This window comes from Micrococcus sp. KRD012, from assembly GCF_017168555.1.
Taxonomy (GTDB): domain Bacteria; phylum Actinomycetota; class Actinomycetes; order Actinomycetales; family Micrococcaceae; genus Micrococcus; species Micrococcus luteus.
Window position 1 is genome coordinate 192,680 of record NZ_JABFBB010000007.1, and the last position, 55,971, is coordinate 248,650.

General features: G+C 74.1%; 50 protein-coding genes (1 of these 50 running past the window's edge). 34 read left to right on the forward strand and 16 right to left on the reverse strand.

Features of this window, described 5'->3' with window-relative positions:
• Positions 1-65: 65 nt before the first annotated feature.
• Positions 66-818, reverse strand: coding sequence for a LysM peptidoglycan-binding domain-containing protein (locus tag J1M37_RS04245; protein WP_122054419.1), 753 nt, complete (start codon positions 816-818; stop codon positions 66-68).
• A 156-nt stretch (positions 819-974) separates the two neighbouring features.
• Here J1M37_RS04245 and J1M37_RS04250 point away from each other — a divergent pair, with 156 nt between their 5' ends.
• The gene (locus J1M37_RS04250; protein WP_122054416.1) at positions 975-1,532 is read left to right on the forward strand and encodes a hypothetical protein; all 558 of its coding nucleotides are present in this window, start codon (positions 975-977) and stop codon (positions 1,530-1,532) included.
• A 15-nt stretch (positions 1,533-1,547) separates the two neighbouring features.
• Here the strand turns inward: J1M37_RS04250 and J1M37_RS04255 are convergent, their stop codons facing one another.
• Positions 1,548-1,772, reverse strand: coding sequence for a helix-turn-helix domain-containing protein (locus J1M37_RS04255; RefSeq protein ID WP_036383499.1), 225 nt, complete (start codon positions 1,770-1,772; stop codon positions 1,548-1,550).
• Positions 1,773-1,997: 225 nt separating this feature from the next.
• On the opposite strand from J1M37_RS04255, the gene J1M37_RS04260 reads away from it, so the two are divergent.
• Genes J1M37_RS04260 through J1M37_RS04270 form a run of 3 tightly spaced genes read left to right on the forward strand, consistent with a single transcriptional unit; the run spans position 1,998 to position 5,709 of the window.
• The gene (locus tag J1M37_RS04260; protein WP_044659783.1) at positions 1,998-2,645 is read left to right on the forward strand and encodes an SAF domain-containing protein; all 648 of its coding nucleotides are present in this window, start codon (positions 1,998-2,000) and stop codon (positions 2,643-2,645) included.
• Between the two features lie 2 nt (positions 2,646-2,647).
• Positions 2,648-4,231, forward strand: coding sequence for an ATPase (locus tag J1M37_RS04265; protein WP_206452175.1), 1,584 nt, complete (start codon positions 2,648-2,650; stop codon positions 4,229-4,231).
• The gene (locus tag J1M37_RS04270; protein ID WP_206452176.1) at positions 4,201-5,709 is read left to right on the forward strand and encodes a sensor histidine kinase; all 1,509 of its coding nucleotides are present in this window, start codon (positions 4,201-4,203) and stop codon (positions 5,707-5,709) included. Before J1M37_RS04265 ends, J1M37_RS04270 begins: the two co-directional genes overlap by 31 nt.
• 62 nt (positions 5,710-5,771) lie before the next feature.
• Here the strand turns inward: J1M37_RS04270 and J1M37_RS04275 are convergent, their stop codons facing one another.
• Complete coding sequence (locus J1M37_RS04275) at positions 5,772-6,020, reverse strand: WhiB family transcriptional regulator (RefSeq protein WP_002854852.1); 249 nt, start codon at positions 6,018-6,020, stop codon at positions 5,772-5,774.
• Between the two features lie 365 nt (positions 6,021-6,385).
• Between J1M37_RS04275 and J1M37_RS04280 the strand changes: the two genes are divergently transcribed.
• Positions 6,386-6,862, forward strand: a complete 477-nt coding sequence (locus J1M37_RS04280; protein ID WP_206452177.1) for a hypothetical protein — start codon at positions 6,386-6,388, stop codon at positions 6,860-6,862.
• A 67-nt stretch (positions 6,863-6,929) separates the two neighbouring features.
• Here J1M37_RS04280 and J1M37_RS04285 read toward each other — a convergent pair whose 3' ends face one another.
• Positions 6,930-7,301 carry a DUF1844 domain-containing protein gene (locus tag J1M37_RS04285; RefSeq protein WP_036313345.1) on the reverse strand — a complete coding sequence of 124 codons (372 nt, stop codon included), beginning with the start codon at positions 7,299-7,301 and terminating at the stop codon, positions 6,930-6,932.
• Positions 7,302-7,677: 376 nt separating this feature from the next.
• Here J1M37_RS04285 and infC point away from each other — a divergent pair, with 376 nt between their 5' ends.
• The 4 genes from infC (at position 7,678) to J1M37_RS04305 (ending at position 10,403) form a co-directional block, all read left to right on the forward strand.
• A complete protein-coding gene (gene infC, locus J1M37_RS11665; protein WP_446724884.1) occupies positions 7,678-8,685 on the forward strand; it encodes a translation initiation factor IF-3 in 1,008 nt (335 codons plus the stop codon).
• Positions 8,686-8,700: 15 nt separating this feature from the next.
• Positions 8,701-8,895 (forward strand): 50S ribosomal protein L35, encoded by a 195-nt coding sequence (rpmI, locus tag J1M37_RS04295; protein WP_002853699.1) that lies wholly within the window; start codon positions 8,701-8,703, stop codon positions 8,893-8,895.
• 88 nt (positions 8,896-8,983) lie between these two features.
• On the forward strand, positions 8,984-9,370 hold the full coding sequence (rplT, locus tag J1M37_RS04300) for a 50S ribosomal protein L20 (protein WP_002853696.1): 387 nt from the start codon (positions 8,984-8,986) through the stop codon (positions 9,368-9,370).
• Positions 9,371-9,506: 136 nt separating this feature from the next.
• The gene (locus tag J1M37_RS04305; protein WP_158183848.1) at positions 9,507-10,403 is read left to right on the forward strand and encodes a TrmH family RNA methyltransferase; all 897 of its coding nucleotides are present in this window, start codon (positions 9,507-9,509) and stop codon (positions 10,401-10,403) included.
• Between the two features lie 112 nt (positions 10,404-10,515).
• Here the strand turns inward: J1M37_RS04305 and J1M37_RS04310 are convergent, their stop codons facing one another.
• Both J1M37_RS04310 and J1M37_RS04315 read right to left on the reverse strand, forming a co-directional pair.
• A complete protein-coding gene (locus tag J1M37_RS04310; RefSeq protein ID WP_101966042.1) occupies positions 10,516-10,788 on the reverse strand; it encodes a GlsB/YeaQ/YmgE family stress response membrane protein in 273 nt (90 codons plus the stop codon).
• Between the two features lie 142 nt (positions 10,789-10,930).
• Positions 10,931-12,253 (reverse strand): MFS transporter, encoded by a 1,323-nt coding sequence (locus J1M37_RS04315; protein WP_158183847.1) that lies wholly within the window; start codon positions 12,251-12,253, stop codon positions 10,931-10,933.
• A 56-nt stretch (positions 12,254-12,309) separates the two neighbouring features.
• On the opposite strand from J1M37_RS04315, the gene J1M37_RS04320 reads away from it, so the two are divergent.
• Positions 12,310-12,822 (forward strand): (deoxy)nucleoside triphosphate pyrophosphohydrolase, encoded by a 513-nt coding sequence (locus J1M37_RS04320; RefSeq protein ID WP_206452179.1) that lies wholly within the window; start codon positions 12,310-12,312, stop codon positions 12,820-12,822.
• A 34-nt stretch (positions 12,823-12,856) separates the two neighbouring features.
• Here J1M37_RS04320 and J1M37_RS04325 read toward each other — a convergent pair whose 3' ends face one another.
• Positions 12,857-13,930 (reverse strand): Rv2578c family radical SAM protein, encoded by a 1,074-nt coding sequence (locus J1M37_RS04325; RefSeq protein WP_098092380.1) that lies wholly within the window; start codon positions 13,928-13,930, stop codon positions 12,857-12,859.
• Positions 13,931-14,022: 92 nt separating this feature from the next.
• Between J1M37_RS04325 and J1M37_RS04330 the strand changes: the two genes are divergently transcribed.
• Positions 14,023-14,685, forward strand: coding sequence for a pyroglutamyl-peptidase I family protein (locus tag J1M37_RS04330; protein WP_060974027.1), 663 nt, complete (start codon positions 14,023-14,025; stop codon positions 14,683-14,685).
• 45 nt (positions 14,686-14,730) lie between these two features.
• On the opposite strand, the gene J1M37_RS04335 is transcribed toward J1M37_RS04330, so the two are convergent.
• Together J1M37_RS04335 and J1M37_RS04340 are read right to left on the reverse strand one after the other, a co-directional pair.
• Complete coding sequence (locus J1M37_RS04335; RefSeq protein WP_049147952.1) at positions 14,731-15,180, reverse strand: hypothetical protein; 450 nt, start codon at positions 15,178-15,180, stop codon at positions 14,731-14,733.
• Positions 15,177-15,584, reverse strand: a complete 408-nt coding sequence (locus J1M37_RS04340; protein ID WP_049147953.1) for a CHY zinc finger protein — start codon at positions 15,582-15,584, stop codon at positions 15,177-15,179. Before J1M37_RS04340 ends, J1M37_RS04335 begins: the two co-directional genes overlap by 4 nt.
• 86 nt (positions 15,585-15,670) lie before the next feature.
• Here J1M37_RS04340 and pheS point away from each other — a divergent pair, with 86 nt between their 5' ends.
• Genes pheS through J1M37_RS04355 form a run of 3 tightly spaced genes read left to right on the forward strand, consistent with a single transcriptional unit; the run spans position 15,671 to position 19,959 of the window.
• Positions 15,671-16,753, forward strand: a complete 1,083-nt coding sequence (gene pheS, locus J1M37_RS04345) for a phenylalanine--tRNA ligase subunit alpha (protein WP_144818740.1) — start codon at positions 15,671-15,673, stop codon at positions 16,751-16,753.
• Positions 16,754-16,756: 3 nt separating this feature from the next.
• Positions 16,757-19,336 (forward strand): phenylalanine--tRNA ligase subunit beta, encoded by a 2,580-nt coding sequence (gene pheT, locus J1M37_RS04350; RefSeq protein ID WP_078025580.1) that lies wholly within the window; start codon positions 16,757-16,759, stop codon positions 19,334-19,336.
• A 2-nt stretch (positions 19,337-19,338) separates the two neighbouring features.
• Positions 19,339-19,959 (forward strand): 4'-phosphopantetheinyl transferase family protein, encoded by a 621-nt coding sequence (locus J1M37_RS04355; protein WP_036337488.1) that lies wholly within the window; start codon positions 19,339-19,341, stop codon positions 19,957-19,959.
• Positions 19,960-19,977: 18 nt separating this feature from the next.
• Here the strand turns inward: J1M37_RS04355 and J1M37_RS04360 are convergent, their stop codons facing one another.
• From J1M37_RS04360 to J1M37_RS04370, 3 genes are all read right to left on the reverse strand, one after another.
• Entirely contained in the window at positions 19,978-21,318 is a 1,341-nt protein-coding gene (locus tag J1M37_RS04360; RefSeq protein ID WP_036337490.1) for a M1 family metallopeptidase, read from the reverse strand.
• Positions 21,315-25,208: a Pls/PosA family non-ribosomal peptide synthetase gene (locus J1M37_RS04365; RefSeq protein ID WP_123244353.1), complete on the reverse strand. Its 3,894-nt coding sequence runs from the start codon at positions 25,206-25,208 to the stop codon at positions 21,315-21,317. The genes J1M37_RS04360 and J1M37_RS04365 overlap by 4 nt, the downstream gene beginning before the upstream one ends.
• Before the next feature lie 236 nt (positions 25,209-25,444).
• The gene (locus J1M37_RS04370) at positions 25,445-26,446 is read right to left on the reverse strand and encodes a quinone oxidoreductase family protein (RefSeq protein ID WP_036315656.1); all 1,002 of its coding nucleotides are present in this window, start codon (positions 26,444-26,446) and stop codon (positions 25,445-25,447) included.
• 102 nt (positions 26,447-26,548) lie between these two features.
• On the opposite strand from J1M37_RS04370, the gene argC reads away from it, so the two are divergent.
• Genes argC through argR form a run of 6 tightly spaced genes read left to right on the forward strand, consistent with a single transcriptional unit; the run spans position 26,549 to position 32,471 of the window.
• Positions 26,549-27,589: an N-acetyl-gamma-glutamyl-phosphate reductase gene (gene argC / locus J1M37_RS04375; protein WP_036315659.1), complete on the forward strand. Its 1,041-nt coding sequence runs from the start codon at positions 26,549-26,551 to the stop codon at positions 27,587-27,589.
• Entirely contained in the window at positions 27,586-28,746 is a 1,161-nt protein-coding gene (argJ, locus tag J1M37_RS04380; protein WP_158183844.1) for a bifunctional glutamate N-acetyltransferase/amino-acid acetyltransferase ArgJ, read from the forward strand. The genes argC and argJ overlap by 4 nt, the downstream gene beginning before the upstream one ends.
• Before the next feature lie 11 nt (positions 28,747-28,757).
• On the forward strand, positions 28,758-29,744 hold the full coding sequence (gene argB / locus J1M37_RS04385) for an acetylglutamate kinase (protein WP_179288539.1): 987 nt from the start codon (positions 28,758-28,760) through the stop codon (positions 29,742-29,744).
• On the forward strand, positions 29,741-31,027 hold the full coding sequence (locus J1M37_RS04390; RefSeq protein WP_049147958.1) for an acetylornithine transaminase: 1,287 nt from the start codon (positions 29,741-29,743) through the stop codon (positions 31,025-31,027). Before argB ends, J1M37_RS04390 begins: the two co-directional genes overlap by 4 nt.
• Positions 31,024-31,983, forward strand: a complete 960-nt coding sequence (argF, locus tag J1M37_RS04395; RefSeq protein WP_100059021.1) for an ornithine carbamoyltransferase — start codon at positions 31,024-31,026, stop codon at positions 31,981-31,983. The genes J1M37_RS04390 and argF overlap by 4 nt, the downstream gene beginning before the upstream one ends.
• Complete coding sequence (gene argR, locus J1M37_RS04400) at positions 31,983-32,471, forward strand: arginine repressor (RefSeq protein ID WP_049147960.1); 489 nt, start codon at positions 31,983-31,985, stop codon at positions 32,469-32,471. Before argF ends, argR begins: the two co-directional genes overlap by 1 nt.
• Positions 32,472-32,585: 114 nt before the next feature.
• Here argR and rpf read toward each other — a convergent pair whose 3' ends face one another.
• Complete coding sequence (gene rpf / locus J1M37_RS11670) at positions 32,586-33,617, reverse strand: resuscitation-promoting factor Rpf (RefSeq protein ID WP_206452180.1); 1,032 nt, start codon at positions 33,615-33,617, stop codon at positions 32,586-32,588.
• A 621-nt stretch (positions 33,618-34,238) separates the two neighbouring features.
• On the opposite strand from rpf, the gene J1M37_RS04410 reads away from it, so the two are divergent.
• From J1M37_RS04410 to J1M37_RS04435, 6 genes are all read left to right on the forward strand, one after another.
• Positions 34,239-35,480 carry an argininosuccinate synthase gene (locus J1M37_RS04410; protein WP_100058529.1) on the forward strand — a complete coding sequence of 414 codons (1,242 nt, stop codon included), beginning with the start codon at positions 34,239-34,241 and terminating at the stop codon, positions 35,478-35,480.
• A gap of 85 nt (positions 35,481-35,565) precedes the next feature.
• Positions 35,566-37,026, forward strand: coding sequence for an argininosuccinate lyase (argH, locus tag J1M37_RS04415; protein WP_136940069.1), 1,461 nt, complete (start codon positions 35,566-35,568; stop codon positions 37,024-37,026).
• Between the two features lie 168 nt (positions 37,027-37,194).
• The gene (locus J1M37_RS04420; protein ID WP_141843627.1) at positions 37,195-39,483 is read left to right on the forward strand and encodes a HelD family protein; all 2,289 of its coding nucleotides are present in this window, start codon (positions 37,195-37,197) and stop codon (positions 39,481-39,483) included.
• 173 nt (positions 39,484-39,656) lie between these two features.
• A complete protein-coding gene (locus tag J1M37_RS04425) occupies positions 39,657-40,664 on the forward strand; it encodes an IS481 family transposase (protein WP_206452181.1) in 1,008 nt (335 codons plus the stop codon).
• Between the two features lie 10 nt (positions 40,665-40,674).
• Positions 40,675-41,340, forward strand: coding sequence for a response regulator transcription factor (locus tag J1M37_RS04430; protein WP_036316202.1), 666 nt, complete (start codon positions 40,675-40,677; stop codon positions 41,338-41,340).
• Positions 41,337-42,686, forward strand: coding sequence for a sensor histidine kinase (locus J1M37_RS04435; RefSeq protein ID WP_052007003.1), 1,350 nt, complete (start codon positions 41,337-41,339; stop codon positions 42,684-42,686). The genes J1M37_RS04430 and J1M37_RS04435 overlap by 4 nt, the downstream gene beginning before the upstream one ends.
• A gap of 135 nt (positions 42,687-42,821) precedes the next feature.
• Here J1M37_RS04435 and J1M37_RS04440 read toward each other — a convergent pair whose 3' ends face one another.
• Positions 42,822-46,199, reverse strand: a complete 3,378-nt coding sequence (locus J1M37_RS04440; protein WP_206452182.1) for a beta-phosphoglucomutase family hydrolase — start codon at positions 46,197-46,199, stop codon at positions 42,822-42,824.
• A 286-nt stretch (positions 46,200-46,485) separates the two neighbouring features.
• Between J1M37_RS04440 and J1M37_RS04445 the strand changes: the two genes are divergently transcribed.
• Complete coding sequence (locus tag J1M37_RS04445; RefSeq protein ID WP_036316210.1) at positions 46,486-47,076, forward strand: hypothetical protein; 591 nt, start codon at positions 46,486-46,488, stop codon at positions 47,074-47,076.
• A gap of 16 nt (positions 47,077-47,092) precedes the next feature.
• Here J1M37_RS04445 and rlmC read toward each other — a convergent pair whose 3' ends face one another.
• Together rlmC and J1M37_RS04455 are read right to left on the reverse strand one after the other, a co-directional pair.
• Positions 47,093-48,304 carry a 23S rRNA (uracil(747)-C(5))-methyltransferase RlmC gene (gene rlmC, locus J1M37_RS04450; protein WP_206452183.1) on the reverse strand — a complete coding sequence of 404 codons (1,212 nt, stop codon included), beginning with the start codon at positions 48,302-48,304 and terminating at the stop codon, positions 47,093-47,095.
• 10 nt (positions 48,305-48,314) lie between these two features.
• Entirely contained in the window at positions 48,315-48,923 is a 609-nt protein-coding gene (locus tag J1M37_RS04455) for a HEAT repeat domain-containing protein (protein ID WP_020628173.1), read from the reverse strand.
• Positions 48,924-49,043: 120 nt separating this feature from the next.
• On the opposite strand from J1M37_RS04455, the gene J1M37_RS04460 reads away from it, so the two are divergent.
• The 7 genes from J1M37_RS04460 to J1M37_RS04490 all read left to right on the forward strand — a co-directional run.
• Positions 49,044-50,018 carry an acyl-CoA thioesterase gene (locus J1M37_RS04460; protein WP_098094091.1) on the forward strand — a complete coding sequence of 325 codons (975 nt, stop codon included), beginning with the start codon at positions 49,044-49,046 and terminating at the stop codon, positions 50,016-50,018.
• A gap of 24 nt (positions 50,019-50,042) precedes the next feature.
• Positions 50,043-51,311, forward strand: coding sequence for a phospholipase D-like domain-containing protein (locus tag J1M37_RS04465; protein WP_144820123.1), 1,269 nt, complete (start codon positions 50,043-50,045; stop codon positions 51,309-51,311).
• 372 nt (positions 51,312-51,683) lie between these two features.
• Positions 51,684-53,087, forward strand: coding sequence for an MBL fold metallo-hydrolase (locus J1M37_RS04470; RefSeq protein WP_036384546.1), 1,404 nt, complete (start codon positions 51,684-51,686; stop codon positions 53,085-53,087).
• Positions 53,088-53,121: 34 nt separating this feature from the next.
• A complete protein-coding gene (locus J1M37_RS04475; protein WP_241250825.1) occupies positions 53,122-53,739 on the forward strand; it encodes a rhodanese-like domain-containing protein in 618 nt (205 codons plus the stop codon).
• 6 nt (positions 53,740-53,745) lie between these two features.
• Positions 53,746-54,528: a sulfite exporter TauE/SafE family protein gene (locus J1M37_RS04480; RefSeq protein WP_081339249.1), complete on the forward strand. Its 783-nt coding sequence runs from the start codon at positions 53,746-53,748 to the stop codon at positions 54,526-54,528.
• Between the two features lie 72 nt (positions 54,529-54,600).
• Complete coding sequence (locus J1M37_RS04485; RefSeq protein WP_036384544.1) at positions 54,601-54,876, forward strand: metal-sensitive transcriptional regulator; 276 nt, start codon at positions 54,601-54,603, stop codon at positions 54,874-54,876.
• 522 nt (positions 54,877-55,398) lie between these two features.
• Positions 55,399-55,971, forward strand: partial view of an ABC transporter ATP-binding protein gene (locus J1M37_RS04490; RefSeq protein ID WP_206452184.1) — the beginning only. It continues 1,185 nt past the right edge of the window; only the first 573 of its 1,758 coding nucleotides appear in the window; the start codon lies at positions 55,399-55,401; its stop codon lies off the right edge, out of view.

The following is a 55,971-nucleotide window of genomic DNA, read 5'->3' on the forward strand; positions in this document are numbered from 1 at the left end:
GGCAAGGGCGGTCATGGCGGTCTCCTGAGGACGAGGCGAAGTGGGGGAGTGCAGGGTCGTGGATGTCATGGCCGTGGTCCGTCCACGCCGGCGTGCGGGGCGAACACAGGGGAGGTCAGCACGGTGCCGGGCAGCAGCAGGTGTGGATCGTCGCCGATCACCCGCCGGTTGGCCTCGTACCAGCGGCGCCACCGGGCGTCGATCTCTCGGGGGGTCGCGTCCGGGCCGAGCTCGGCGGCGGCGAGGTGCCACAGGCAGTCGCCGCGCCGGACGGTGACGGTGGGGTGGTCCGGATCCGCACGGCCGGTGCCGGCGCCCGGCGGGGCCGGCGCCGGGGGCCGGGGCGTCCACGCGGCATCCGGCGCCGGGGCCTCGACGCCGGTGGCGTGCGTGGGGGACGCGGCCACGGTCCAGGAGGCGTCCGGCACGGGATGAGCCGCGTCCGCCCACGCGGCCGGCGCCGCGAGCAGCTGGGCACCGACGACGGCGCCGGCTACGCGTCCGAGCAGGGCGGGAGTGAGGCTCCGGCCCAGGCGGGCCCAGGCCGGCCGGCCCGCACGGCGCCCCAGCGCGACGAGCGCCAGCCCGGTCAGGCCCACCGCCCACCACGCGAGCAGTCCGAGCCCGGCGAGACCGGCGCCGAGGCCCAGCACACGGGTCAGTTCCGCCGCCGGCGCGCTGGTGCCCGTCTGCAGCAGCGCCGCGGCACAGGCGAGCAGACCGGGTCCGGCCAGAAGCAGGACGGTGAGGCCGACGGCGTCCGCCGCGTCGACCGGACGGGTCGGGGCCGGGCCGGCCGGTGATGTCGAGCGCTCCATGGATTCCCCTCCTGTGCGTCCGTCCGGCCGCGATCCCGCGATCAGGCCGGTGATGATGACCACAGTGAACTGCATGGCCGGATGGGTGTCAAGAGTGATGTTTGATGATGTTTGATGATGGCTGGCGCTCGACACCGAGCCTCCTATGCTGAGCGCATGCGGTGGAACGGACTCTTCGACGACCTGGAGGCGCACTGGGTCGACCTCGGCTGGCAGGAGACGGTGGCCGAGGCCGCGGAGCTGACCCGAGCGGAGTGGATGGCGCTGTCCCTGGTGGACCGTCTGCGCGGAGCCCGAGGGCGGCAGGTCCGGCTCCACCTGGCCTGGGGCGAGGTCGTGGACGGCGTGGTGCACACGGTGGGCCAGGGCTGGGTCGGCGTGCACGTCGACGGCTCGGGATCGGCGATCGTCGCGGTGGACTGCGTGGCGGCCGTGGAGGCCGACCTGACCCGGGCCGCGCTCGCGCCCGAGCTCGCCGCGGCCGGCTGGGGGACGGTGCTGCGCGGCATCGCGCGGACGCGCCAGCCGGTGGCGGTGACGGGGCGCCTCGGCGCGGCACTGGCGGAGGGCACCGTGGACCGGGTGGGCGGCGACCACCTCGACATCGCCCGCCACCCGCTGGACGAGGCCCGGCGGGCCGCGGCCGTCCGCGGGCGGCTCGTCATCCCGTTCGGGGCGCTGGGGACGGTCCGGACCGCGCTGCGCCCCGCCTGAGCAGACCGTGTGGGCTCAGCGGGCCTGCGCGTCCGTCTCGGTCCACTCCCGGACGCGGGCGCGCGTCACTTCCTTCTGACGCTCCACGTAGTCCTCGAGCCAGGACACCTCGATGCGCCACTGACCGCGGCCCCCGACCTGGATGGCCTGCAGCTCACCCGAGCGGACCAGGGCACGGGCGGCCTGACCGGAGATGTTCAGGGTCTCCGCGACGTCGGTCAGGGTGAGAAAGCGCTGCACGGTGCTCCTTCGGTCGAGGCGTCCAGGACGGTCGCGGGCGGCCCACGACGTCGACCCATTCAACCCCGGGAACACCCGGAGGCGACACTTTTCCACAGCGTACGCGGCGGATCCGGCGATCCACGGCCCCTGTGGTTACTCTGGGCGCAGCGCGGAGGGGCCGACACCGACGGGGTGCCGGGGCCGCGGCGGCCCGCGAGGCCGGTCCGAAGGGGGGAACATCCGGTGTCCACGACCATGTCCGCGTCCGCCGAGGGCGGCCGTCTGCGCCGGCCCCGCTGGCGGGATCCCCGGCTCCTCGTCGGTCTCATGCTCGTCCTCGCCTCGATCGCCGGCGTGGTGGCGCTGGTCGCCTCCTCCCAGCGGACCGCCGCATACTGGACGGCCGCGGAGGACCTGCCCCCGGGCACGCCCATCGCGGCCGGGGACCTGCGGCCCGTGGAGGTGAACCTCAGCGAGGCCGGCGAGCGGTACCTCAGCGCCGATGCTCCGGCGCCCGAGGGGCGGATGGTCTCCGGGACGGTCCGGGCCGGCGAGCTGCTGCCTGCGGCGGCACTGGTGGACGCGGACCCGGACGGCCGTCGTCCCGTCGGGGTGGCCCTGGACGAGCCGCTGCCGTCCGGCGTGGGCGTGGGGGACCGCGTGGACGTCTGGGTGGCCATGCCCGCGGAGGGAGGCCGCGGCCATGCGGACCCGGCCCGGCTGGCCGAGGCGCTCGAGATCTCCGAGGTCACGGCGGAGCAGAGTGGCTTCGGCGGCTCGGGCACCACCCGGGTGCAGCTGCTGGCACCGGAAGAGACCCTGCCGCGCATCGTGGACGCGAAGGTCAAGGACGCGCGGGTCACCCTCGTGCCGGCCCACGGGGTGCGCTGACCGTGCGCATCGCCCTGGCCACCACCGTCCAGCCGGGCCTGGACCACATCGGCCCGCTCGAGCGGCACCAGACGGACATCACGGTCCTCCGCCGGGCCGAAGACCTCGCCGAGCTGCTCGCGATCGCCCGCTCCGGTCTCGTGGACGCGGTCCTCGTAGCCGGGGACACCGAGTCCCTCACCGCCGCCTTCCTGGAGGAGACGGCCCGGCTGCCCCGACCCGTGGGCGTGGCGGCGCTCAGCGAGGTCCGTGCCGAGCGTCGTCGCCTCCGCGGCATGGGGGTGCCCTGCGTGCGCGCCGACGCCGACCCCGAGCAGATCGCCGCCGTCGTCGTGGAGTCCGCGAGCGCGGCCGCGGAGGGCCGCCGGCCGGCGACCTCGCACGGGGAGGACGCCGACCACGCCTTGGATCACGCCGAGGACCTCGACGACCTGCCGATCACCCTGGAGACGCTCGGCGCGGACGAGGTGCCCGGCCTCACGGACCCCTGGCGCGGCGCCGACGAGCCCGACGACGCCGGGCCGGGTGCCGCCCCCGCCGCGGCCACGCCCGACGGCGGCCCCGCCACGGCGGACGAGGGAGCCGACCCCGCACCCTCTCCGGAGGAGGGCGAACCGGCCGGACCCGCGCGGGAGTCCCTGGTGACCGTGGTGTGGGGCCCCACCGGCGCTCCGGGACGCACCACCGTCGCCGTGAACCTCGCCGCCGAGCACGCCGTGGCCGGCCGGAACACGCTGTTGATCGACCTGGACACGTACGGCCCCGCCGTCGGTGTGCACCTGGGGCTGACGGAGGAGTCGGCCGGCGCGGCGCGGGCCGTGCGGCGGGCCGACCACGGCCGGCTGGGCGCCGCCGACCTGGCGGCCGCGGGCGTCCGCGTCCGCGTCGCCGGCGCGGACCTGACGGTTCTGACGGGGCTCACCCGCGTGGACCGGTGGCCCGAGCTGCGCCCCGCCGCCGTCTCCGCGCTGATCGCGGCCGCCAGGGAACACTGGGACCGCGTGGTCGTCGACGTCGGGTTCGGTCTCGAGCAGGACGAGGAGTTGTCCTTCGACGTGCCCGCCCCACAGCGCAACGGTGCGACCCTGGCGGCGCTCGCCGCGGCCGACGAGGTCATCGCGGTCGGCGGGCCGGACGCCGTCGCGCTGCCCCGCCTGGTCCGCGGGGTCGAGGAGCTGGCGGAGGTGGCCCCGGCGGCACGGCTGCGCGTCGTGGTCAACCGGCTCCGGCCCGCGGCCGCCGGCGTCGCCCCGCGAGGCCAGGTCGAGGCCGTCTGGAACCGCTACGCCTCGCCGGCCACGCCGCTGGAGGCGTTCCTGCCGTGGGACCCGGCCGCCGCGGACCCCGCGCTGCTCGCCGGCCAGGTGCTCGCCGAGGCCGCTCCGAACAGCCCGCTGCGTCGCGCCCTCGCCACGCTGGCCGGTGTCCCTGCCCGCCCCGCCCGCCGCGGACGGCACCGCGCACGGCCCTCGCAGACCATCGCCGCCGTGTCGTCCGACGCCGCCCGCGACGCCACGGACACGGGCCGCCCGGCACGTCGCCGTACCCTGATCCCATGGTCAGTTCGCTCGCGCAGGACCCCCTGACGTCGCACCCGGACATCGGAGACGAGGACCGCGCCTGGCTGCAGCGGCTCGTGGGGGACTGGCAGCTCGTGGCAGACCTGGCGCTCGCGGACCTCGTGCTCTGGTGCCCCGTGCCCCGCCGCGACGAGGCCGGAGGGTTCGTCGCGCTCGCCCAGGTCCGGCCCTTCACCGCTCCCACCCTCTTCCACCGCGACATCGTGGGCTCGCGCGCCCGCGCGGACCTGCGGGCCGTCGTCGGGCAGACGTGGCATGGCGGGGAGCGGGCCGAGGGGGCCGGCCCCGTCGAGGCCCCGGGAGGCACGCTGCAGGTGCGTCTGTGGCCGGTGGTCCGCGCCGGGAGGGTCATCGCGGTCGTCTCCGCGCACGCGGACCCGAACGGCCGGCCGGCGCGCTCGGTGATCGAGGAGAACTACAGCCGGACGGCCAGCACCCTGCTGGACATGATGCAGCACGGCCGCTGGCCGGCGCCCGAGGAGCCTCCCGGCCTCTGGGCAGGCGGCACGCCGCGGGTGGGGGACGGCCTCGTCGTGCTCGGGCCGGACTCGGTCGCCGAGTTCACCAGTCCCAACGCGGTCTCCGCCCTGCGCCGGCTGGGCATCGCCTCAACGCTCGAGGGGCACCGGCTCACCGACGTCCTGGCCAGCACCGAGGCCGCCCGCGTGCCCACCGACGAGGGGACGTGGGCCGTGCTCACCGGCCTGCGTGCCGGACGCCGGGAGGTGCAGTCCGGCGGGGCGTCCCTCACGGTGCGCTCCGTCCCGCTGCTCGGTCCGGACGGCTGGCAGGGGGCGCTGCTGCTGCTGCGCGACGTGACCGAGCTGCGCCGCCAGGAGCAGCGTCTGCTCACCAAGGACGCGACCATCCGCGAGATCCACCACCGCGTCAAGAACAACCTGCAGACCGTGGGATCGCTGCTGCGCATGCAGGCGCGGCGCACGTCCTCGCCCGAGGCGGAGCGTGCGCTGCGTCAGGCGATGCAGCGGGTGGACACGATCGCCCTCGTCCACCAGACGCTGAGCGAGGAGATCGAGGACCAGGTCCCCGTGGACGGTCTGCTGCAGCGGCAGTTCCGCCTGGCCGTCGAGGTGGCCGGGGACGGGCGGCCGCTGCAGGTCGCGGTCACGGGCGAGTTCGGTGAACTGCCCTCCCACGTGACCACGCCGCTGGCGCTGGTGCTCAATGAGCTGGCGGCCAACGCCGTCGAGCACGGCACGGCGCCGGGCGGTGGCTGCGTGGGCCTGCACGCCGACCGCGAGTCGACCCCCGCAGGAACGGTGCTGGTCGTGTCCGTGACGGACGGCGGCCCCGCCGCCCCCGACGGATGGGTGCCGGGGGAGTCCCCCCGCGCGGGCGAGGGATCGGGGCTCGGTCTGCGCATCGTGCACTCGCTCGTGGAGGGGGACCTGCGCGGCACCCTGCGCTGGGAGCGGTCCGACGACGGCGGCACGCGCGTCGTGCTGCGACTGCCCCTGACGTGAACCCGGCCGGGCTTGAGGACGGCCCCGTCGACGTCGTCGACGGGGCCGGTGGTCCGGGTGGGTCAGGAGGCGCGGCGGGCACGCGCGGCGCGGCGCTTCATGGCGCGCCGCTCGTCCTCGCTCATGCCGCCCCAGACGCCCGAGTCCTGGCCGGACTCCATGGCCCACTTCAGGCACGTGTCCACGACCTCACACGAGCGGCACACCGCCTTCGCCTCCTCGATCTGCAGGAGGGCGGGGCCGGTGTTGCCCACCGGGAAGAACAGCTCCGGGTCCTTGTCCAGGCACGCTGCTTTACTGCGCCAATCCATCGGTCCGCTCACTTTCTGTCGGAAGAACCGGAGCCCGCGGGCGCCGGTGGTCACGGCCTCCGCCGGCGGCGGGCGCGGGGGCCGGCGCGGACGACGCGCGGCACGACCGATACGGAGGGCGACCCTGGTCATTGCAACGGGGACCGCCTTCGTACGAACGCGGCCCCCGGAAATCTCTCGCGTGCCATCCTCGCACGGCCCTCACGAGTGAACAAGAGGTGAATGAGGTGCATCACCGCGCTGCACTGCGAGTCCTTCGTCACACCATGCCCTGACCGAGGCGCCGCCGCGGACGTGGTCCGCGCGCCGCCCGGCGTACCGTGGGGGACACGTCCGTCCCCGCAGCCGTCCGCAGGAGAGGCCCCATGGCACAGTCCCGCCGCCCCGACCCCGTCGCCCCGTCCGAGTCGTCGGGCGCCGACGCGACGACGGTCCCGCCCCGCCCCGGACGGGGCCTGCCGGTGGCCGTCCTCGTGGTTGCCGCGGCGCTCGTGCTCGAGGGGGGTGCGCTCCTCTGGCTCGCCGTGGACGCGGTGGTGCATGCGGCGGACGGGGTGCTCCCGGCCGGCGCCCGCGTGATGCTGGTCGTCATCTACGCGCTGCTCGCCCTGTGGATCCTCGCGACCGCCGTCGCCCTGCTGCGCGGTCGGGCGTGGAGCCGCGGCGCCGCCGTCGCGATCCAGCTCTTCGGTGTGCTCCTGTCCTCGTGGCTCTTCAGCGTGGACGCCGCCGCTCTGGGTGGGCCGCTGCTCGCGGTCTCCGGCGTCGCGCTGCTCACCCTCTTCACGACGCCGGTCACCCGGCATCTCACCCCCGCCCCGGAGGCCTCGACGGACGCCTGAGCCCCGCCCCGACGACGACGGCGCGCCCCCGGCCAGGGGCGCGCCGTCGTCGTCATCGGGGCCGTGGTCAGTTCACCGGGCCGGTGAACTTCTCGCCGGGGCCCTTGCCCGGGGCGTCCGGGAACGGGGAGGCCTCACGGAACGCCAGCTGCAGCGAGCGCAGCCCGTCGCGCAGCGGTCCGGCGTGCTGGCTGCCGATCTCGGGGGCCGCGGCCGTGACCAGCCCGGCGAGGGCCGTGATGAGCTTGCGGGCCTCGTCGAGATCGATGAGCTCGCGGGCGTCGGGGGAGTCGGCCAGGCCGCACTTGACGGCGGCGGCGGTCATCAGGTGCACGGCGGTGGTCGTGATGACCTCGACGGCGGGGACCTCGTGGATGTCGCGGATCTCGGCGGGGGCGTCCATGGGGGTGGCGTCCTGGGCCTGACGTTCGTCTGTCATGGTGGTAAGCTTCCCATAGACCACTCGTGGTCCGCGCAAGACCTCGTCATCCGGTGACCCCGGGGCGGGCATGCACGGGCCAGGAGCAGCAAAGTGGAGGCCTCTCTCCCACCCGCGTCAGCAGGATGTCCGGTTCGCCCCGGGCCGAGTTGCCGGGTCGCCGGTCGGGACCGCCGCGTCGTGGCGCGCAGCCCGCACCGAGGGTCCCGTCCGACGGGATCGTGTCGAGGCCTCCGTCTGCGTCCGCGCAGGGGAGGCCTTCCTCGTTTCCGAGGGCCCCTCCGGTGGGCGCGGGGTCACCCGTCGTCTCACACAGAGGAGTACCACCATCAGCGATCCCCGCATCAACGAGCGTATCCGCGTTCCGGAAGTCCGCCTGGTCGGCCCGAACGGCGAACAGGTCGGCATCGTCCGCGTCGAGGACGCCCTCCGGCTCGCCGCCGAGGCGGACCTGGATCTCGTGGAGGTGGCCCCCACGGCCAAGCCTCCGGTGTGCAAGCTGATGGATTTCGGCAAGTACAAGTACGAGGCCGCGGTGAAGGCCCGTGAGTCGCGCAAGAACCAGGTGAACACGGTCCTCAAGGAGGTCCGCTTCCGCCTGAAGATCGACAAGCACGACTACGAGACCAAGACCGGCCACGCCAAGAAGTTCCTGAGCCAGGGCGACAAGGTCAAGGCCATCATCCAGTTCCGCGGCCGTGAGCAGCAGCGTCCCGAACTCGGCATCAAGCTGCTGCAGCAGTTCGCCGAGGACGTCGCCGAGCTGGGCACCGTCGAATCGCAGCCGCGCCAGGACGGCCGCAACATGGTGATGGTGGTCGGCCCGCTGCGCACCAAGGCCGATGCGCGGGCGGACCAGCGCAAGAACTCGGCCGAGAGCCACCGCGAGCGTCAGGGCGGCGGTTCGCGTCGCGACCAGGCCGCCCGCGAGGCCAAGGAGCGCGCCGCGCAGAAGGCGGCGTCCGACTCCGCCCCGGTGCGGAATTCGGTCGGGGATGCGTTCCCCGAGCAGCTGAAGGCCATGGCCGCCCGGACGCAGGAGAACGCCTCCGCGGCCCCGGCCGAGACGACGCAGGCGCCGAAGACCCCGGCCCCGGCGGCTCCCCGCCCGGCCGCGGCCGCCCCGGCTGCGAAGCCGGCCTCCAGCGCCACGCCCGCATCGGCCCCGAAGCCGGCCGCGACGCCGAAGCCGCAGTCCTCGGCTGCGCCGGCTGCCACGCCGAAGCCGCGGTCCGCCGCCAAGCCGGCCGCGGCCGGGCGGGGAGCCGCCCCCCAAGCCCGGTCCTCGGGCCTGACCCCCCGGGGTCGCCACAGACCAGCCCGGTCCGGACGGACCGGGGTGACCAGCACTGCCGTGCGCGCCGCGCACGGCAGCGATGAGTGAAGGAGAACGGCAGCCATGCCGAAGATGAAGACCCACAGCGGTGCCAAGAAGCGCTTCCGCGTGACCGGCTCCGGCAAGATCATGCGCCAGCAGGCGAACCGCCGCCACTACCTGGAGCACAAGTCCTCGCGCCTGACCCGCCGTCTCAAGGGCGACCAGCTCGTCTCCAAGGGCAGCATCAAGCAGATCAAGCGGATGCTCGGCATCTGACACCCCCCCGGCCTCGCCGGAACCCCTTCCTCCTCGGCCGTGACGCGCCAGTGCGCGCCCCGGGGACCACACAGATTGGAGTACGCACGTGGCACGTGTGAAGCGGGCAGTGAACGCCCACAAGAAGCGTCGGACCATGCTGGAGCGCGCCTCCGGCTACCGCGGCCAGCGGTCTCGCCTGTACCGCAAGGCGAAGGAGCAGATGCTCCACTCGTTCACCTACAACTACCAGCATCGCCACAAGCGCAAGGGTGACTTCCGTCGCCTGTGGATCACCCGCATCAACGCGGCCGCCCGCGCCAACGGCATGACCTACAACCGCTTCATGCAGGGCCTCAAGCTGGCCGGCGTCGAGGTGGACCGCCGCATGCTGGCCGAGATCGCCGTCTCCGACGCCGCGACCTTCGCCGTGCTGGTGAAGACCGCCCGCGAGGCGCTGCCCGCAGACGTGAACGCCCCCGCCGCCTCCCGCTGAGCCGGCTCAGGGGCCCTGAGGGCCCCATCACCACGCCCCAGGCGTGAACACCACCGCCGACGGGGCGGGTCCTCCACCGAGGCCCGCCCCGTCGGCGTCTGCACACCCGCAGCCGAGCCCCGACCAGAAAGACCCCATGACACCGCACGCCGAGCCGATGACCCATCCCCGTGCCGAGCGCGTGCGCGCGGTGGCAGCCCTGGCGGGCCGCTCCGCCCGACGCCGGACGGACACGTTCCTCGTCGAGGGGCCGCAGGCCTGCCGCGAGGCGTTGCGTGCCCACCTGGGGGAGGGGCCGGCGGCTGCCGCGGGGCAGTGGCGGGCGGGGCGGGTGCTGACCCAGGTGTACGTGTCCGTCGGTCTCGTGGACCGGGATCCCGCGCTCGCCGAGCTCGTGGCGCGCGTCCGGGACCGCCCGACGCCGGGTGGTGAGCGCGTCCTGGTGCGCGAGGCCAGCGACGAGGTGCTCACCGCCATGGCCGACGCCGTGACGGGGCAGGACATCGTCGCCGTGGCGCGGATGCCGGAGCCGCAGGCCGTCGAAGCGGTCCTCGAGGAGGCGCGCCTGGCCGCCGTGCTGTGCCGCGTGCAGGACCCGGGGAACGCCGGCACGGTCATCCGAGCCGCGGACGCGGCCGGGGCGGACGCGGTGGTCCTCACGCCGGGCTCCGTCGACCCGTTCAACCCCAAGGTGGTCCGGTCCACCGCCGGGTCGCTGTTCCACCTGCCCGTGGTCACCGCCGTCCCCGCAGAGGCGGCCGCGGCCGCCGCCCGGGCCGCAGGCCTGCAGGTGTGGGCCGCCGACGGCTACGGCTCGGATCGGCTCGACGCCCTCGCCCCCGGCGTGGTCGCCGCGCCGACCGCGTGGCTGTTCGGCAACGAGGCCCAGGGCCTGGACGGCGGCGAGCTCGCGCTGGCGGACCGCCGGGTGGCGGTGCCGCTGTATGGGGCCGCGGAGTCCCTGAACGTGGGGACCGCCGCCACGGTGTGCCTGTACTCGTCCGCGATGGCGGGGGCACGGCGCGCCGGCTGACGGGGCGCACGAGGCGGCGCCAGCCGTCCGGAGACGCAGATGGGGCGGGGATCCACGTGGATCCCCGCCCCATCTGCGTGTTCCCGGGTGGAACCCGGGCCGCTCAGCTCGCTCAGGCGCGGGTGCCGGTGCGGCGGGTGATGGCCTGCCACACTGCGGCGACGATAACGCCGCCGATGATCGCGAAGATCCAGGTGCCCAGATCGAAGAACTTCTCGTTCACGTCGAAGTCGAACAGCAGGGAGGCGATCCAGCCGCCGAGGAGAGCGCCGACGATGCCGGTGAGGAGGGCGCCGAGCCACCCGCCGCCCTGACGTCCGGGGAGGATGGCGCGAGCGATGGCGCCGGCGATGAGACCAAGCACGATCCAGCCAATGATGCCCATGATGATGGTTCCTTTCGGGTTGCGAATCTGACGTACGAGAAGGAACGTAGCAAGGGATTTTCACGGGGGGCCACCTCTGGCGCCCCGACTTTTTCGAGATTCTCCGACGTGACGAGGTTCGCCCCGGCCTCGTGTGGGAGATTCAGCGGGGCGAGCCGCCGTCGTCAGCCCGGACGCCGGGCCGCGCCGCGACGTCGCGGCGCACGAGCAGGAACGCCAGCACCAGGCCCGCCAGGGCGATGCCCGCGCCGACCAGCGGCGGGGTCCGCAGCGACGCACCGGCCCCGATCGCGGCGGCCCCGACCCACGCGCCCATCGCGTTGGCCATGTTCAGCGCGGAGTGGTTGAGCGAACCGGCCAGCTGGGGTGCGGTGGGCGCGGAGTCCACGAGCAGCACCTGCAGGGACGGGGCGATCCCGGAGCCGCTGACGGCCACGCAGAAGAGGAACACGATCATCACCGGAGCCCACGAGGCCGTCAGCGCGACGGCGGCCAGCGAGACCGCGCTGAGCCCGAAGCTCAGGCGCAGGGTGCCCACCGGGTCGCGGTCCGTGAGGGCGCCGCTGACGAGCGTGCCGATCACCATGCCGACGCCGTAGAGGGCCAGCACGGCGGGGACCCACCGTTCCTCGAGGCCCGCGACCTCCGTGAGCAGCGGCGCGATGTAGGTGTAGAGCGCGAACATGCCGGCGAAGCCGATCACGCCCACGGCCACCGTCGCCCACAGCCGGCCGGAGGCCAGACCGCGCAGCTCGCGGCCGACCGAGGCGCCCGCGGGGGCCGGCACGGACGGGACGAGCCACGCGGTCGCCCCGACGCACAGGGCCGCGCAGACCGCCACGATGATGAACATCCAGCGCCAGCCGACGGCCTGCCCGAGCGCCGTCGCGCCCGGCACGCCCAGCACGTTGGCCACGGACAGCCCGGCCATCACCCAGGCCACGGCCTGGCCGCGGCGGGCGGGCCCGGCGAGGTCCGCCGCGGCCAGGGCGGCCGCGGAGAAGTAGGCGCCGTGGGGCAGGCCCGACACGAACCGGGCCGCCATCATGCTCCCCATGTCCGGGGCGAGGAACGCGGCCACGTGCCCCACGACGAACAGCAGCATCAGCACGATGCTCGTGACCCGCCGGTCGACGCGGGCGAACGACGCGGCCAGAAGGGGAGCGCCGATCACGACGCCCAGCGCGTACATGGAGATGAGCACGCCGCCGGCCTCGAGACCGATGCCGAGGTCGGCCACCGCCTGCGGCAGCAGGCCCATCATCGCGAACTCCGTGGTGCCGATCGCGAAGCTGCCCAGGGCCAGCGCGAGGATGGCCGGCAGCAGACGCACGCGGCGGCCGCCCAGCAGCGCGCCGGGGCCCGGCGGCACGGTCGGCGGGACGGACGGGTCCGGGTGCGTCGGACGCGGGGCACGGGGGGAACGGTCGTGGGCGCCGTCGGCGGCGGGAGTGGGGATGGGCACCGACCCAGCCTACGGACTCCGGTCTGCGGGGGCGGGGGCCTCGCTAGCCTGGGCTCATGACCTCCGCCACACCTGCTCGCCCCGCGCCCGCCGCCCGCCCGACGACGTCGCCCCGGGACGGTGCGCGACCGCGGCAGGTCGTGGGGCTCGCGCTGCCCGACGATGTGGCCGCGCCGACCCGCCTGCTGGCGGCCCGTCGCAGCGCGCCTGCCCCGCTGCGGGGGCTCTGGGAGTTCCCCGGGGGCAAGGTCGAGCCGGGGGAGGGCGTCCAGGAGGCGCTGCTGCGGGAGTGCCGGGAGGAGCTCGGGGTCGCCGTGCGGCTCGGCCCCGAGGTGGCGGCGCCGGAGCCGGACGGGTGGGAGCTGGCCAACGGCGCCCGGATGCGGGTGTTCTGGGGCGTCCTGGCGGAGGAGGGGGCGACGCCCCGAGCCCTCCAGGACCACGACCTGCTGGCGTGGCTGCCGCTCGCCGGGCCGGGCGTGCGGCACCTGGACTGGATCCCGGCGGACCGGCCGATCGTGGCCGAGGTGCTCCGTGGCGCCGCCACGGCGTTCTCCGCGGGGCGCTGAGTCGACACGCGGCCGGCCGCGCCCCGCGGACCGGTCAGAACAGCGCGGGCTGCGCCGCCGGAGCGGAGGGCCGGGACGCCGGCCGGCGCCGGGCCGGGGGATCGTCCTCGCGCCGGATGCCGTGGGCGCCGCCGCGGGCCAGGCCGTGCCGTGCGGCGGCCTCCCCGGCCATCCGGGTGAGCATGCGGCGGTACGACTCGGGCGCGTAGGCGGACCGGGCGTACATCTGCTCGTAGCCGGCCAGCAGATCCGGGTGCTCGCGGCGGATCCAGTCCAGGTACCACTCCTTCGCGCCCGGCCGCAGGTGCAGGGCGCCCGGCATGACGCGCGCGGCTCCGGCGTCCGCCAGCGCGCGCATGAGGGCGTCGATCTCGCGGTCCCCGTCCGTGAGCCACGGCAGCAGGGGCATGGCCATGACGGTGACGTCCGCACCCGCGGCGGCGAGCCGCTCGATCAGGCGCAGGCGTGCGGTCGGCGACGGCGTGCCCGGCTCGACCGCGGCGGCGATGGCGGGGTCGAGCATCGCCAGGGACAGCGAGACCTGCACCGGCACCTGGCGCGAGGCCGCCTGCAGCAGGGGCACATCCCGCGCGAGCAGGGTCCCCTTGGTCAGCACGGAGAACGGGGTGCCGGAATCGGCCAGGGCCCGGATGATCCCGGGCATCAGCGCGTAGCGGCCCTCGGCCCGCTGATACGGGTCCGTGTTCGTCCCCAACGCCACCGCCTCGCGGCCCCACGTGGGGCGGGCGAGTTCGGCGCGCAGCACCTCGGCGACGTTGACCTTCACGACGATCTGCCGGTCGAAGTCGGCCCCGGCGTCGAGCTCGAGGAAGGTGTGGGTGCTGCGGGCGTAGCAGTACCGGCAGGCGTGGGTGCAGCCGCGGTACGGGTTCACGGTCCAGCGGAACGGCATGGCCGAGGCGGACGGCACCGAGTTCAGTGCGGTCTTGGCGAGCACCTCATGGAAGGTGACGCCCGCGAACTCCGGGGTGGTGACACTCCGCTGCAGGTCCGAGAGCGGCAGCAGGGCGGCGGAGCCGGCCGGTGTGCCGGCCGTCGCCCGCTGGGCTCCGCCCTCGGACCGCAGGGTCTGCGCTTCCCATCGCATGGCCAGAAGTAGAACACATGTTCGAATCGACCCGCAAGCGTGTTCGAGTCCGGGCGTGGCGCGGGCGCCGAGACGCGCCTACCGTGGTCGCCATGACCTCCCGTGCACCCGCCCCGGCCGCCCGCGTCCTGCTCACGGGCTTCGAGCCCTTCGGCGGCGATGTCCACAACCCGTCGATCGCCGCCGCGCGGGACGCCGTGGGCATCCTGGCGGACCGGGGTGTGACGGCCGAGGCGGTCGAGCTGCCGTGCGCGTTCGGCGCGGCCGGGCCGGCCCTGACCGCGGCCCTCGACCGGGTCCGGCCGGAGGTGGCGATCGCCGTCGGGCTGGCTGGCGGCACGGCGACGGTCCGGGTCGAACGGGTGGCCGTGAACCTGCAGGACGCCCGGATCCCGGACAACGCGGGGGAGCAGCCCGTGGACCGGCCCGTGCGCGCCGACGGTCCCGCGGCCCTGTTCGCCACCCTGCCCGCCAAGCGTGCCGTCGCCGCGATCCGGGAGGCCGGCGTCGCCGCGGAGCCGTCCCTGTCCGCGGGCGCGTTCGTGTGCAACCACGTCATGTACTCGCTCCTCGACGGCCCCGGCACCGCCCGGGCCGCCGGCTTCATCCACGTGCCGTGGGACACCGAGCACCGCCCGACGCCGGACACCCCGGCCCTGCCCGCGGCCGACCTGGCGCGCGCGGTGGCCGAGGCCGCCCTGACGGCGCTGGCCGGCGGCCCCGACCTCGACGTCCCCGGCGGCACCCTGCACTGACCTCCCCGGACCCCGGGTCCGTGTCGGCGCGATCGCCCGTGCCCGTCAGCGGCGGCGCCGCAGGCCGCGGACCACGGGCCGCTCGATGTAGCCGCCCAGGGCCAGGCTCGCGCGTCGTTCGAAGACGTTGCGCGAGGCCGGATCCCCGGTCCGCCACATCGACCACGCCGCCGCCAGCGCGTACGCCGGCAGGAAGGGCAGACCCAGCAGGAGGGCGTACTGGTCCGCATGGCCGGCCTCGTGCCGCCACAGCGCGGGCGTCATGCGCAGGCCGGGGCGGGTGAACACGACGTCGCCGACCGTGAACGCGGCCCCGCCCGGGAACCGGTGCGTCCAGCCGTGGGCCTCGATCAGCCCGTGCGGTCCGGGCCGCAGCGCGCAGCCGGCGACGACGGCGCCCACCAGCCCCAGCGGCGTCGCCAGGTTCAGCAGGTTCCACAGCCCGCGCGCCCGCACGTGCGCCGGAGGCGACGGCCGGGAGGGGGCCGCGGTCATGGCTGTGCCGCAGGATCGGCGTCCCCGGCGGGGGACCCGGACGCGGGGACGTCGAAGTAGAGCGGGGCATGGGCGGCGCAGCCCGGGTTGAACGGCGCCCCGCAGGCCGGGCACGCAGGATCAGCGGTGGCCTCGAGGGCGAGGTAGGCGGTCACGCTCAGCTCGGTGCGGCACACCCCGCACAGCACATGCGGCCGGTCGAACTCGCCGGCAGGCACCGGCACGGCCGGGTGGTCGGCGAGCTCCGCGTGGCAGCGGTGGCAGGACCAGTACGCGGGGCAGCAGGCGAAGCGCAGGGCGACGACGTCCCGCGCCGTGGCGTAATGGGCGCAGCGGGTCTGCGCGTCCAGGCCCACGCCCCGCAGCAGCGGGTCGGTGCCGTCGAGGGAGTCCGGGGCGGTCATGCGCCTCAGCCTAGGCCGAGCGGGCCCGGGGCGGACACTAGACTGACGGGCGTCCCACCGTCCCCCATGCGAAGGTCGTTGCCCTGATGACACCCAGCCCCGAGACCGGCGCGGAGCCCACCGCGCCCGTGGCGGAGATCTCCCCCGTGGACGCGGAGGCGGTGGAGGCCGCTGTGCAGGCCGCGCTCGCCGCATATGAGGCCGCGGCCGACCTCGATGAACTCAAGGCCGCCCGCCTGGCCCACACCGGCGACCGGGCCCCCTTGACTCTCGCGAACAAGGCGATCGGCGCTCTGCCCAAGGAGCGCAAGGCGGAGGCCGGCAAGCTCATGGGCGCCGCACGCGGCCGCCTGGGCAAGGCCCTGGCCGCCCGCACCGAGGTGCTCGAGACGGAGCAGGCCGCGCGGATCCTGCGCGAGGAGACGGTGGACGTGACCACCGCGGTCCGTCGCCGCCGCGTCGGCGCCCGTCACCCGCTCTCGCTGACGATGGACCGTGTCTCGGAGATCTTCGTCGGCATGGGCTGGGAGATCGCGGAGGGCCCCGAGCTCGAGTCCGAGTGGTTCAACTTCGACTCCCTCAACTTCGCGCCGGATCATCCGGCCCGCGAGATGCAGGACACCTTCTTCGTGGACCCGGCCGAGGCCCACCTGCTGCTGCGCACCCACACCTCTCCGGTGCAGATGCGCTCCCTGCTCGAGCGGGGAGCCCCCACCTACGTGCTGTGCCCGGGCCGCACGTTCCGCACGGACGAGCTGGACGCCACGCACACCCCGGTGTTCCACCAGTTCGAGGGCCTGGCCGTGGACAAGGGCCTGACCATGGCCCACCTGCGCGGCACCCTCGAGTACTTCGCCCGCCAGATGTTCGGGGCGGAGGCGGCCATCCGCCTGCGCCCGAACTTCTTCCCGTTCACCGAGCCCAGCGCCGAGCTGGACATCTGGCACCCCGGCGCCAAGGGCGGGCCCCGCTGGATCGAGTGGGGCGGCTGCGGCATGGTGCACCCGAACGTGCTGCGCGCCGCGGGCCTGGACCCGGAGGAGTACTCCGGGTTCGCGTTCGGCATGGGCGTGGAGCGCACGCTCATGTTCCGCAACGAGGTCCCGGACATGCACGACATGATCGAGGGCGACGTCCGCTTCTCCCAGCACTTCGGAATGGAGGTCTGATCCATGCGCATCCCCCTGGACTGGCTGCGGGAGTTCGTCCCCGTGCCCGCGGAGCACCGTGCCGAGGACGTGATGGCCGACCTCGTCCGCGTCGGCCTCGAGGAGGAGGACGTCCACCGTCCGGCTGCCGAGCTGCAGGGCCCGATCGTCGTCGGGCAGGTGCTCTCCAAGGAGCCCGAGCCGCAGAAGAACGGCAAGACCATCAACTGGTGCTCCGTGCGCGTGGTGCCCGAGGGCGCCGCACAGCCGCTCACCGGCGAGGGGATCGAGCCCTCCGGCGTGCAGGGCATCGTGTGCGGCGCCCACAACTTCGAGGTCGGGGACAAGGTCGTCGTGGCCCTGCCCGGCGCGGTGCTGCCCGGCGACTTCCGCATCAGCCCCCGCAAGACCTACGGCCACGTCTCGGCCGGCATGATCGCCTCCAGCACGGAGCTGGGCATGGGCGACGACGGCACGGACGGGATCATCGTGCTCGGCGACCTCGGGCTCGACCCCGAGCCGGGCACCGACGCCCGGGACGTCCTGGACCTGCACGGCGAGGCCGCCGAGATCAACGTGACGCCCGACCGCGGCTACGCGTTCTCGATGCGCGGCGTCGCGCGCGAGTACGCGCACGCCACCGGCGTGCCCTTCACGGACCCGGCCGCCGCCGTCCACCCGCCCGCGGCCGACGACGCCGGCCCGGCCGTCCGCATCGACGACGACGCGCCGATCCACGGCGAGCCCGGGGCCACCCGGTTCGTGGCCCGCACGGTCTCCGGCGTGGACGCGACCCGCCCGACCCCGCCGTGGCTGGCCGCGCGCCTGCGCCTGGCCGGCATCCGCACCATCTCCCTGCCGGTGGACATCTCCAACTACGTCATGTGGGAGCTGGGCCAGCCCCTGCACTTCTACGACGCGGACACGCTCTCCGGCGAGATCGTGGTGCGCCGCGCGCGGGCCGGAGAGACCCTGACCACCCTCGACGGCAAGGAGCGCGAGCTCGACCCCGAGGACCTGCTCATCACGGACGACTCCGGCCCCATCGGCCTGGCGGGCGTCATGGGCGGGGCCGCCACCGAGGTCACGGACGCCACCACCACGATCGTGGTCGAGTCCGCGAACTTCGACCCCGTGTCGATCGCCCGTACGCGGCGCCGGCACCGCCTGCCCTCGGAGGCGTCGAAGCGCAACGAGCGCGGCGTCGACTGGGAGATCGCCGACGAGGCGGCCGAGCGGGCCGTGCAGCTGCTCGTCGAGCTCGCCGGCGGCACCGCCGAGCCCGGGGTCACCGACGTCGGGACGCGGCCGCAGCCGGCCGTCGTCGAGATGGCCGCCGACTTCCCCTCCGCCCTGGTGGGCGTGGCGTACACGACCGACGAGGTCGTGGAGACGCTGCGCGCCCTGGGCGCCGAGGTGGCCGTCGCCGAGGCCGCCGCCGACGTCGCCCCGCGGCTGACCGTGACCGCCCCGTCGTGGCGCACGGACCTGCGCATCCCCGAGGACCTCGCCGAGGAGGTCGCGCGCCTGCGCGGCTACGACGCGATCCCCTCCGTGGTGCCCGTGGCCCCGCCGGGCCGCGGCTTCACCCGCCGCCAGGCCCAGCGTCGCCGCGTGTCGGCCGCGCTCGCGGCCGCGGGACTCACCGAGGTGCTGGCCTACCCGTTCGTCTCCGAGGAGCAGAACCGGCGTTTCGGGGCGGACTCGGACGCGCAGGGCCAGGCCCTGGCGATGGTGGCCCTGGCCAATCCGATCGCCTCCCAGTACCGGTACCTGCGCCTGTCGCTGCTGCCGGGCCTCGTCGAGACCGCGCGCCGCAACCTCGGACGCGGCTTCCGCGATCTGGCGCTGTACGAGATGGGGCTGGTCTTCCTGCCCGGCGCGCAGCTGGGCTCGGCGACGATCCCCCCGCGCGCGGTCCACCCCTCCGCCGAGGTCCTCGCCGACCTCGAGGCCGGCATCCCCGCTCAGCCGTGGCACGTGGCCGGTCTGTACGCCGGGCACGACTCGGCGCCCGGGCCGGACCACGACCCCCGCCCGGTGGACTGGCAGGACGCGATCGCCGGGGCCCTCGACGTGGCCGACGTCCTCGGCGTCGAGCTGACCGTCCGGCAGGGCCGGCACCACGCGTTCCACCCGGGCCGGGTGGCCGAGCTCGTCGTCGTGACCGAGCACGGGGACCGGGTGGTGGGCGTCGCCGGCGAGCTGCACCCGCAGTGGCTCGAGGCCGAGGACCTGCCCGCCCGCACGAGCGTGTGGGAGCTGGACCTGGACGCGCTGTGCGCCGCGGCCCCCGAGATCGTGGTCGCCGCACCGCTGTCCACGTTCCCCGTGAGCACGCAGGACGTGGCGCTCGTGGTGGACGAGGCCGTCGTGGCCGGGGACGTGCGCGCGACCCTCGCCGAGGGTGCCGGGGAGCTGCTCGAGGCCGTCGAGCTGTTCGACGTCTACCGGGGCGCGGGCGTGCCGGAGGGGCGGAAGTCCCTCGCGTTCTCCCTGCGCTTCCGCGCCCCTGACCGCACGCTCACCGCGGAGGAGGTCTCCGAGGCCCGCGCCGCGGCCACCGCGCTCGCGGCGCAGCGGCACGGGGCGGTCCAGCGCTGACCGTGTCCGTCGCGACCGGCCCGTGGGGCCTGACCTCGGCCGTCCCCGCCTCGGCGGGGGCGGCCGACGCCGTCTCCGCGCTGCTCGGTCAGGTGCGCACCGCCCTGACGGCGGCCTGGGGCGTGCCGGTGGGGCCGCTCGGGCTCCGGCACGCCTGCCCGCGCTGCGGCTCGGCCGCGCACGGCGTCCCCGCGCTGACCGGCCTGCCCCCCGGCCGGGTCGCCCTCGTCTCGTTCACGCGCGTCCGGATGCCCGGCACTGAGGACCGGGCTCGGATCGGGGCGTGGTGGGCGCCGGCACGGCCCGCCGACGGGCTCGGCCTCGGGGTGGACGTCGAGCGGGCGGACGCCGCGGCCTTCGCGGACGAGGACGGCCTGGGCGGGGTGGGCTTCTCGACGGCGGAGCGCGCCCGGGTGCGGGAGCTTCCCGCCCCCGAGAGGCCCGCCGCGCGGGCCCGGCTGTGGACGCGGAAGGAGGCGCTCGTGAAGGCCGCCGGCACCGGCTTCACGGGCGACCCCGCCGCCGTCGACGCACTGACCGTGCCGGCCGACGTCGTGCTGGTGGACCTCACCGACCGGCTGCCGGGCGGTCTCCTCGGGGCGCTGGCGCTGCGGGGCCGCTGAGTCGACCGCGCGGGCGCCTCAGCCCGGGAACGGCGGCAGCTCGGGCCGCAGCGTCCACGCGTCGAAGAGCTCGTCCACCTGCGCTCGGCTCACCCCGGCGTGCGGGGCCCACGCGTGCACGTGCGTGCGCAGCCCCAGGGAGTCGACGGTGCCGAACCGGTGCTCCCGCACCCAGGCGCGCAGCATGGAGCCGAAGAGGTCCGTGCCCAGCAGGTGCCGCAGCGCCTCCACGGTGAGCGCGCCGCGCTTGTACACCCAGTCCTCGAACATCTCCTCCGGCCCGGGCTCGGCCAGCGCCTGCTCCACCGGGTGCGCGGCCAGCTTCTGCCAGGCCCGCCGCGCCATCGAGGTGATGCTGGACCGCCCCGAGGCCTCGGCCCACAGCCACTCGGACCAGCAGGCGAAGCCCTCGTGCAGCCACAGGTCGGACCAGCGGCCCAGGGTCACGGCGTTGCCGAACCACTGGTGGGACATCTCGTGGGCGATCAGCCGCTCGGACTCCCACGAGCCGTCCAGGTGGTTGGTGCCGAACAGCGACATGCTCGCGGCCTCGAGCGGGATCTCGAGCTCCTCGTCGGCCACGACCGCGGTGTAGTCCTCGAATGGGTATGGCCCGTAGGCGTCGATGAACGTGGCCATCATGGCCGGCTGGGGGGCAAGGGCCCGGAGGGCCCGCTGCTCGGTCCGCGGGGAGACCACGAGGCGCAGCGGCGGCAGGCCCTCGGCGGGAGGGGCGGCGTCCACGAGCCGGTAGCGGCCGATCTGCACGCTGAGCAGGTAGGCGGGCACGGGCTGGTCGAGCCGCCACCGCCACGTGACCCGCGAGCCGCGCGTGCGCACGGGCGCGCCCACGCCGTTGGCGACGGGCAGGTAGCCCGCGTCGCAGGTGAGGGTGATCTCCGCCGTCGAGCGGGAGGTGGGGGAGTCCACGCACGGCAGCCACGTGGAGGCGCCGTGGGGCTGCCCGGCCACGAGCACGCCGTCCGTGAGCTCCTCCCAGCCGATCGTGCCCCACGGGCTGCGCCGCAGCGTGGGCGTGCCCGCGTAGACCACGGTCAGCTCCACGAGCGTGCCCTCCGGCCGGCTCTCGTCCAGGTCGACGACGAGGCGGCTCGGGGCGCGGCCCGGCTGGGTGAACGAGGAGGCGACGGCGCGGCCGTCGACGACGGCGTCCACCCGGGACACGCGCAGCCGGTACAGGTCCAGCTCGATGCGGCGGCTCTGCTTCGTCAGGCGCACGCGCAGGACGGCGGTGCCGGAGACCCGGTTCGCGGCCAGGCGCACGTCGAGGTCCAGTGCGATGTGCTCGACGGTGGCGGCGTCGGTGCCGACGCCCGGGACGTAGGGATCGGTGCTCATGCTTCCTCTCGGGAGGGGGTGGCCGCGGCGGCGGGGTCGCCGTCGGGACGACGCCACGGGGAGACCGGGTTGCCGAGCCACCACGTGCCGGCGGGCAGCTCCTCGCCGCGCATCACGAGGGACCCGGCACCGACGGTGGTGCCGCGGCCCAGGCGGGCGGCGGGCAGCACCACGGAGTGGGGGCCGAGGGTGGCGCCGTCCTCCAGGACGACGGCGTCCAGGGACATCACGCGGTCGTGGAACAGGTGGGTCTGGACGACGCAGCCGCGGTTCACGGTGGCGCCGTCGCCGAGCTCCACGAGGTCGGCCTCGGGCAGCCAGTAGGACTCGACCCAGGCGCCGTGGCCGATGCGGGCGCCCATCGCGCGCAGGAACCAGACCAGGGCGGGGGTGCCGGCCGCGGCCCGGCTGAACCACGGGGCGGCGAGGAACTCGGTGAAGGTGTCCGCGACCTCGTTGCGCCAGATGAACGAGGACCACAGCGGGTGCTCGCCCGCGCGGATCCGGCCGACGAAGACCCGCTTGGCGAGCACGGTCAGGCTCGCCGCGACCGCGCCGGCCGCGAGCAGGACGACGCCGCCCAGGACGAAGGCCAGCGCCCACGTGCCGACCGCGATGAGGGCGGCCAGCGTCGCGCCGACGGCGAGGGACAGGGCCACGTGCAGCCACACCGGGATCGCGCGCAGCAGCTCCCAGGCGGTGCGGGCGGCCTTGAGTCGGGCCGGCGGGTCGTAGGTGAGGGCGGCGTCTGCGGTGACCTCGTTGCGGCGCAGGCGCACGGGCGGGGAGCCCATCCAGGACGTGCCCGCCTTGGTCTTGGCCGGGGTGGTGGACAGCACCGCCACGAGCGAGTCGCGGCGCAGGGTGCGGCCGCCGGGCACCATGCCGGAGTTGCCCACGAACGAGCGCTTGCCGACCTTCGCGGGGGCCACGTGCATCCACCCGCCGTCGAGGGAGTAGGAGGAGACCATCGTGTCGTCGGCGAGGAACGCGCCGTCGCCCACGCGGGTCATGCAGGGCAGGAGCACCACGGTGGAGGCCTCGACGCCGCGGCCCACCTCGGCGCCCAGCAGGCGCAGCCACGTCGGCGTGAAGCGGGAGGCGTAGATCGGGAACAGCTGGTCGCGGGCGGCGTCGAGGACGCGCTCGGTGGCCCACACCTGCCAGCCGACCCGGGAGCGCACGGGGTGGTGCCCCTCCGTGATGCCGAGCGCGAGCAGGCGCACGGTGACGAGCACGAGCAGCATCTGGGTCAGGAACCAGACGCCGGCCACCAGGGGGCTTGCGGCCAGCAGGCGCGCCGCGGTGGTCCCGACGGCGGCCAGCGGCCCCGCCTCCGGGGCCGGCGGCCACCAGGTCAGCGACCACGCGGCCACCGCGGCCGCCGCGGCGGCGGAGACGAGCGGAAGGAGGGAGATGAGGGTCGAGAGGACGGTCGCCATCAGGCGCCAGCCCGGGGTCTCCCGCGGCGCCTCGGCGGGGCCGCGGGACTTCACCTTGCCCACCTTGACGGCGGGGGAGCCGGCGTGGCGCTGGCCGCCGCGCACCCGCCCGGCGACGGTGGACCCGGCCTCGACGTGCGCCCCGGCGCCGACCTGGGCGCCCGGCAGGAGCGTGGAGCGGGCGCCCACGACGGCGTCCGCGCCGATGCGCACCTCGCCGAGCCGGACGACGTCGCCGTCGACCCAGTAGCCGGACAGGTCCACCTCAGGCTCGATCGCGGCGCCCTCCTCGACCGTGAGCATGCCGGTGACCGGTGGCACGGTGTGCATGTCCACGTCCTTGCCGATCCGGTTGCCCAGCAGTCGCGCGTAGGCGGGCACCCACGTGGCGCCGGCCAGCGAGTAGGGGTCCACGAGGTCGCTGATCTGCTGGGCGAGCCACAGGCGCAGGTGGACGCGGCCACCGCGCGGGTAGGACCCGGGGCTCACGCCGCGCAGCAGCAGCCGGGCCGTCGCGGCGGTGAGCAGCATGCGGCCGGGCACGGTCACCACCAGCAGACCGGCCACGATCAGCACCCACCACGGCACGGTGGGCAGCCCGGGCGCGAGCCCGGAGAGCGTCAGCAGGTTCAGGGCCAGGCCGGTCCACACGCCCAGGCGCAGGGCGGGCAGGACGAACACGGGCAGTCCCACGAGGGTCTGGACCCACTGGGTGCGGTGGCGGGTGCGGTCGACGTGCCGGTCGTGCACCTCGATGCCGCGGGGGCCGTCGTCGCCCACGACGGCGGCCACGAGGGCCCCGGCGGTGGGGTTGCGGTAGACGTCCTGGACGGTCACGGCCGGGTGGCGCAGGCGCAGGCGGGCCACGAGCTGGGCAGCGGCGAGCGAGCCGCCGCCGGCCTCGAAGAAGTCGGTGTCGGCGTCCTTGGGGGGCGCGCCGAGCACGTCCGCCCACTGGCGCAGCACCCAGCCGTCGGCGGTGTCCTCGTTCGGCTGGGGCGCGTCCTCGTCCACCTCGGCGCCGGGCAGGGGCCACGGCAGCGCGTGGCGGTCCACCTTGCCGGAGGTCTTCGTGGGCAGGGAGTCCACGACGGCCAGCCGGGGCACGAGTGCGGCCGGCAGCTCCGCCGCGAGGTGCTCGCGGGCCATGTGCAGGTCGAGCTCGGCCTCGGGGTCCGCGGGGACGAGGTAGCCGACGAGGATCTGGTGGCCCGCCGGGGTGGTCTGCACGGCCGCGGCGCCGCCGTGGACGCCGGGCAGGGCCTGGAGCGCCGCGTCCACCTCGCCGAGCTCGATGCGGCGGCCGCCGAGCTTCACCTGGTCGTCGGCGCGGCCGACGAACAGCAGGCCCTCCGGCTCGAAGACCACGAGGTCACCGGAGCGGTAGGCACGCTCCCAGCCGAGGGAGGGCATGGGGGCGTACTTCTCGGCGTCCTTGGCCGGGTCGAGGTAGCGGGCCAGGCCGACGCCGCCGATGATCAGCTCGCCCGTCTCGCCCTCGGCCACGGGCAGCGTGGTCTGCGGGTCGACGACGGCCAGGTCCCAGCCGTCCAGGGGCAGGCCGATGCGGACCGGGCCGAGACCCGTGAGCGGGGCCGCGCACGCGACGACGGTGGCCTCCGTGGGGCCGTAGGTGTTCCAGACCTCGCGGCCGTCCTCCGCCAGGCGCGCGGCGAGCTCGGGCGGGCAGGCCTCGCCGCCGAAGATCAGCAGCCGGACGTTGTCCATGGCCTCGGTGGGCCACATCGCGGCGAGGGTCGGCACGGTGGACACGGCGGTGATGCGCCGCTCGGCGAGCCACGGGCCGAGGTCCATGCCGGAGCGCACGAGCGAGCGGGGGGCCGGGACCAGGCACGCACCGTGACGCCAGGCGAGCCACATCTCCTCGCACGAGGCGTCGAACGCGACGGACAGTCCCGCCAGCACGCGGTCGCCCGGGGCGAGCGGATCGTCCGCCAGGAAGATCCGCGCCTCGGCGTCCACGAAGGCCGCGGCCGAGCGGTGGCTCACCGCCACGCCCTTGGGGGTGCCCGTCGAGCCAGAGGTGAAGATGATCCACGCGTCGTCCTCGAGCCCGGGGGCGCGGGCCTCCGCGGCCGGGTCCGCGGTGTGCTCGGGGTGCGGGGCGTAGACCCGCTCGTCGGTGAGGACGCCGGCCACCTTCGCCTCGCCGAACACGAGGCGGGCGCGCTCCTCCGGATCGTCCGCGTCCACGGGGACGTAGGCCGCGCCGGCGGCGAGCACGCCGAGGATCGAGACGTACAGCGCGGCCGTGCCCGAGGCGATCCGCACGCCGACCCGGTCTCCCGCCCGCACGCCGGCGGCCCACAGGTGGCGGGCGGTCTCGTCGACGCGCTCCCGCAGCTCCGCGTACGTCAGCGGCTCGACGCCGTCGTCCAGGGCGGTCGCGTCCGGGTGCTCGCGCGCCGTGGCGTCGAAGAGCTCCACGAGCGTCCGGGCGGGCGGGGTGCGCTCGGAGCCGGGCAGCTGCGGCCGATGCGGCGCGCCCGCGGGGTCGAGGGGGACGGAGGGGCGGGGTGGGCGCGGCGGACGAAAGGGACACAGGGGCCTCCGGGGGTGTGAGCGGCAAACCGAGGGTCGGACGCGGACCAGGCCGCAGCGGGACATTCTATGCCCCGCCCGCGGCCGCGCGGGGCGCCTGGAAGGCACCGGGCGGGTCCGGCTCAGGACAGGGTGAGCAGCACCTTGCCCGTCGTCGACCGGGACTCGAGGGCGGCGTGCGCGGCGGCCGCGTCCGCCAGCGGGAAGCGCTCGCCGATCCGTACGTCGAGCTCGCCGGAGGCCCACGCCCCGAACACCTCTCCACCACGCCAGCGGGTCTCCTCGCCCGTGCGCGTGTAGTGCACCAGCGAGGGCCGGGTGACGTACAGCGAGCCGGCCGCGTTGAGCCGCTGCAGGTCGAAGGGGGGCACCTGCCCGGAGGCCCCGCCGAAGAGCACGAGTGTGCCGCGCACGCGCAGCACCTCGAGCGAGGTGTCGAAGGTGTCCTTCCCCACGCCGTCGTACACGACGTGCGCGCCCTCGCCGTCCGTCAGCTCCGCCACCGTGGCGGCGAGGTCCGGATAGTCCACCGCGGCGACGGCGCCCGCGCCCCGGGACAGCTCCCGCTTCTCCTCCGTGGACGCCGTGGTGACCACGCGGGCGCCGCGGGCCGTCGCGAGCTGGGTGAGCAGGAGCCCCACGCCGCCGGCACCGGCCGTCACGACCACCGTGTGGCCCTCCTCCACCGGGAAGGTGGACCGGCAGAGGTAGTGGGCCGTCATGCCCTGCAGCGGAAGGGCGGCGGCCTCGGCCAGGTCGATGCCCTCCGGGACGGCGAGGAGACGATCCGCGGGGGCGGTGAAGTGCTCGGCGTACGCACCGGTGGCCGTCGCGGTGGCGACACGGGCCCCCAGGAGCGCGGCGTCCACGCCCTCGCCGAGCGCGACGACCTCGCCGGAGCCCTCCGTGCCGGGGGTGAAGGGCAGGTCCATCGCGTAGGTCCCGGAGCGCTGGTACGTCTCGATGAAGTTCAGGCCCGCCGCGGCGGTCCGCACCAGCACGTGCCCCGGTGCGGGAGAGGGCACCTCCGTCTCGGTCCACTGCAGGACCTCGGGGCCGCCCGTGGCGGACACGACGACGGCGTGGTGGGTGCGGGGGACGGCGGGGGTGTTCGCAGTGGTCATGGCCCCACTCTAGGAGCGGGCCCGGACATCCGGCCCGTCCCGGGGGACCCGAGGCACCGCATAGATATTCCGTGCAACGCATATCTACGCTAGGATGGGGCCATGACCCACACCGTCGCCGTCTCCGGAGCCAGCGGCTACGCCGGGGGAGAGGCCCTGCGCCTGCTCGCCGGCCACCCGTCCGTCACCGTCGGAGCCATCACGGCCCACTCGAACGCGGGGGAGCGCCTCGGCGCCCTCCAGCCGCACCTGCACGCCCTGGCGGACCGCGTCCTCGCCGAGACCACCGCGGACGTCCTCGCCGGTCACGACGTCGTGATCCTCGCGCTGCCCCACGGGGCCTCCGGGGCGCTCGCGGCCGAGATCGCCGAGCGCTCCCCGGACACCCTGGTGATCGACGCGGGCGCCGACCACCGCCTCGAGTCCGCCGCGGACTGGGAGGCCTTCTACGGCACCGCGCACGCCGGGACCTGGCCCTACGGCCTGCCCGAGCTGCCCGGTCAGCGCGAGCGACTCGCCGGCACCCGCCGCATCGCCGTCCCCGGGTGCTACCCGACCACCTCGATCCTCGCCCTCGCGCCCGGCTTCGCCGCGGGGCTGCTCGAGCCGCAGGACGTGGTGATCGTCGCCGCCTCGGGCACCTCCGGGGCGGGCAAGGCGCTGAAGCCGCACCTGCTCGGCGCCGAGGTCATGGGCGGGATGAGCCCGTACGGCGTCGGCGGCGGGCACCGGCACACCCCGGAGATCGAGCAGGGCCTGGCCCAGGCGGCCGGCGAGCCGGTCCGCGTCTCCTTCACGCCCACGCTCGCGCCGATGTCGCGCGGCATCCTCGCGACAGCCACGGCGCGCCTGCGTCCCGGCGTCGCCGCCGCGGACGTACGCGCGGCGTGGGCCGCGGCCTACGGCGGCGAACGCTTCGTGCACCTGCTCCCCGAGGGACAGTGGCCCACCACGAAGGCGGTCCTCGGCTCCAACCACGTGCAGCTGCAGCTCGCCGTGGACGAGCGGGCCGGCCGCGTGATCGTCTGCGCGGCGCTCGACAACCTCACCAAGGGCACGGCCGGCGGCGCCGTGCAGTCCATGAACATCGCCCTGGGCCTGCCGGAGCAGGCGGGGCTCGAGCAGCAGGGGGTCGCGCCGTGAGCGTCACCGCAGCACAGGGGTTCCGGGCGGCCGGCGTCACCGCGGGGCTGAAGGCCTCGGGCACGCCCGACGTCGCCGTCGTCGTCAACGAGGGCCCGCGCGACGCGGCCGCCGCCGTCCTCACCGAGAACCGGGTGGCGGCCGCCCCCGTGGTCTGGACCCGCCGCGCCGTGCGGGACGGTCGCGCGACCGCGGTCGTCCTGAACTCCGGCGGGGCCAACGCGGCCACCGGCGCCGAGGGCCTCGAGGACGCCCGTCGCACCGCCGAGCACGCGGCCGCGGCCCTCGGGACCTCCGCCGACGACGTGCTCGTCTGCTCGACCGGCCTCATCGGCGAACGCCTGCCGATGGACACGCTCACCGCGGGCGTGTCCGAGGCGGTCGCCGCCCTGAGTCCGGACGGCGGCGAGGACGCCGCCGTCGCGATCAAGACCACGGACACCGTGGCCAAGACCGCCGTGGCCCGCGGCGAGGGCTTCATCGTGGGCGGCATGGCCAAGGGTGCGGGCATGCTGGCGCCCGGCATGGCCACCATGCTCAGCGTCATCACCACGGACGCCGACGTCCCCGCACCCGCCCTCGACGCGGCCCTGCGCGAGGCCGTGCGCGCCACCTTCAACCGGGTCGACTCGGACGGGTGCATGTCCACCAACGACACCGTGATCCTGCTGGCCTCGGGCGCGTCCGGGACCGCGCCCGAGCCCGAGGCGTTCGCCGCGGCCCTCCACGAGGTCTGCGCGGACCTGTCCCGCCAGCTCGTCGCCGACGCCGAGGGCGCCCGGCACGACATCGCCGTGCGCGTGGTCCACGCCGAGACCGAGGAGGCGGCCGAGGCCGTCGCGCGCGCCGTCGGCCGCTCCAACCTGTTCAAGACCGCGATCTTCGGCCAGGACCCGAACTGGGGACGCGTGATCGCCGCCGTCGGCACGGTCCCGGAGTCGGTCGCCGCCTTCGACCCGTACGCCCTCGACGTGCGCTTCAACGGCGTCCAGGTGTGCCGCGCCTCCGGCGTGGGAGAGGACCGCTCCCGCGTGGACCTCTCGGCCCGCGAGGTGCTCGTCGAGGTCGACCTGCACGCCGGCGACGCCGAGGCCACGGTCTGGACCAACGACCTGACGCACGACTACGTCCACGAGAACTCCGCCTACTCCACGTGAGGACCCCCAGCATGAGCCCGCACACCGATCCGGCCACGGCGGCCGCGCCCGTCCTGTCCACCGCGGACCGGCTCGACCGCGCCGAGTCCAAGGCGGAGGTCCTCGTCGAGGCCCTGCCCTGGATCCGGCGGTTCGCCGGCACCGTCATGGTCGTCAAGTACGGCGGCAACGCCATGGTGTCGGAGGAGCTGCGCCGGGCGTTCGCCGAGGACATCGTGTTCCTGCACCACGTGGGGGTCCACCCCGTGGTGGTGCACGGCGGCGGCCCGCAGATCAACGCGATGCTCGACCGCCTCGGCATCGCCTCGGAGTTCCGCGGCGGCCTGCGCGTGACCACCGAGGAGGCCATGGACGTGGTCCGCATGGTGCTCACGGGACAGGTGGGCCGCGAGCTGGTCGGCCTCGTGAACTCCCACGGCCCGTACGCCGTCGGCTTCTCCGGCGAGGACGCGGGGCTGCTGCGCGCCCGCCGCACGGGCGCCGTCGTCGACGGCCAGGAGGTGGACCTCGGCCTCGTGGGAGAGGTCACCGGAGTCGACCCGACCGCGATCCTCGACGTGATCGAGTCCGGGCGGATCCCCGTGGTCTCGTCGGTCGCCCCCGAGATCAACGACGACGGCGAGCCCACCGGGCAGGTCCTCAACGTCAATGCGGACACCGCCGCCGCGGCCCTGGCCGCCGCCCTCGGCGCCGCGAAGCTCGTGCTGCTCACCGACGTCGAAGGCCTCTACGCCGACTGGCCGGACCGCGACTCCCTCATCAGCTCGCTCACCGCCGCCCAGCTGCGCGCGCTGCTGCCCTCCCTGGCCTCCGGGATGATCCCGAAGATGGCCGCGTGCCTGGCGGCCGTGGACGCCGGCGTGCAGCGCGCCCACGTCGTGGACGGCCGCCGCCCCCACTCGATGCTGCTCGAGGTCTTCACCTCTGCGGGCGTCGGCACCCAGGTGGTGCCCGACGCCGAGCCCACCGCCCCGACCACCCCCGAGGAGGACGCATGAGCACCGACCAGTCCGCGCTGCTGGAGCGCTACCACGCCGCCCTGACCGGAGTCTTCGGCCGCCCCACCCGCGTGCTCGTGCGCGGCGAGGGGGTCCACGTGTGGGACGCCGACGGCCGGCGCTACACGGACCTGCTGGCCGGCATCGCCGTGAACGCGCTCGGCCACGGCCACCCGGCGCTGGTGCGGGCGGTGTCCGAGCAGGTCGCCACGCTCGGCCACGTGTCCAACCTCTTCACCTCCGAGCCGCAGATCCGCCTGGCCGAGCGCCTGCTGGAGCTGGCCGGCGCGCCCGCGGGCTCCACCGTGTTCTTCGCGAACTCCGGCACGGAGGCCAACGAGGCCGCGTTCAAGCTCGCCCGCCGCCACGGTGCGGACGACCCGTCCGGCCGCCGGACGCGGGTGATCGCGCTCGAGCGGGCCTTCCACGGCCGCACGATGGGCGCCCTCGCGCTCACGCACAAGGAGGCCTACCGGGCGCCCTTCGAGCCGCTGCCCGGCGGCGTGGAGCACGTGCCGGGCGGGGACGCCGCAGCCCTGCGGGCGGCCCTGGCCCCGGACGACGACGGCGCCACCGTCGCCGCCGTCATCCTCGAGCCGGTCCAGGGCGAGGCCGGCGTGCACGGCTGGCCGGCCGGCTACCTGGCCGAGGTGCGGGCCGCGACCCGCGAGGCCGGCGCCCTGATGATCCTCGACGAGGTGCAGTCCGGCGTGGGCCGCACCGGCACGTGGTTCGGCTTCCAGAACCCGGCCGTCACCGGTGCGGCAGAGCCGGTGGTGCCCGACGCCTTCACCCTGGCGAAGGGACTGGGCGGCGGCGTGCCGATCGGGGCGCTCGTGTGCGTCGGCCCCGCCGTCTCCGGGCTGCTCACCGCCGGCCAGCACGGCACCACGTTCGGCGGCAACCCCCTGGCCACCGCCGCGGGCCTGGCCGTGCTCCAGACCGTCGAGGACGAGGGCCTGCTCGGCCACGTCCGCGCCGCGGGCGAGGCCGTGGCCGCCCTGCTGGAGGACCTGCCCGAGGTGGCCGCGGTCCGCGGTCACGGCCTGTGGATCGGCGTCGACCTGGCCGACCCCGCGGGACCGGCCCCGGCCGGCGGGCTGGCCCCCGCCGTCGTCGCCGCCGGCCTCGAGGCGGGCTGGATCCTCAACGCCACCGGCCCCTCCACCCTGCGCCTGGCCCCGCCGCTCACCGTGCCCGTGGCCGAGCTCGAGCGCTTCGCCGCGGCCCTGCCCGGGCTCGTGGCCGCCGCCCTGACCCCCGCCGAAGGAGACCGCCCATGACCCCCGCTGCCGCCGTCCGCCACTTCCTGGTGGACACGGACCTCACCCCGGCCGAGCAGGCCGAGGTGCTCGACCTCGCCGCGCAGATGAAGGCCGACCGGTTCCGGCACCGCCCGCTGGCCGGGCCCCGGACCGGCATCGTGTTCTTCGACAAGACCTCCACGCGCACCCGCGTCTCGTTCGCGGCCGGCATCGCCGAGCTCGGCGGGACGCCGCTGATCGTGAACCCGGGGGAGTCGCAGCTGGGCCACAAGGAGTCCGTGGCGGACACGGCCCGCGTGCTGGAGCGGATGGTCGGCGTCATCGTCTGGCGCACGTTCGCGCAGGCCGGTCTCGAGGAGATGGCCGCCCATTCCTCGGTGCCCGTGGTCAATGCGCTCAGCGACGACTACCACCCCTGTCAGATCCTCGCCGACCTGCTGACGGTGCGCGAGCACCTCGGCGGCACGGCGGGCCGCAATCTGACGTATCTGGGGGACGCGGCGAACAACATGGCCCACTCGTACCTGCTCGGCTGCGCGACGGCCGGCATGCACGTGCGGGTCGCCGGACCCGAGGGGCACCTGCCTGCCGAGGACGTCGTGGCCGCTGCCCGACAGCGGGCGGCGGAGACGGGCGGTTCCGTCCTCGTCACGACGGACGCGGTGGAGGCCCTGGCGGGCGCGGACGTCGTCGTGACCGACACGTGGGTGTCCATGGGCCAGGAGGAGGAGAAGGAGGCCCGCCTGGCGCTGTTCCGCGACTACCAGGTGGACGCCGCCGCGATGGCGCGGGCGGCCGACGATGCGATCTTCCTGCACTGCCTGCCCGCGTACCGGGGCTACGAAGTCACGGCCGAGGTGATCGACGGGCCGCGGTCCGTGGTGTTCGACGAGGCCGAGAACCGCCTGCACGCGCAGAAGGCGCTCATCGCCTGGCTGCTGTACCGCTCCGGCCTGGCCGAGGAGCCGCGCTGATGGCCGCCCCCACGACGAAGATCGCCCGTCAGGCCGCGATCCGGGAAATCCTGGCCACCCGGGGCATCCGCTCCCAGGCCGAACTCTCGGACGCCCTGGGCGATCGCGGGCTGTCCGTCACCCAGGGCACGCTCTCGCGGGACCTGGTGGACCTCGGCGCGGTGCGGACGCGCGGGCCGGCCGGCATGGTCTACGCCCTGCCGGCGGAGGGCGACGACGGCGCCGTGCCGGGCCGCGGTTCGGACGCGCAGCTGAACCGGCTGGCGAGCATGGCCCGCGAGCTGCTCGTCTCCGCCGAGCCCACGGCGAACCTCGTGGTCCTGCGCACGCCCCCGGGTGCGGCGCAGTTCCTGGCCAGCGTGATCGACCAGGCGCGCGTGGAGCACGTGATGGGCACGATCGCCGGCGACGACACCATCCTCCTCATCACCACGGGGACCACGTCCGCCCCGGCCGTCGCGGCCCACCTGCTGGGTCTGGCGGGCTAACCGACCCGTCCGGCCCCGCCCGCGCGGGTGACGGGCACCAGGCACGAGGAAGGCCCCCGCCGACGGCGGGGGCCTTCCTCGTGTGGTACCGGTCCGGGGGACCGGTCAGGCGTCTCAGGCCTGCGGCAGGACGAGCTCCTGGCCGACGTAGATCACGGCGGCGTCGGAGACGGCGCCCTTGTTGGCCTCGTAGAGGGCGGTCCAGCCACCCTCCACCTCGTACTCGTTGGCGAGCTTCCAGAGGGAGTCACCGGACTTGACGACGATGGTCTCGGCCTCGGCGACGACGGCCTGCTCCGCGGCAGCGGCCTGCTCAGCGGCGGCAGCCTTCTGAGCGGCGGCCTTCTCCGCGGCGGCAGCCTTCTGAGCGGCGGGCTTCTCCGCGGCGGCAGCCTTCTGAGCGGCGGCCTTCTCCGCGGCGGCAGCCTTCTGAGCGGCAGCCTTCTCCGCGGCGGCGGCACGCTGGGCAGCGGCCTTGTCGGCGGCGGCCTGCTCGGCAGCAGCCTGCTCGGCGGCCCAGCGCTCGGCGGCGGCCTGGTCGGCGGCGGCCTGCTCGGCAGCAGCCTGCTCGGCGGCCCAGCGCTCGGCGGCGGCCTGGTCGGCAGCAGCCTGCTCGGCGGCCCAGCGCTCGGCGGCGGCCTGGTCGGCAGCAGCCTGCTCAGCAGCGGCCTGCTCAGCAGCAGCCTCGTCCGCGGCGGACTGGCGCTGCACGGTGGCGGTGCGCTCCACGGCGACCGGGGCGGCCTCGGTGGCGTCCACGTCACCGGCGTCCGCGTCAGCCTGGGTCAGGCCCAGCTTCTGCGAGCACAGCGGCCAGGCGCCCCAGCCCTGCAGGTCCTGGAGGATCTCGGCGCGCTTGATCTGCTCGGCCTTGGAGGCCTGGTGCGGGTAGCCCTCGCCGCCGACGGCCTGCCAGGAGGACAGGGTGAACTGCACGCCGCCGTAGAAGCCGTTGCCGGTGTTGATGTCCCAGGTGCCGTTGGACTCGCACTCGGCGAGGCGGTCCCAGGTGTCCACGGTGGCGGCCTGGGCCGGGGCGGAGAAGCCCACGGCGGCGGCGCCGGCGAGGGTCATGCCCGCAACGATCGAGGCGGTGGCACGGCGGGAGCGGGTGGCGGAAGTGGTGAAGAGAGTCATGGTGTCCATGGCGAGTCCTCGCTGATCGGTGGCCGAGGCACACCGGGGTCGTCCTTCTCCTTGGTCGGGTCATGCCCTCCGTCGGTTCGAGACGACCCAGCAGCGGGCGACCGTCGGAGGGGGTTCGATGTCGTGGCCTCCCCGTCCCCGACCTCTCGGTCAGATCACGGTTCGATCACGAATCGGCTACGGAAGAGTCAACGACGGGAGCCCCCCTCGCGTCAAATCATGGGTCGACGAATTCTTGCCCGTCCGTCTCACATTTGAGATCAGGTGACGAATCGCTACCTGAGGCGGGAGTACGTGGACGAAATGCACGCCACTGCCCGCATTGGATCTCAGGGCGTCTGATTGGACAGTGTGGACAACCTCCGTCACAGGGGCGTGGGCGAAGGTCACGATCGACGGTCGAAGCCGTGACCGGCGTCGCGTTCGACCCGAACTTCGAGCGCGGGGCCATGGTTGCGGGTGGCCGTCGCGGTGGGCGCAGAGGGGCTGCGCAGGATCCATCGGGAGCTGATATTCCGTCAGTTGCATATTTATTCAAGACCCGGGTAGGATCGTCGCCGAGCACGCCTTCGACGGCCACGTGCCGCGCTCGGAGACGCCCCCCTATATAAAGGAGAAAACGTGAAGGAACGCATCATCCTTGCCTACTCGGGCGGCCTGGACACCTCGGTGGCCATCGGCTGGATCGCCGAGGCCACGGGCGCCGAGGTCGTCGCCGTCGCGGTCGACGTGGGCCAGGGGGGCGAGTCCCTCGAGACGATCCGCCAGCGCGCCCTGGACTGCGGCGCCGTCGAGGCCTACGTGGCCGACGCTCGTGAGGAGTTCGCCGAGCAGTACTGCATGCCCACGCTCAAGGCCAACGCCCTCTACATGGGCGCCTACCCGCTGGTCTCCGCGATCTCGCGTCCGGTCATCTCCCGCCACCTGGTCGCGGCGGCCCGCCAGTTCGGCGCCTCGACGGTGGCGCACGGCTGCACCGGCAAGGGCAACGACCAGGTCCGCTTCGAGGTCTCCATCCAGACCCTCGGCCCCGACCTGAAGTGCATCGCCCCGGTGCGCGACCTCGCCCTGACCCGCGAGAAGGCCATCGAGTACGCCGAGCGCAACGACCTGCCGATCGTCACCACGAAGAAGAACCCGTTCTCGATCGACCAGAACGTGTGGGGCCGCGCCGTCGAGACCGGCTTCCTCGAGGACATCTGGAACGGCCCCACGAAGGACGTCTACGACTACACGGACGACCCCGCCTTCCCGCCGGCGCCGGACGTGGTCACGATCGCCTTCGAGCGCGGCGTCCCCACGGCCCTCGACGGCCGTGCGCTGAGCCCGCTGGAGATCATCGAGGAGCTCAACCGCCGGGCCGGCGCCCAGGGCGTGGGCCGGATCGACATCGTCGAGGACCGCCTCGTGGGCATCAAGTCCCGCGAGATCTACGAGGCCCCGGGCGCCATGGCGCTGATCGCGGCCCACCGTGAGCTCGAGAACGTCACCCTGGAGCGGGAACAGGCGCGCTTCAAGAAGCAGGTGGACCAGCGCTGGACCGAGCTGGTCTACGACGGCCAGTGGTACTCCCCGCTGAAGCGCAACCTGGACACGTTCATCGACGCGACCCAGGAGCACGTCAACGGTGAGATCCGCCTGGAGCTCCACGGCGGCCGCGCCACGGTGCAGGGTCGCCGGTCCGAGACCGGCCTGTACGACTTCAACCTCGCCACGTACGACGAGGGCGACTCGTTCGACCAGTCCTCGGCCCGCGGGTTCATCGACATCTTCGGCCTGTCCGCGAAGACGGCCTCGGAGCGCGAGCAGCGCCTGCGCGGCAGCGACGACCTCCAGGACGTCGCCCGCCTGTCCAACGACTGACCCCGCACGCCCCGTGCACGACGGCGGCCCGCCCGCGCCCGGGCCGGCCGCCGTCGGCCTGTCACCGACCTCGAGGAGACCTTCGATGACCGAGAACACCGACGCCCGCCACGGGACCAACGAGGGCGCCCTGTGGGGCGGCCGCTTCGCCGGCGGCCCTTCCGAGGCGCTCGCCGCGCTCAGCAAGTCCACGCACTTCGACTGGCGCCTGGCGCCCTATGACATCGCCGGCTCCCGTGCCCACGCCCGGGTGCTGCACACCGCCGGTCTGCTCAGTGCGGACGACCTGGACGGGATGATCGCGGCCCTCGACCGGCTCGAGGCGGACGTGCGTTCCGGTGCCTACACCCCGGCGGCGTCCGATGAGGACGTGCACGGCTCGCTCGAGCGCGGCCTCATCGAGCGGGCCGGTCCCGAGCTCGGCGGCCGCCTGCGGGCCGGCCGATCCCGCAACGACCAGGTCGCCACCCTCGGCCGGATGTTCCTGCGCGACCACGCCCGCATCATCGCGCGGGGCGTGATCGCCACGGTGGACGCGCTGCTCGATCAGGCGCGGGCGCACCCGTACGCGCCGATGCCGGGCCGCACCCACCTGCAGCACGCGCAGCCCGTCCTGCTCTCGCACCACCTGCTCGCGCACGCCTGGGCGTTCGCGCGGGACCTGCAGCGGCTCGTGGACTGGGACGCGCGCGCGGCCGTCTCGCCGTACGGCTCCGGGGCCCTGGCCGGCTCCTCCCTGGGTCTGGACCCGAACGCCGTGGCCACCGAGCTCGGCTTCGAGTCGGCCGTGTGGAACTCGATCGACGGCACCGCCGCCCGCGACGTGTACGCGGAGTTCGCGTGGGTCGCCGCGATGGTCGGCGTCGACCTGTCCCGCATCTCGGAGGAGGTCATCTTCTGGGCCACCAAGGAGGCGGGCTTCGTGACGCTGCACGACGCGTACTCCACGGGGTCCTCGATCATGCCGCAGAAGAAGAACCCGGACGTCGCCGAGCTGGCCCGCGGCAAGTCCGGCCGCCTCATCGGCGACCTCACGGGGCTGCTGGCCACGCTCAAGGGCATGCCGCTGGCCTACAACCGCGACCTGCAGGAGGACAAGGAGCCCGTCTTCGACGCCGCGGACACCCTCGAGCTGCTGCTGCCCGCCGTCTCAGGGATGATCGCCACCCTCGAGTTCCAGACGGAGCGCATGGCGGAGCTGGCCCCGCAGGGCTTCGCGCTGGCCACCGACGTCGCCGAGTGGCTCGTTCGCCAGGGGGTCCCGTTCCGCGAGGCCCACGAGCTGTCCGGCGAGGCCGTGAAGGCGGCCGAGGCCCGGGGGGTGGAGCTGTGGGACCTCACGGACGAGGAGTACGCCGCCATCTCGCCGGCGCTGACCCCGCAGGTCCGCGAGGTGCTCAGCACGGAGGGCTCGCTCGCCTCTCGCGACGCCCAGGGCGGGACCGCGCCGACGGCCGTCGCGGCGCAGATCGGGGCGCTCGAGGACGCCCTGGCGCCGCTGCGCCGCTGGGCCGACACGCCGGGCTCCGTCGTCGACGCCCGCTGACGCGGTCGCCCGGCCGGGTCGGCGTCGGCCGGGCCGGACGCGGCGGTGCCCGGCAGGGCGCCGCCGCGTCACCCGCCGTTCACCGTGGTCGGCGTAGCATGGGTGGTCACTTTTCCGCCGGGCGGGCCGCAGCATGGTCCGCCCCTCACCGCACCGCGAGGGCCCCCGATGACCGATACCGTGTCCGTCCGCCAGTCCGAGCTCGACCTCGAGCGGGGTCGGGTCGCCGAGCGGTACGCCCGCCTCGACGCCCTGCGTGAGGAGAAGGAGCGCCAGCTCGCGGCCGTGCGCCGGACCGGCCCGCAGGGGTCGCTGCAGAACCACTCCGAGCGCGACGCCTTCGCCAGCCTCTACGAGGACCGACTCGCCCAGCTCTACGCCGTGGACGACCGCCTCGTCTTCGGCCGGCTCGACCTCGACGCCGAGCGGGAGGGTGGGGCCGACGAGCAGCGGTACATCGGGCGCATCGGCCTCACCACCGAGGACCACGAGCGCCTCCTCGTCGACTGGCGCGCGGCCGAGGCCGGCGCCTTCTACCAGGCGACGGCGGCCCACCGGGGCCGCGTGCGCCGTCGTCGTCACCTGATGCTGCGGGGGCGCGAGGTGCGCGACCTCGAGGACGACATCCTGGACCCGACGCTGCTGGGCGAGGACGGCGTGCGCGCCGATGCCCAGGGTGCGCTGCTGGCCGCCGTCACCGCCCGACGCACGGGACGTATGGGGGACATCGTCGCCACGATCCAGGCGGAGCAGGACGAGGTGATCCGCGCGCCCCTGCCCGGGGCGGTCGTGGTGCAGGGCGGGCCCGGCACGGGGAAGACCGCCGTCGCCCTACACCGTGCGGCCTACCTGCTGTACACCCACCGGGAGCGCCTCGCGCGCTCGGGCGTGCTGATCGTCGGCCCGTCGACCGCGTTCATGCGGTACATCGAGCGGGTGCTGCCCTCGCTGGGCGAGACCGGTGTCGTGATGTCCTCGCTGGGGACGCTGATGCCGGGCGTGCGGGCCGTCCCGGAGCCGGACCTCGACGCGGCGGCGGTGAAGGGCCGGCTGGACATGGTGGACGCCGTCGCCCACGCGGTCGCGCAGCGCCAGCGCCTGCTCGTCGAGCCGCGGCGCCTGATGATCGACGGCACGGCCGTCAAGCTCAAGCCGGCCATGGTCCGGCGCGCCCGGGACAAGGCACGGGCCACCCGCAAGCCCCACAACGAGGCCCGGGTGACGTTCGTGAAGATCCTCGTCCGCGAGCTCGCGGAGAAGCTGCGCAAGAAGCTGGAGAAGTCCTCGGGCACCCCGGTGCAGCGTGACCTCCTGCTCGAGGACGTGCGCACCTCGCGCGACGTGCGCATCGCGCTCAACCTCTGCTGGATGCCGCTGACGCCGGAGAAGCTCATCGGCGACCTCCTCACCCGGGAGGACCTGCTCCGGGCGGCCGCCCCGTGGCTGTCCGACGCCGAGGTCGGCGCGCTCCTGCGCCCGGCCGACGCCCCCTGGACCGAGGCCGACGTGCCCCTGCTGGACGAGGCGGCCGAGCTGCTCGGACGCCTCGACACCCCGGGCCGGGGCGGCGAGTCCGCGGCCCAGCACGAGCGCAACCTCGAGAACGCCCGGGCGTCCCTGGAGAACATGCACCAGACGCTCGCGGACCTGGGCGTCGACGGCGTCGTGGACGCCGAGCAGCTGGCCGCGGCCAATGAGGCGCGCGGCGTGCGACGGACCACCGCCGAGACCGCGGCCCACGACCGCACCTGGACGTACGGGCACGTGGTGGTGGACGAGGCCCAGGAGCTCTCTCCGATGCAGTGGCGCCTGCTGGCGCGCCGCTGCCCGATGAAGTCGTTCACCATCGTGGGCGACATCGCGCAGTCCTCCCGTCGCGACGCGGCCGGCTCGTGGGCGTCCGTCCTCGCCCCGGAGTTCGGGGACCGCTGGCGCCTGGAAGAGCTGACCGTGAACTACCGCTCGCCGGCGCGCGTGATGCGCTGGGCCGCGCAGGTCGCACGGGCGGCCGGGCTCGAGGTCTCCCATCCGCGCGCCGTGCGCGAGGGCGACCACCGCCCGCGTCTGGTGACGGAGCCGGGCGGTGACGTCGCCGCCCTGGCCCTCGAGGCGGTCGAAGTTGAAAGGGACCGCGTGCCCGAGGCCCTGACCGCCGTGATCGCCCCCGCCGGGCGGACGGGGGAGCTGCTCACGGTCCTCCGGGAGCGGTGGGGGGAGGCGGCCGTGGACACCGCGCCGCTGCCCGGCGTCGAGATCGTCGTTGCCACCCCGTGGGAGACCAAGGGACTGGAGTTCGACACCGTCGTCCTCGTCTCGCCCGAGCGGATCGTGGCCGACGCGCGCGGCGTGGTGGGCGATCTGTACGTGGCGATGACCCGCGCCACCCAGTCGTTGTCCGTCGTCGCCGGGACGGACGCGGCCGCGCTGCCGGCCGGGCTGGCGGACGTCCCGGAGTGAGCCCCGCGGGCGACGTCGCACGTGCGCGGCGTCGCGGAGGCGCGCGGGCGCGTCGCTAGGTGTTGTGGGTCATGAGGTTCTTGACATCCGTACCGGGCTGAGATGAGACGAGTGGGCCCCGCCCCGCAGGATGGAAGTTCCTCAACAACCCACCTGCCAGAAGAGACCCACTCATGACTCACGCTAACGCACCCCTGACCCCCACTGGCCGTCTCAGGATGGTCCACCGCCACCTGCACGACGGGATCCCGCAGGCACACGTGGCCGCCGAGTTCCGGGTGAGCCGGCCCACGGTGGCCACCTGGGTCGCCCGCTACCGCGCCCAGGGAGAAGCCGGCCTTCAGGACCTGCCCAGCCGGCCGCACCGTTCACCTGCCCAGCTCGATCCGGTCTTGGTCGCCCAGATCCACGCCCTGCGGCGGGAGCGCAAGTGGTCCGCACGGCGCATCCATCACCACCTCGTCTCCGAGGGCCACCGGGTGTGTCTTCGTACCGTGGGACGGTGGCTGCACCGACTCGGGATCTCCCGCCTACGGGACCTGACCCCGGCCGGAGAAGACCTGCGCCAACGACCCCAGAAGATCACCGCGAGAGGGCCGGGGCACATGGTGCACCTGGATGTGAAGAAGATCGGGAAGATCCCAGACGGGGGCGGCTGGCGCACCCACGGACGTGAAAGTGAAGCAGGCCGTGCTTCCAAGCGTGGTGCAGGCCGGCGGGTCGGCTACACCTATCTGCATTCGGCGATCGACGGGTTCACCCGGCTGGCCTACACCGAGGCGTTGGAGGACGAGCGGGCGGCCACGACCGTGAGCTTCTACTGCCGGGCGCGGGCGTTCTTCGCCGCCCACGGCATCACCGTGGACCGGGTGATCACGGACAACGGAAACAACTACCGGGCTGCGGACTTCACCGCGAAGGTGGTCTCGCTCGGAGGCCGGCATCACCGGATCCGGCCCTACACCCCGCGCCATAACGGGAAGGTGGAGAGGTACAACCGGCTGATGGTCGATGAGGTCCTCTACGCCCGCCCCTACACCTCAGAGCAGGCTCGGCGTGAGGCCCTGGCGGTGTGGGTGAACCACTACAACTACCATCGGCCTCATACCTCCTGCGGGGACGCTCCTCCGGCCTCGTTGGCACCGACCCGAGTCAACAACGTCATGCCCTCCTACACCTAGGCTGGGCGCCATGATCCGAGTAGTCGTGGCCGACGACCAGGCGTTGATGCGCACCGCCCTCGAGCACTTCGTGGCCCAGGCCGAGGACCTCGAGGTGGTCGGCTCCGCCGAGGACGGGGTCCAGGCCCTCGAGGCGGCCCGCACGCTGGCCCCCGACGTCGTGCTGATGGACATGCAGATGCCCCGCATGGACGGCGTCGAGGCCACCGCGCGCATCTCCGCCGAGGCCCCGGGCGTGCGCGTCCTGGCGATCACCACCTTCTCCTCCGAGCAGTACCTCGTGCCCGCCCTGCGCGCCGGCGCCGCCGGCTACCTCGTGAAGGACGCCCCGCCGGCCGAGGTGGTGGACGCCATCCGCCGCGTCCATGCCGGGGACGCCGTGTTCTCCGCCCGCGTGGCCGCGGACCTGGTGGAGGCCGTCACCGCGGCCCCCGAGCACACCGCCCCCTGCCCGGCCGAGCCCCTCGCCCCGCACGAGCGCCTCACCGAGCGCGAGCTGGACGTGGTCCGCGAGCTCGCCAAGGGCGCCTCCAACGCGGAGATCGCCGGCGCCCTGTTCCTCGCGGAGGCCACGGTGAAGTCCCACATCGGCAAGGTCCTGGACAAGTGGCAGGTCCGTGACCGCGTGCAGATCCTCATCCGCGCCGCCCGCGCGGGCCTCGTGGACATCGGATGAGCATCGCGGCGCCCGCCCCGGCTCGGACGACGACGGCGACGTCGCGCCCGCCCGCCGAGTCTCCCCTGGACTCCCGCCTGCCCGCGATCCTGCGCACGGAACCCGTCTCCCGGCACATGCGGATCGTCCTCTACGTGATCGTCGGGCTCATGGTGCTGGGGGAGATCCTCACCCTGGTGCTGGGGCCCACGGTGGCCGCCGGGCTGAGCGCTGACCCCGAACTCGCGGGCATCCTCGAGGAGGACGGCGGGCTGACGGGTGAGGGGCGGGAGCCGCTCCTGCGCTGGGTCCTGTTCTTGGCGAGCGTGCTGGTCACGCTGCTGTTCGGGTGGCAGCCCACCCTCGCGGCGGTGTTCGTGCTGCTCGGGAGCACGTTCGGTCTGGTGGGCCTCGTGGAGGCGGACCACGCGCACCTCACCCCGCAGGCGTTCAGTGGCGGGGTCGTCCTGGGCGCGGCCATGGTGACGCGGTACTCGCACCGGGTGTTCGTCTGGTTCGCCCTGGGCGCCCTCATCCTGCTCACCGTCGCGGGCGAGGTCCTCACCGACGGCACGTGGGCGGACGAGGACAGCCTCAAGGGCGTCATGGTCATCACGCTCATCGTCGCGCTGTGCGTGGCGGTGCCGGCCTTCATGATCCGCCGATCCCGGCATCGGGCCCGGGACCGCGAGGCGGCCCTGCGCCGGGCCGAGGAGGCCGCCGCCTGCGCCGCGGAGGCGGAGCGGCAGCGGATCGCGGCGGAGCTGCACGACGTCGTCGCGCACGGGCTCACCGTGATCTCGATGCAGGCCGCCATGCTGCCCACCCAGAAGGACCCGGAGAAGCGGGCCGCCGCGGAGAAGGCCATCGAGCAGGCCGCCCGGCAGTCCCTCGTGGACCTGCGCCGCATGCTCACCGCGCTGCGCGGCTCCTCCCGCAACGCGCAGACGGCGGAGGGGGACGCCGTCGTGGACCTGCCGGCCCGCCTCGACGAGTTCGAAGCTCAGCTGCACGCGGCCGGGTTCGCCGTGGAGCGCTCGCTGACCGAGCTGGACGAGCTGCCGCGCTCCCTGGAGCTGACCGTGCTGCGTGTGGTGCAGGAGTCGGTGACGAACATCCTCAAGCACGCCCCGCGCCGCGGCACGGTGCGCCTGACCTCGCAGCTCGAAGGCGCGGACCGCCTCGTGCTGTGCATCGCCAGCCCCATGGACGAGGGCGAGCCCCGCCGCGACCGCGTGGTGGTCGCGATGGCCAGCGGCTTCGGCCTGGCCGGCATGCGCGAGCGCGTGGCCGTGTTCGGCGGCACCCTCACGGCCGGCCCGCTGGGCGGCTGCTGGGTGGTCCGGGCCGAGCTGCCGCTGCGCTGAGCCGGGGCGGCAGCCGCGTCCTCCCGCGTCCTCCCGCGTCCTCCCGCGTCCGGGGGCGAAAGTGGGCGGTATCCGCGCGGGATACCGCCCACTTTCGCCCCCAAAGGGACGGGGCGGGGCCGACGACGGCGGCCCTCAGTCCAGCGGGACCGTCAGCCTCTCGCCGGGGGAGAGGGTGTGCTCGCGGCCGGCGATGACCATCGGCACGTCGTGCCACATGCCCTCGCCCGCGGCCACCGTCACCTCCCGCTGGGTCATGTGGATGACCACGGGCTGCTGGCGGAACCGGATGGTGAAGCGGGCGCCGGGCAGCTGGGCGGGCATGCGGGGGTGCAGCCGGACGACGTCGTCGCGCGTCTCGAGGCCCGCGTAGCAGCGGATCACCGTGTCCACGGTGCCCGCCATCAGGCCCAGGTGGATGCCCTCCTTCGTGGTGCCGCCCTGCGTGTCCGAGAGGTCCGACTCGAGGGCCTCCGTGAACAGGTCCCACGAGCGGTCCGGGTCCGTGCGGGCCGACACCCACGCGTGCACCAGCCGGGAGAGCGTGGAGCCGTGCGTCGAGCGGGCCTCGTAGTAGGTGACCATCCGCTCGAACGCCTCCTGCGGCAGCTCGTAGCCCATGCGGCGCAGGATCCGGTCCAGCTCCTCGGCGGAGAACAGGTAGCCGAGCATGAGGGTGTCGGCCTGCTTGGAGAGCTTGTACCGGTTGGTGGCGTCGCCCTCGGCCTGCAGGATCAGGTCCATGCGGCCGATGTTCCCGTACTTGGCGCGGTAGGCCTCCCAGTCGAACTCGAGCAGGTCCTGGTAGCCCTCGAACTGGGCGAGGATGCCGGCCTCCTCGCCCTCCTCGAAGAACGGCACGGTCAGACGGGTGCTGACCTCCTCCCAGCGCTCGATCTCCTCCTCGGAGATCTCCATGAGCTCGGGCAGGCCGTCGTCGATCGTGTCCAGCCAGCGGACCAGGCGGGCGGTCTCCGCGAGCACCCACGAGGTCAGCACGTTCGTGTACGCGTTGTTGCGCAGGCCGGAGCCGGGGGTCTCGGGATAGCCGTCGTGGAACTCGTCCGGGCCCATGACGCCGTGGATCTCGTAGCGGTCCGTGACGGCGTTGTGCAGGGTCATGGACATGAAGAACCGGGAGATCTCCACGAGCATCTCCGCGCCGTAGTCCGAGATGAAGGACGTGTCCTTCGTGATCTCGATGTACCGCAGCACCGAGTAGGCGATGTCCAGGGAGACGTGCCGCTGGTTGTGGGAGTTGTCCGGCATCCACATGCGCGAGCGCGGGTTCCACAGCTCGGTGGGCGTCTCCTCGGAGCCGTCCGCCCCGGACTGCCACGGGTACATGGCACCGGCCCAGCCCTCGGCCTGGGCGTTGGCGCGGGCCTCGTTGAGACGCCGGTAGCGGTACATCAGCAGGCCCCGGGTGATCTCGGGGCGGCGCAGCGTGAGCATCGGGTAGACGTAGATCTCGTCCCAGAAGATGTGGCCGCGGTAGCCCTCGCCGTGCAGGCCGCGTGCCCCCACGGAGGCGTCCAGGTCCCGGCGGCGGCCGTAGGCCGTCTGGAGCACGTGGAACGTGTGCAGGTTCAGGGCGAGCTGCTGGCGCAGCGACGCGCCGTCCTTGCCCATCGGGACCGCGGACCCCACCGGGGCCGAGTGGCCGGCGTCGACGACGGGCGGCGCGTATTCGCCGCCGGCCTCCGCCGCCGTGGAGCGGCGCTGATGCCGGTACGGCTCGGCCAGGTCGATGCGCACGGAGAACCGGTCCCAGTTGGTGCCCCAGCGCTGCTCGTGCAGGGTCAGCAGGTTGCGGAAGTTCTGGGCGCGCTGGACGTCCTTCACCGCCGACTCCCACACGGAGGCGTTGGCGTGGTCGTGGCTCGTGGCGACGGCGGCGATCTTCTCCAACACGAGCGGCACGCCCTCGTCCACGTGGAGGAGGATGTCCTGGCCGACCACCAGGTCCGAGCCGTCCACGGGGCGGCGGATGGGCTCGTGGTGGCCCACCGGCGCCACCTGGCGGGTGCGGGTGGCCACGGCCACGTGGATGCCGGACTGGTTGGTGGCGGTCTCGAGCAGGACGGTCTCGCCGTCGATCTCCCGGGCCTGGACCGGCTCGAGGTGCTGGTTGGCGAGGGTGCGGTCGTCGGAGACGTTGAGGTTGGCCACGCGGCCCTCGATCTTCGAGCGCACCGTGAGGTCCCCGGACCAGTTCTCCGCCACGACGGTCAGCTCGATCGCGGCGAGGTGCCGGTTGGCCAGCGAGGTGAACTGTCGGGTGTGGACCGTGGTGCGCCGGCCCTGCTCGTCCTCGAAGGTCATGGTGCGGGAGAGCACGCCGCGGCGCAGGTCCATCTCCTGGCCGTACTCCACGAGGTTCTCCTCACCCGGCAGCAGCGGGCGGCCGTGGCGCGGGGTCACCACGAGCGGGGTCCAGTCCTGGATGTTGACCATGTGCTCGGTCTCCACGACCCGGCCCTGGACCATCGAGGTCAGCCGGTTGAACACCCCGGCCATGTAGGTGCCGGGGTAGTGGACGGAGGAGATGTGCGTGCCGGGCACAGCGCCGCGGGTGCCCCAGTACCCGTTGGCCAGGGTGCACAGCACCTCGCGCGTGCCCTCGGAGGCCGGGTCGAAGCGGTCCCAGCGCAGCACCCACGCGGGGTCGAACGGGGTGGTGGTGCGGTCCTCCAGATGCAGGGTCCCGTAGTCCTGGACCACCAGGTGGGCGCCGGCCGCCTTGAGTCGGCCCTTGCCGAGCTCGGGCTCGCGGTCCACGCCGATCACGAGGCCGAAGCGGCCGTCCGAGGCGGCCTTCACGCCGGAGACGGCGTCCTCGAGGACCATCGCGTCCGCGACGTCGACGCCCAGCTCGCGGGCGGCCTCCCAGAACATCGCCGGGTCCGGCTTGCCCGGCAGCCCGCGCTCGACGGCGGTGTTCCCGTCCACGATCACGGGGAAGAAGTCCAGCACGCCGCCGGCCGTGAGCACGGCGCGGGAGTTCTTGGAGCTGGTGACCAGTGCGACCGGCACACCCTTGGCCCGCAGCCGCTCGAGGAGGTCCTGGGCCTCCGGGAACACGCGGACGCCGTCGCGCTCGAGGACCTGCTCGAAGTAGCCCTGCTTGCGCTCGGCGAGGGCGAGGACGGTCAGCTCCGGGGCGGCGTCCGCCTCGGGGGCGTCGGCCTCCGGCACCCTCAGGCCGCGGGAGGCGAAGAACGTGCGGACCCCGTCCTCGCGGGGGCGCCCGTCCACGTGGTGCAGGTAGTCGGCGGCGGCGTCGAAGGGACGCAGCACGTCCGGGTCCGCGGCGACGACGGCGGCGTTGGCGGGCAGCGCGCCCACGGCGGGCAGCGCCCCGTCGAAGAGCTCCTTCCACGCCTGCGCGTGCACGCCGGCGGTGTCCGTGATGACCCCGTCCATGTCGAAGATGACGGCGCGGTAGCGGCGGAGCCGGTGACGGCGGGCGTTCAGGTCCTGCGGAGCGGCGGGGGTGAGCGTCTGCGACATGGGAACCAGCCTACGGGCGGGGAAGTGGGGCCGCACGGGGAGTGCCGCGGCGATGTTCACCGCAGCGAGCGCGCCGTCGTTCCGGCCGACCGCACCGCAGCGACATCACAGCGGTTCTCAGCTGCGGTGATGTCGCTGCGGCGCGGTGGGTTCCGGGAATAGGGTCGTGCCGACGGGGCGGACGTGTGCCCCCGCGCGCCGGAAGCGTGGCCCGGGAACGAGCAGGACACACTCGGCGGAGATGGCCGGGGGGCGAAGGGCTCATGAACTGGATGATGAGCAAGTGATGGATGCTAAGCCGACGCGGTTGCGGAAGAAGGCGACGCGGGAGGAGATCCTGGCGAGTCTGCCGGTGCAGGCGCGGGTGCGTCCGGCGCGGTGGTTGCTCCTGTGGCTGATCGTCGTGGTGTGCATCGCGGTGTTCGTGTGGGTGATCTTCCGGCCGCCGGAGGATGTCTCGGCCGGGTTCGGGGTGTGGCGTGTGGCGTCGTTCATCGGGTTGGCGCTGGCGTTGGCGGTGCTTCCCGCCGCGACGATGGGTCTGTTCCGGCCTCGGCATGTCACGTTCGATGAGCGACGGGTGTGGACGCGGGACTGGTCCGTGGACTGGGCGGACGTGAAGGAAGTCCGTGCTGTGGCGCCAGAGTCGGAGCACACGATGAAGGTGGCGCTCAAGGTGGACGAGCGGCTGTGGAACGAGGGTGGTCTGCGCAAGGCCAACCGGTGGGACTCGGGACGGCCGTTGCAGGGTGGCGGGTTGACCCGTGCGCAACCGCTCGTGCTCACGCAACCCGCGCTCGCGCCGTCGGCTCTGACGCTGCTGCAGGTCTTCGTCGAGTTGAAGAAGCGGAACCGTCGGGCGGGGAGCCCGCGGTGACGCGCCCCGGCCCCCGTCACCGCCGCCGCAGCAGTGTGAGCACCTCCGCGTGCCGGGTCTGCGGGAACATGTCGAACAACTGCACCCGCGCCACCCGATAGCTCGGCATCCGGGCCAGGTCCTGTGCCAGCGTCGTCGGGTTGCAGCTCGAGTACAGCACGGTGGGCACACCCGAGTCCTCCAGCGCGTCCGCCAGCTCGGCGCCGATGCCCCGCCGCGGCGGATTCACGACGACGGCGTCCGGGCGGGCCCGCCGTTTCTCGAACGAAAGCGCCTCCGGAGCCCGCCGTTTCTCGAACGAAAGCGCGGAGGTGGCGTCGCCGGCGGAGAAGCGCGCCCGGTCGGCCAGGCCGAGCTCCGCGGCCGTCTCCCGGGCCGCGGCCACCGCCTCGGCGGAGGACTCCATGCCCCACACGTCTCGCACGCCGGCCCGGGCCAGGTGGAACGCGAACCCGCCCACCCCGCAGTACAGGTCCCACGCCGCCGCCGGCAGGCCGGCCTCGGCGACCCACGCCGCCGCCGTCGCGTACAGCCCCTCGGTCACCGCGGTGTTCGTCTGGAAGAACCCCTGCGGGCGCAGCCGCAGGCCCACCCCGTTGAGCCGCATGGTCAGCGTCGGCCCGCCGGCGAGCACGATCTCCTCGTCGCCCTCGGGCAGGGCCACGTGCTCGGGCAGCAGGTTCGCGCTCACCACGGCGGCGGGTGTCCCGCGCGCCGCGAGGTCATCCAGCAGCCCCGGCACCGCCGCGCGCAGCGCGTCCAGCCGGTCGGCGGAGCGCAGCACGAACCGGACCATCGCCTCCCGGTCGGGGGAGAGCGTCACGATCACGTTCTTCAGCTCGCCCGTGCGGGCGGCGACGTCGTAGGGCTCCAGCCCGGCCGCCGTCACCGCCGCCGCGCACGCCTCGAACACGCCCTCCATGCCGGCCTCGTACAGGCCGCAGTCGCGCAGGTCCACGCCGGCGCCGTCGTGATGGCGGGGGTGCTGCCGCGGGTCCAGGATGCCCAGCCGCGGCGCCGCCGCCGACCCCGTGACCACGAGCTTCGCCTTGTTCCGGAACCCGGCCTCCGCGGAGGCGAACGGCTCGGCCACGACCGTGTCCGCATCGAGCGCGTCCGCCAGCGCGGCCAGGACCGCGGCCTGCTTGTCCGCGAGCTGCCGGGCGTACGGCACGCCCATCAGCGGGCAGGAACGGCACTCGCCGACATCGAAGTGGGGGCACTGCACGGGCGTCGCCTCAGCCCTCGAGGCTGACCCGCAGGCCGGGCCGGTCCAGGCGGATCGCGAGCTGCTCGAGGGCCAGCTCGGCGGCCGCGGCCAGGTCCGCGTCCACGTCCATCACCATGCCGGTGAGCACGGGCAGGGCGGACTCGAGGTCCTCGGGGCGGGCGAGGGCACCCAGTGCGGACGCGGCCGACGCGCGGACCTCCGGGTCCGGGTCGGCACAGCCGGCCCGCACCGCGTCCACGAGGGTGCGGTCGACGGCGGCATCGCGGCGCAGCGAGCCGGCGCGGGAGGCGAGCACGAGGTGGGCCGCCGAGCGGACGTCCGCCTCGGGGGCGGTGAGCGCCCCGGTCAGGGCGGGCAGCGCGCTGCGGTGCCACGCGTGCATCAGGGCCAGGGCGCCGGTCGCGGCGGGGCTGAGGTCGCCGTCGTCGCCGGTGAGGGCGCGGGCGGCGCCCGAGGTGACGTCATCGGGAGTGGCCGCGCCGGTCATCAGGCGCACCGCCAGCCCGGCGACGGCGGCCTCCCCGCGCTCGGCGACGGCGGCCTCGGTGCGGCGGCGCAGGCGGTCGTGCGGAGTCTGGGGCTCCGCGGGCAGGGGGAGACGGTCGAAGGCGGTCATGGGTCCATTGTCCCCCGTGCGCGGACCCGCCTGGGGCGCGGCCGGGAGGTTCCCCGCAGACTCCTGGACGGGGCGTGACCGGCCGCACAGGGCCCGGACTCGGGTGATACGTTCGACGGCATGAGACCCCCCGGAGCCCTCGCCCTCGAATTCCGGGCGGACAGCTTCGATCATCCCACCGGCCTGGTGGACGCCGGCACCGTCATCTCCTGGATCGAGAAGGCCGGCTACGCCGTCGCGGCGAGTTGGGCCGGGACGTTCGTGCGTGCCCGCTACATGGGGCACACCCAGTTCCGGCACCCCGTGCCGGTGGACCGCCGCGCTGTGGTGCAGGCGCGCGTGGTCCACACGGACGGCGCCGAGGTGCACGTCCAGACCCGCCTGCTGCTGCCGGAGATCCGCGACGACGACGGCGACCCCGTGGTCGCCACCTCGTCCCTCGTGGTCTACGCCGCGGAGGAGGGCGGGGTGCCCGTGACCGTGCCGGTCTGGGAGCCCTCGACCCCCGGCCAGATCGAGCGCGACGAACAGGCCCGCCGCTCCACCGTGGCCCGCCGCGCCGTCGAGCGCGGCATGGCCCGACTGCCGTTCCCCGCGCCCGGGGAGGCCCCCGAGGAGATGAGCACCCTCGCGTTCCTGGCCCCCAACGCGGAGGCCACCGTGGGCGGCACCATCAACGCGGGCGCGATCCTGCGCTGGGTGGACGAGGCGGCCGCCGTCTGCGCCGCCCGCTGGACCGGACATGAATCCGTGGTCGCGGTGTTCGGCGGCGGTGTGCGCTTCGTGCGGAACATCCACGTGGGCGACCTCGTGCGCGTGGAGGCCCTCCTGGTGAACACCACGGAGCGGTCCATGCATGTGGCGCTGCGCGTCTACGCGAGCCGACGCACCGGGGCGGAGTCCCGCCTGGTGGCGCACTCGATCGCCGTCATGGTGGACGTCTCCGCGGAGGACCAGGCCCAGCGGGTGCGGCAGTACGTCCCCGAGAGCGAGAGCGCCAGGAGGCTGCAGGAGACGGCGGTCGAACTCGTGCGCATGCGCTCCGAGGTGAGCGCGGCCTGGACCGAGACGCGCCGCTCGCCCTATCCGCGCTGACGGGGCCCTGAGTAGACTGAGCGAATGCGTCGACCGTCCCTGCCGTCCCTGTCCCGCCTGCCGGTCCGTCGTCTCCTCCGGGGAGCGGCCGTGGCCGCGGGCGTCGGTCTCGTGGGACTGCCGCTGACGGTCGCCGCCGGGCTCACCGGCGTGGACATGGTCAAGCGTGGGGGCCGAGTGCGCCGACCCGCGCCGAACCCCGGCGTGTTCGACGCCCACGTGGAGGGCTCCGAGCTGCGCATCTTCACCTCGGGCGAGGACCTCTACAAGGAGATGATCGCCGCGATCGACGGAGCGCAGCGGATCATCAAGTTCGAGACCTACATCTGGAAGAGCGACCCCACGGGCCAGCGGTTCATGGACGCCTTCAACCGGGCGGCCGCGCGCGGCGTGGAGGTCTACGTCTCCTATGACGGGTTCGGGAACCTCGTGGTCCCGCCCCGCTTCTACCGTCAGCTGGACCCGCGCATCCACGTGTTCCGGCTGCCGGCCTTCGCCCGCCCGATCTGGCGAGGCGTGGTCCGACACAGCGGGTTCAACCACTCGAAGATCATGGTGGTGGACGACGAGGTCAGCTTCGCAGGCGGCTTCAACATCGGCGACGACTACGCCCGCTTTTGGCGGGACACTCACGTGCGCGAGCGCGGCCCGGCGGTGTGGGGGCTGGACCAGTCGATCTCCATCAAGTGGAACGCCCACCACCGCGCGGGCGAGCAGATGTCCTGGCGCCCCCCGGACACGTGGGACCCGCGCGTCACCGTGGCCGCGAACCAGCCGCCGCTCCTGGTCTACCCGATCCGGCTGAGCTACCTCGACGCCATCCAGCGGGCGCAGCACCGCATCCTCATCAACACGCCGTACTTCATCCCGGACCAGCAGGTCCTCGAGGCGCTGCTGCACGCGGCCCGGCGCGGGGTGGACGTGCAGGTGATGGTGCCGGAGGACTCCAACCACATCGTGGCGGACTGGGCCTCGCGCGGCTTCTTCGGGAAGATGCTCGAGGCCGGCATCACGATCCTGCTGTACAGGGCCAGCATGATCCACGCGAAGACCGCCACCGTGGACGGCATCTGGTCCACCGTGGGCTCGGCCAACGTCGACCGCCTCTCCCTGGGCTTCAACTACGAGTCCAACGTGGTGGTCGTGGACCGCGACTTCGCCGCCCGGATGGAGGAGATCTTCGCTCTCGACGCCCAGCGGGCCGTCCGGATCGACACCCCGCGCTGGGAGGACCGTCACGGCCTCGCCCGCGTGGTCGAGGCCCTGCTGGTACCACTGCGTCCCCTGCTCTGAGGACCCCGGGCGCTGAGCCAGACGTTTCTGCAGTTCTGACGCCCGATCCGCAGCAGAAACGTCTGGCTCACGCCCCCCGCCGCGCGAGCCAGACGTTTCTGTCGTTCTGACGCTCGATTCGCAGCGGAATCATCTGGCTCACGCCCCCTGCCGCGTGAGCCAGACGTTTCTGTAGTTCTGACGCCCGATCCGCAGCGAAATCATCTGGCTCACGCCCCCTGCCGACGTCTCCTGATCGTGCCGTCCCTCCCCGTCGCCGCCCGGGCTCACCCTCTCTCTTGCATACCCCTGGGGGTATACCTTACGCTCGTTCTCGACATACCCCAGGGGGTATCGGATGGACATCGAGACCCCCCGACCCGGAGGAGAACCATGCTGCTCGAGCGCATCTACGACGAGGACCTCGCCCAGGCCAGCTACGTGATCGGCTGCCAGGCGAAGAACGAGGCGATGGTGGTGGACCCCCGCCGCGACATCCAGGTGTACCTGGACCTGGCCGCCAAGAACGGCATGACCATCACCCACGTGACCGAGACCCACATCCACGCGGACTACCTCTCCGGCACCCGCGAGCTGGCCCACGCCACCGGCGCCCAGATCCACCTGTCCGGCGAGGGCGGCGAGGACTGGGCCTACGGCTTCGAGGGCAACCTCCTCAAGGACGGCGACACGGTGACGCTCGGCAACATCACCGTCGAGGCCGTGCACACCCCGGGCCACACCCCCGAGCACCTGTCCTTCCTCGTCACCGACGGCGCCTTCGCGGACGCCCCGGGCTACATGCTCACCGGCGACTTCGTGTTCTCCGGCGACCTCGGCCGCCCGGACCTGCTGGACGAGGCCGCCGGCGGCGTCGACACCCGCTTTGAGGGCGCCCAGCAGCTCTTCGCCTCCCTCAAGGCGAAGTTCCTGACCCTCCCGGACCACGTGCAGGTGTTCCCGGCCCACGGCGCCGGCTCCGCCTGCGGCAAGGCACTCGGCGCGCTGCCCTCCACCACGGTCGGCTACGAGCGCAAGTACGCGTGGTGGTCCGACTACCTGAAGAACGACGACGAGCAGGGCTTCATCGACGAGCTGCTCGACGGCCAGCCCGACGCCCACGCCTACTTCGCCCGCATGAAGCGCCAGAACAAGCAGGGGCCAGCCATCCTGGGCGAGCTGCCCGAGCTCGAGGAGCTGGACGCCGGGGGCGTGCAGGCGACGCTCGCCGAGGGCGCCGTGTTCGCGGACACCCGCGGTGTGGACGAGATCCTCGCCGGCACCGTGCCGGGCGCGCTGGCCTTTCCGTCCCGCGGCAAGGTCGCCACGCACGCCGGCTGGGCCTACGACCCGGAGAGCGACGACGCCGCCCTCGTCCTGCTCGCCGAGGACCGCGAGGACGCGCACACGATGCGCGACCACATGATCCGCGTGGGCGTCGACGCCGCCGCCGCGTTCACCACCTCCGTGGACGGCCTCACGTTGGAGCCGGTGCCCACCGTGCAGGCCGACGAGCTGCGGTCCCGCATCGAGGCCGGCGAGGTCGGCGCGGAGCAGGACACCGTGCTGGTGGACGTGCGCAACAAGACCGAGTTCTCCCACGGCACCGTGGCGGACGCCCGGCAGCTGAACGCCGGCAAGGTGCTCTTCCACCAGGAGGAGCTGCCGAAGGACAAGACCCTGGTGACCTTCTGCCAGTCCGGCCTGCGCAACATCGTGGCCGCCCAGGCGCTGCGCCGCGCCGGGTTCGACGTGATCGAGCTCGAGGGCAGCTACGCCGCCTGGCAGCAGTCCTGACACACCCCCAGACCAACCCCGAGGAGCCCCTCCCATGAGCGTCCACCTGTCCCCTCCCATGAGCGTCACCCTGTCCCCCGTCGCCCCGCGCGACCTGAAGGCCGAGCTGGCCGCCCGCCCCGACGCCGTCGTGCTGGACGTGCGCACCCCCGGCGAGTTCGAGACCGAGCACATCGCCGGCTCCTACAACGTGCCGCTGGACCTGCTCCAGGAGCACGCGGACGAGGTCGCCGCCCGCCTGGACGGCACCGCGGTGCTCGTCTGCCAGTCCGGCAGCCGGGCCGGCACCGCCCAGGACCGTCTGGCCCAGGCCGGCTTCACCTCCGCGCGCGTCCTGCAGGGCGGCATCTCCGCCTACGCCGAGGCCGGCGGCGAGGTCGTCCGCAGCGGCAACCGCTGGTCCATGGACCGTCAGGTCCGCATGACCGCCGGGTCCATCGCGCTGGTCGGGGCCGTGGCCTCCCAGGTCGGCTCGAAGCGGTTCGGCCTCATCCCCGCCGCGATCGGCGCGGGCCTGTCCTTCTCCGCCGTGTCCAACACGTGCGCCATGGCGTCCGTGCTGGCCAAGATGCCGTGGAACCGCCCCGCGCAGGAGCGCTCCGCGGGCGACGTGATCGGCCGCATCCCCACCGGCGCGGGGAAGCGGAGCTGACCCGTGATGTGGATCGTCCTCGCCCTGGCCCTCGTGGTCGGCCTGCTGCTCGGCCTCATGGGTGGCGGCGGGTCGATCCTGATGGTGCCCCTGCTGACGTACGTGGCCGGCCTCGAGCCGAAGCAGGCCATCGCGGGCTCCCTGTTCGTGGTGGGTGTGACCTCGCTGGTCTCAGTGCTGCTGCACTCGCGGCACGGCACCGTCCGGTGGCGCACCGGCCTGATCTTCGGCGCGGCCTCGATGGTGGGTGCCCTCCTGGGCGGCGTCGTCGGCGGCTTCCTGCCGGGGACCCTGCTGCTGATCGCCTTCGCGGTGATGATGCTCTTCACGGCGTGGGCCATGATCCGGCCCAAGAAGACGCAGCCGGCGGCCGCCCCCTCAGTGGAGGCCTCGGCTGACGTCGAGCCCCGCCGCCACCCGCTCGGGAAGATCCTGCTGGAGGGCGTCGTCGTCGGCTTCGTCACGGGCATCATCGGCGCCGGCGGCGGGTTCCTCGTGGTCCCCGCGCTCGTGCTGCTCGGCGGCCTGCCGATGTCCGCCGCGGTGGGCACGTCCCTGCTGGTGATCGCCATGAAGTCCTTCGCGGGCCTCGGCGGCTACCTGACCAGCGTGACGCTGCCGTGGGACCTGCTGCTGTGGGTCACCGGTGTGGCCGTGGTCGGCGGGCTGATCGGCGTTCCGCTCGTGAAGCGGGTCCCGGAGAAGGCGCTGAAGAAGGGCTTCGGCTGGTTCGTGCTGGCCATGGGCCTGGTGATCCTCGTCCGGGAACTCATCGGTCTCCTCGTGTGACCTCCGGCGACGTCGCCGGATACCCCTGGGGATATGATTCCCCTCCCCGCCACCGTGACAAAGGAGGTCGCCGTGCGCACCGCCGACGCCGAGACCCAGCGCAAGATCCTCAACCGCCTCAAGCGGGCCCGCGGCCAGCTGGACGCCGTGATCCGCGAGGTCGAGGGCGAGGGTCGCTGCAAGGACGTGGTCACGCAGCTCTCCGCCGTCTCCACCGCGCTGGATCGCGCCGGCTTCGCGATCGTCTCTGCGGCCATGCAGTATTGCCTCGCCGACCCCGAGAAGGCGGAGGACGAGGAGAAGCTCACCGTCGCCGAGCTCGAGAAGCTCTTCATGACCCTGGCCTGACCGGCCACCCCGAAGCCCCCTCGCCGAAAGGATCCCTCATGTGCCGTCCTGCGCGCTGCCGCGTCTGCCGCAGGGCCACCTGGGCCGGATGCGGCCGGCACGTCGAGTCCGTCAAGGCCGTCGTCCCCGCGGCGCAGTGGTGCGATGGCCGTCACTCTGATGCCGAGCGCGACGCAGCCCGCGCGGGCCGTGCCGGGGCCGCAGGGTTCTTCGCGAGGCTCTTCGGGCGCTGAGCCAGGCGTTCCGGGGGCGTGAGCCAGATGTTCGTGCTGTTCTGAGGGACCCTCAGCAGCGGAAACGTCTGGCTCACGCCCCCCGTCTGGCGTCGCTCAGTCCTCGTGCGGGTCCGCCAGCGGGTGGTTCGGCAGCCGGCTGTCCGGGGTGCGCCCGCGGCGTCCGACGACGACGGCTGCTGCCCGACCTCCTCGCCCGCGGCTGGGGCACAATGAACCCGGCCCACGTCGGCCCACCTCACTGCGGCCCCACGCGGCCGCGCGCCCATCCCGACTCCCTGGGAGCCCCATGCTCTGGACCCTGCTCCGCCGTCACGGCCGGCGCTATCGCGGCGCCGTCGCGGCCGTCGTCGTGCTGCAGCTGATCAGCACGCTGGCCATGCTGTACCTGCCCAGCCTCAACGCCCGCATCATCGACGAGGGCGTAGCCCGCGGTGACACCGCCCGCATCTGGGACATCGGCCTCGTGATGCTCGGCGTCGCGCTGGTGCAGGTGGTCGCCGCGATCGCCGCCGTGTGGTTCGGGGCGAAGGCCTCGATGGGCGTCGGCCGGGACCTGCGCCGCGCCGTCTACACCCGCGTGGACGCGTTCTCCGCGGAGGAGCTCGGCCGCTTCGGCGCCGCGACCCTCATCACGCGCGGCACCAACGACGTCAACCAGGTCCAGATGCTCACCCTCATGGCCCTGAACTTCATGGTGGCCGTGCCGATCATGGCGGTCGGCGGCATCATCATGGCCATCCGCGAGGACCCGGGCCTGTCCTGGCTCGTGTGGGTCTCCGTGCCGGTGCTGCTGGTGATCGTGGCGTGGATCGTCGCCCGTCTCATGCCGCTGTTCCAGCGGATGCAGGACAACATCGAC

Excerpts from the sequence above, each read along its gene's own strand:
- J1M37_RS04270 (WP_206452176.1), top strand. The coding sequence starts at position 4,201 with ATGGTCAGTTCGCTCGCGCAGGACCCCCTGACGTCGCACCCGGACATC.
- argB (WP_179288539.1), top strand. The coding sequence starts at position 28,758 with ATGAGCCCGCACACCGATCCGGCCACGGCGGCCGCGCCCGTCCTGTCC.
- argR (WP_049147960.1), top strand. The coding sequence starts at position 31,983 with ATGGCCGCCCCCACGACGAAGATCGCCCGTCAGGCCGCGATCCGGGAA.
- J1M37_RS04245 (WP_122054419.1), bottom strand. The coding sequence starts at position 818 with ATGGAGCGCTCGACATCACCGGCCGGCCCGGCCCCGACCCGTCCGGTC.
- J1M37_RS04330 (WP_060974027.1), top strand. The coding sequence starts at position 14,023 with ATGACCTCCCGTGCACCCGCCCCGGCCGCCCGCGTCCTGCTCACGGGC.
- J1M37_RS04340 (WP_049147953.1), bottom strand. The coding sequence starts at position 15,584 with ATGACCGCCCCGGACTCCCTCGACGGCACCGACCCGCTGCTGCGGGGC.
- J1M37_RS04445 (WP_036316210.1), top strand. The coding sequence starts at position 46,486 with ATGGATGCTAAGCCGACGCGGTTGCGGAAGAAGGCGACGCGGGAGGAG.
- pheS (WP_144818740.1), top strand. The coding sequence starts at position 15,671 with ATGACACCCAGCCCCGAGACCGGCGCGGAGCCCACCGCGCCCGTGGCG.
- J1M37_RS04360 (WP_036337490.1), bottom strand. The coding sequence starts at position 21,318 with ATGAGCACCGATCCCTACGTCCCGGGCGTCGGCACCGACGCCGCCACC.
- J1M37_RS04280 (WP_206452177.1), top strand. The coding sequence starts at position 6,386 with ATGGCACAGTCCCGCCGCCCCGACCCCGTCGCCCCGTCCGAGTCGTCG.
- pheT (WP_078025580.1), top strand. The coding sequence starts at position 16,757 with ATGCGCATCCCCCTGGACTGGCTGCGGGAGTTCGTCCCCGTGCCCGCG.
- argH (WP_136940069.1), top strand. The coding sequence starts at position 35,566 with ATGACCGAGAACACCGACGCCCGCCACGGGACCAACGAGGGCGCCCTG.
- argC (WP_036315659.1), top strand. The coding sequence starts at position 26,549 with ATGACCCACACCGTCGCCGTCTCCGGAGCCAGCGGCTACGCCGGGGGA.
- J1M37_RS04275 (WP_002854852.1), bottom strand. The coding sequence starts at position 6,020 with ATGGATTGGCGCAGTAAAGCAGCGTGCCTGGACAAGGACCCGGAGCTG.
- J1M37_RS04470 (WP_036384546.1), top strand. The coding sequence starts at position 51,684 with ATGCTGCTCGAGCGCATCTACGACGAGGACCTCGCCCAGGCCAGCTAC.
- J1M37_RS04430 (WP_036316202.1), top strand. The coding sequence starts at position 40,675 with ATGATCCGAGTAGTCGTGGCCGACGACCAGGCGTTGATGCGCACCGCC.
- J1M37_RS04475 (WP_241250825.1), top strand. The coding sequence starts at position 53,122 with ATGAGCGTCCACCTGTCCCCTCCCATGAGCGTCACCCTGTCCCCCGTC.
- J1M37_RS04420 (WP_141843627.1), top strand. The coding sequence starts at position 37,195 with ATGACCGATACCGTGTCCGTCCGCCAGTCCGAGCTCGACCTCGAGCGG.
- rpf (WP_206452180.1), bottom strand. The coding sequence starts at position 33,617 with ATGGACACCATGACTCTCTTCACCACTTCCGCCACCCGCTCCCGCCGT.
- J1M37_RS04480 (WP_081339249.1), top strand. The coding sequence starts at position 53,746 with ATGTGGATCGTCCTCGCCCTGGCCCTCGTGGTCGGCCTGCTGCTCGGC.
- J1M37_RS04370 (WP_036315656.1), bottom strand. The coding sequence starts at position 26,446 with ATGACCACTGCGAACACCCCCGCCGTCCCCCGCACCCACCACGCCGTC.
- J1M37_RS04390 (WP_049147958.1), top strand. The coding sequence starts at position 29,741 with ATGAGCACCGACCAGTCCGCGCTGCTGGAGCGCTACCACGCCGCCCTG.
- J1M37_RS04455 (WP_020628173.1), bottom strand. The coding sequence starts at position 48,923 with ATGACCGCCTTCGACCGTCTCCCCCTGCCCGCGGAGCCCCAGACTCCG.
- J1M37_RS04425 (WP_206452181.1), top strand. The coding sequence starts at position 39,657 with ATGACTCACGCTAACGCACCCCTGACCCCCACTGGCCGTCTCAGGATG.
- J1M37_RS04285 (WP_036313345.1), bottom strand. The coding sequence starts at position 7,301 with ATGACAGACGAACGTCAGGCCCAGGACGCCACCCCCATGGACGCCCCC.
- rpmI (WP_002853699.1), top strand. The coding sequence starts at position 8,701 with ATGCCGAAGATGAAGACCCACAGCGGTGCCAAGAAGCGCTTCCGCGTG.
- J1M37_RS04460 (WP_098094091.1), top strand. The coding sequence starts at position 49,044 with ATGAGACCCCCCGGAGCCCTCGCCCTCGAATTCCGGGCGGACAGCTTC.
- J1M37_RS04320 (WP_206452179.1), top strand. The coding sequence starts at position 12,310 with ATGACCTCCGCCACACCTGCTCGCCCCGCGCCCGCCGCCCGCCCGACG.
- J1M37_RS04435 (WP_052007003.1), top strand. The coding sequence starts at position 41,337 with ATGAGCATCGCGGCGCCCGCCCCGGCTCGGACGACGACGGCGACGTCG.
- J1M37_RS04465 (WP_144820123.1), top strand. The coding sequence starts at position 50,043 with ATGCGTCGACCGTCCCTGCCGTCCCTGTCCCGCCTGCCGGTCCGTCGT.
- J1M37_RS04335 (WP_049147952.1), bottom strand. The coding sequence starts at position 15,180 with ATGACCGCGGCCCCCTCCCGGCCGTCGCCTCCGGCGCACGTGCGGGCG.
- J1M37_RS04250 (WP_122054416.1), top strand. The coding sequence starts at position 975 with ATGCGGTGGAACGGACTCTTCGACGACCTGGAGGCGCACTGGGTCGAC.
- J1M37_RS04325 (WP_098092380.1), bottom strand. The coding sequence starts at position 13,930 with ATGCGATGGGAAGCGCAGACCCTGCGGTCCGAGGGCGGAGCCCAGCGG.
- J1M37_RS04305 (WP_158183848.1), top strand. The coding sequence starts at position 9,507 with ATGACACCGCACGCCGAGCCGATGACCCATCCCCGTGCCGAGCGCGTG.
- J1M37_RS04310 (WP_101966042.1), bottom strand. The coding sequence starts at position 10,788 with ATGGGCATCATTGGCTGGATCGTGCTTGGTCTCATCGCCGGCGCCATC.
- J1M37_RS04440 (WP_206452182.1), bottom strand. The coding sequence starts at position 46,199 with ATGTCGCAGACGCTCACCCCCGCCGCTCCGCAGGACCTGAACGCCCGC.
- argF (WP_100059021.1), top strand. The coding sequence starts at position 31,024 with ATGACCCCCGCTGCCGCCGTCCGCCACTTCCTGGTGGACACGGACCTC.